This is a genomic window from uncultured Intestinibacter sp., assembly GCF_902468165.1.
Taxonomy (GTDB): domain Bacteria; phylum Bacillota; class Clostridia; order Peptostreptococcales; family Peptostreptococcaceae; genus Intestinibacter.
On sequence record NZ_CABQXJ010000002.1, the window covers coordinates 57,672 to 98,112 of the forward strand.

The 40,441-nt window shown below is 27.9% G+C and carries 40 protein-coding genes and 1 pseudogene (1 of these 41 running past the window's edge); 1 reads left to right on the forward strand and 40 read right to left on the reverse strand.

Annotation, left to right across the window (positions count from 1 at the left end):
• The 5 genes from RDX53_RS00690 to RDX53_RS00710 form a co-directional block, all read right to left on the reverse strand.
• Nucleotides 1-847, reverse strand: the 5' portion of a protein-coding gene (locus tag RDX53_RS00690) for an ATP-binding protein (RefSeq protein ID WP_307993480.1). Its footprint begins 329 nt before the window's first position; only the first 847 of its 1,176 coding nucleotides appear in the window; the start codon lies at nucleotides 845-847; the stop codon falls past the left edge of the window.
• 13 nt (nucleotides 848-860) lie between these two features.
• Nucleotides 861-1,157, reverse strand: coding sequence for a hypothetical protein (locus tag RDX53_RS00695; RefSeq protein WP_295761688.1), 297 nt, complete (start codon nucleotides 1,155-1,157; stop codon nucleotides 861-863).
• Nucleotides 1,158-1,520: 363 nt separating this feature from the next.
• Nucleotides 1,521-1,811, reverse strand: coding sequence for a hypothetical protein (locus tag RDX53_RS00700; protein ID WP_195928835.1), 291 nt, complete (start codon nucleotides 1,809-1,811; stop codon nucleotides 1,521-1,523).
• Between the two features lie 172 nt (nucleotides 1,812-1,983).
• Nucleotides 1,984-2,166: a hypothetical protein gene (locus RDX53_RS00705; RefSeq protein WP_307993482.1), complete on the reverse strand. Its 183-nt coding sequence runs from the start codon at nucleotides 2,164-2,166 to the stop codon at nucleotides 1,984-1,986.
• On the reverse strand, nucleotides 2,145-2,879 hold the full coding sequence (locus RDX53_RS00710) for a hypothetical protein (protein WP_307993483.1): 735 nt from the start codon (nucleotides 2,877-2,879) through the stop codon (nucleotides 2,145-2,147). Before RDX53_RS00710 ends, RDX53_RS00705 begins: the two co-directional genes overlap by 22 nt.
• 172 nt (nucleotides 2,880-3,051) lie before the next feature.
• Between RDX53_RS00710 and RDX53_RS00715 the strand changes: the two genes are divergently transcribed.
• On the forward strand, nucleotides 3,052-3,282 hold the full coding sequence (locus RDX53_RS00715) for a hypothetical protein (RefSeq protein WP_307993521.1): 231 nt from the start codon (nucleotides 3,052-3,054) through the stop codon (nucleotides 3,280-3,282).
• On the opposite strand, the pseudogene RDX53_RS00720 reads toward RDX53_RS00715, so the two are convergent.
• From RDX53_RS00720 to RDX53_RS00890, 35 genes and pseudogenes are all read right to left on the reverse strand, one after another.
• Nucleotides 3,272-3,781, reverse strand: a pseudogene (locus RDX53_RS00720) (transposase); the annotation flags it as partial. The gene RDX53_RS00715 and the pseudogene RDX53_RS00720 sit on opposite strands and share 11 nt — an antisense overlap.
• Before the next feature lie 94 nt (nucleotides 3,782-3,875).
• Nucleotides 3,876-5,324 (reverse strand): helix-turn-helix domain-containing protein, encoded by a 1,449-nt coding sequence (locus RDX53_RS00725; RefSeq protein ID WP_307993484.1) that lies wholly within the window; start codon nucleotides 5,322-5,324, stop codon nucleotides 3,876-3,878.
• Between the two features lie 95 nt (nucleotides 5,325-5,419).
• Nucleotides 5,420-6,361, reverse strand: coding sequence for a hypothetical protein (locus RDX53_RS00730; RefSeq protein ID WP_307993485.1), 942 nt, complete (start codon nucleotides 6,359-6,361; stop codon nucleotides 5,420-5,422).
• 211 nt (nucleotides 6,362-6,572) lie between these two features.
• Nucleotides 6,573-7,226, reverse strand: coding sequence for a hypothetical protein (locus tag RDX53_RS00735; protein WP_307993486.1), 654 nt, complete (start codon nucleotides 7,224-7,226; stop codon nucleotides 6,573-6,575).
• 26 nt (nucleotides 7,227-7,252) lie between these two features.
• On the reverse strand, nucleotides 7,253-9,403 hold the full coding sequence (locus RDX53_RS00740) for a ThiF family adenylyltransferase (RefSeq protein WP_307993487.1): 2,151 nt from the start codon (nucleotides 9,401-9,403) through the stop codon (nucleotides 7,253-7,255).
• A gap of 1 nt (nucleotide 9,404) precedes the next feature.
• On the reverse strand, nucleotides 9,405-10,484 hold the full coding sequence (locus RDX53_RS00745) for a hypothetical protein (RefSeq protein ID WP_307993489.1): 1,080 nt from the start codon (nucleotides 10,482-10,484) through the stop codon (nucleotides 9,405-9,407).
• A gap of 246 nt (nucleotides 10,485-10,730) precedes the next feature.
• Entirely contained in the window at nucleotides 10,731-11,177 is a 447-nt protein-coding gene (locus RDX53_RS00750) for a HEAT repeat domain-containing protein (protein ID WP_307993491.1), read from the reverse strand.
• An 84-nt stretch (nucleotides 11,178-11,261) separates the two neighbouring features.
• The gene (locus tag RDX53_RS00755; protein ID WP_307993492.1) at nucleotides 11,262-12,137 is read right to left on the reverse strand and encodes an MBL fold metallo-hydrolase; all 876 of its coding nucleotides are present in this window, start codon (nucleotides 12,135-12,137) and stop codon (nucleotides 11,262-11,264) included.
• Nucleotides 12,124-12,642: a hypothetical protein gene (locus RDX53_RS00760; RefSeq protein ID WP_307993493.1), complete on the reverse strand. Its 519-nt coding sequence runs from the start codon at nucleotides 12,640-12,642 to the stop codon at nucleotides 12,124-12,126. The genes RDX53_RS00755 and RDX53_RS00760 overlap by 14 nt, the downstream gene beginning before the upstream one ends.
• Nucleotides 12,643-12,740: 98 nt before the next feature.
• Nucleotides 12,741-13,538, reverse strand: a complete 798-nt coding sequence (locus RDX53_RS00765; RefSeq protein ID WP_307993494.1) for a hypothetical protein — start codon at nucleotides 13,536-13,538, stop codon at nucleotides 12,741-12,743.
• Nucleotides 13,539-13,585: 47 nt separating this feature from the next.
• On the reverse strand, nucleotides 13,586-14,029 hold the full coding sequence (locus RDX53_RS00770; protein ID WP_307993495.1) for a GtrA family protein: 444 nt from the start codon (nucleotides 14,027-14,029) through the stop codon (nucleotides 13,586-13,588).
• A 2-nt stretch (nucleotides 14,030-14,031) separates the two neighbouring features.
• Nucleotides 14,032-15,042: a glycosyltransferase family 2 protein gene (locus RDX53_RS00775; RefSeq protein WP_307993496.1), complete on the reverse strand. Its 1,011-nt coding sequence runs from the start codon at nucleotides 15,040-15,042 to the stop codon at nucleotides 14,032-14,034.
• A gap of 28 nt (nucleotides 15,043-15,070) precedes the next feature.
• Nucleotides 15,071-16,621, reverse strand: a complete 1,551-nt coding sequence (locus RDX53_RS00780; RefSeq protein ID WP_307993520.1) for a DUF6056 family protein — start codon at nucleotides 16,619-16,621, stop codon at nucleotides 15,071-15,073.
• Nucleotides 16,622-16,778: 157 nt separating this feature from the next.
• Complete coding sequence (locus RDX53_RS00785) at nucleotides 16,779-17,741, reverse strand: glycosyltransferase (protein ID WP_307993497.1); 963 nt, start codon at nucleotides 17,739-17,741, stop codon at nucleotides 16,779-16,781.
• Nucleotides 17,734-18,618: a beta-1,6-N-acetylglucosaminyltransferase gene (locus RDX53_RS00790; RefSeq protein ID WP_307993498.1), complete on the reverse strand. Its 885-nt coding sequence runs from the start codon at nucleotides 18,616-18,618 to the stop codon at nucleotides 17,734-17,736. The genes RDX53_RS00785 and RDX53_RS00790 overlap by 8 nt, the downstream gene beginning before the upstream one ends.
• 16 nt (nucleotides 18,619-18,634) lie before the next feature.
• Nucleotides 18,635-20,176, reverse strand: a complete 1,542-nt coding sequence (locus RDX53_RS00795; protein WP_307993499.1) for a sugar translocase — start codon at nucleotides 20,174-20,176, stop codon at nucleotides 18,635-18,637.
• 1 nt (nucleotide 20,177) lies between these two features.
• A complete protein-coding gene (locus RDX53_RS00800) occupies nucleotides 20,178-21,344 on the reverse strand; it encodes a glycoside hydrolase family 88 protein (RefSeq protein WP_307993500.1) in 1,167 nt (388 codons plus the stop codon).
• A gap of 1 nt (nucleotide 21,345) precedes the next feature.
• Nucleotides 21,346-22,512 (reverse strand): polysaccharide pyruvyl transferase family protein, encoded by a 1,167-nt coding sequence (locus tag RDX53_RS00805; protein WP_307993501.1) that lies wholly within the window; start codon nucleotides 22,510-22,512, stop codon nucleotides 21,346-21,348.
• 28 nt (nucleotides 22,513-22,540) lie between these two features.
• Nucleotides 22,541-23,401, reverse strand: a complete 861-nt coding sequence (locus tag RDX53_RS00810) for a glycosyltransferase family 2 protein (RefSeq protein WP_307993502.1) — start codon at nucleotides 23,399-23,401, stop codon at nucleotides 22,541-22,543.
• Between the two features lie 14 nt (nucleotides 23,402-23,415).
• Nucleotides 23,416-24,507, reverse strand: coding sequence for a non-hydrolyzing UDP-N-acetylglucosamine 2-epimerase (gene wecB / locus RDX53_RS00815; RefSeq protein WP_307993503.1), 1,092 nt, complete (start codon nucleotides 24,505-24,507; stop codon nucleotides 23,416-23,418).
• Nucleotides 24,508-24,564: 57 nt separating this feature from the next.
• Nucleotides 24,565-25,365, reverse strand: coding sequence for a DUF2194 domain-containing protein (locus RDX53_RS00820; protein WP_307993504.1), 801 nt, complete (start codon nucleotides 25,363-25,365; stop codon nucleotides 24,565-24,567).
• 16 nt (nucleotides 25,366-25,381) lie between these two features.
• The gene (locus tag RDX53_RS00825) at nucleotides 25,382-26,359 is read right to left on the reverse strand and encodes a glycosyltransferase (RefSeq protein ID WP_307993505.1); all 978 of its coding nucleotides are present in this window, start codon (nucleotides 26,357-26,359) and stop codon (nucleotides 25,382-25,384) included.
• A 34-nt stretch (nucleotides 26,360-26,393) separates the two neighbouring features.
• Nucleotides 26,394-27,380, reverse strand: a complete 987-nt coding sequence (locus RDX53_RS00830) for a glycosyltransferase (RefSeq protein ID WP_307993506.1) — start codon at nucleotides 27,378-27,380, stop codon at nucleotides 26,394-26,396.
• Nucleotides 27,381-27,389: 9 nt separating this feature from the next.
• Entirely contained in the window at nucleotides 27,390-28,502 is a 1,113-nt protein-coding gene (locus RDX53_RS00835) for a glycosyltransferase (protein WP_307993507.1), read from the reverse strand.
• Nucleotides 28,503-28,548: 46 nt separating this feature from the next.
• On the reverse strand, nucleotides 28,549-29,424 hold the full coding sequence (locus RDX53_RS00840; protein ID WP_307993508.1) for a glycosyltransferase family 2 protein: 876 nt from the start codon (nucleotides 29,422-29,424) through the stop codon (nucleotides 28,549-28,551).
• A 2-nt stretch (nucleotides 29,425-29,426) separates the two neighbouring features.
• The gene (locus RDX53_RS00845; RefSeq protein WP_307993509.1) at nucleotides 29,427-30,515 is read right to left on the reverse strand and encodes a glycosyltransferase family 1 protein; all 1,089 of its coding nucleotides are present in this window, start codon (nucleotides 30,513-30,515) and stop codon (nucleotides 29,427-29,429) included.
• A gap of 21 nt (nucleotides 30,516-30,536) precedes the next feature.
• A complete protein-coding gene (locus RDX53_RS00850) occupies nucleotides 30,537-31,655 on the reverse strand; it encodes a glycosyltransferase family 4 protein (RefSeq protein ID WP_307993510.1) in 1,119 nt (372 codons plus the stop codon).
• Nucleotides 31,656-31,667: 12 nt separating this feature from the next.
• On the reverse strand, nucleotides 31,668-32,780 hold the full coding sequence (locus RDX53_RS00855; RefSeq protein WP_307993511.1) for an EpsG family protein: 1,113 nt from the start codon (nucleotides 32,778-32,780) through the stop codon (nucleotides 31,668-31,670).
• 13 nt (nucleotides 32,781-32,793) lie between these two features.
• Nucleotides 32,794-33,744 (reverse strand): acyltransferase family protein, encoded by a 951-nt coding sequence (locus tag RDX53_RS00860; protein ID WP_307993512.1) that lies wholly within the window; start codon nucleotides 33,742-33,744, stop codon nucleotides 32,794-32,796.
• A gap of 4 nt (nucleotides 33,745-33,748) precedes the next feature.
• The gene (locus tag RDX53_RS00865) at nucleotides 33,749-34,663 is read right to left on the reverse strand and encodes an NAD(P)-dependent oxidoreductase (protein WP_307993513.1); all 915 of its coding nucleotides are present in this window, start codon (nucleotides 34,661-34,663) and stop codon (nucleotides 33,749-33,751) included.
• A 12-nt stretch (nucleotides 34,664-34,675) separates the two neighbouring features.
• A complete protein-coding gene (locus RDX53_RS00870) occupies nucleotides 34,676-35,476 on the reverse strand; it encodes an aldolase/citrate lyase family protein (protein WP_307993515.1) in 801 nt (266 codons plus the stop codon).
• Between the two features lie 23 nt (nucleotides 35,477-35,499).
• Complete coding sequence (locus RDX53_RS00875; protein ID WP_307993516.1) at nucleotides 35,500-36,111, reverse strand: sugar transferase; 612 nt, start codon at nucleotides 36,109-36,111, stop codon at nucleotides 35,500-35,502.
• Nucleotides 36,112-36,122: 11 nt separating this feature from the next.
• Nucleotides 36,123-38,006, reverse strand: a complete 1,884-nt coding sequence (locus RDX53_RS00880; protein WP_307993517.1) for a nucleoside-diphosphate sugar epimerase/dehydratase — start codon at nucleotides 38,004-38,006, stop codon at nucleotides 36,123-36,125.
• Nucleotides 38,007-38,189: 183 nt separating this feature from the next.
• A complete protein-coding gene (locus RDX53_RS00885; protein ID WP_295575980.1) occupies nucleotides 38,190-38,912 on the reverse strand; it encodes a CpsD/CapB family tyrosine-protein kinase in 723 nt (240 codons plus the stop codon).
• Between the two features lie 33 nt (nucleotides 38,913-38,945).
• Nucleotides 38,946-39,830 carry a hypothetical protein gene (locus RDX53_RS00890; protein WP_307993518.1) on the reverse strand — a complete coding sequence of 295 codons (885 nt, stop codon included), beginning with the start codon at nucleotides 39,828-39,830 and terminating at the stop codon, nucleotides 38,946-38,948.
• Nucleotides 39,831-40,441: the final 611 nt, after the last annotated feature.

Consider the following 40,441-nt stretch of genomic DNA (forward strand, 5'->3'; position numbering starts at 1 on the left):
AGCTCTCTACAATAGGTAACACAAGGTCAAATAATTTGTTGATTCCCGTCGACTCCTCTTTATACAAATCAGTTTCAAACTCGTCGTAAACGAATTTTATTCTTATATCTTTATCGTCTAAATTTTCTCCTGCATTTTCAATTTTAATATCCTTTATATCACTATCAAAATCGCGAAAAACAGAGATAATCAACTCCCTCATCTTCTCATTTTCTATCATAACCTTAATACAGTTTTTTCTTTCAGTCTTTACATCGCTATTTTGTATGACAAGATATTCTTTAAAAAACAAAAATGCATTATTTATCTCAAAAATATCACTTTTATCACCAATGCACGACAACAATAGTTTATTATCTCCAATTTCATTTTCGATTATCTCTAACAATACCTTATTTTCTTCAAATTTTTCACCAAGACAGACTTCTCCTTCCTCTCTTTCAAAAACATTCATAGCATTTTTATCCTCAAAATAATATAAATATTCCTCATCCACCAAATTATCTTTTAACACAAATCCATAAGCATATCTAATATCATTTATTATATATTGCATATTAAACTCGCTTTTTTTATCATGAGCCATCTTGTGAGTAGGTTGTTTCAACACTTCACCAGGTCTATTTTCTCTACTTTTAATAACCAACTCCCTCATAAATCCAATACCTTTAAAAATATTGCTCTTTCCTGCACCATTTGGTCCATAAATCACAGAAGTATGCAAAACCCTAAAATCGTCAAATTTCTTTAAGTATTTTTCATTTTTGATATTATCCGTCGCAATAGCCGAAAAAGTGACCTTTTCCTTAATGGACTTAAAATTGCTACACGAAAACTCCAACAACATGACTTATGCCTCCTTATTCATAATCATCGTCAAACCCGTCATATTCAAAGTCTTCATCATCCTCATCATACCCGTTTGGATATAACAAATCCTTCATATCATCGAGTTCCTCACGCAACTCAATAAGCTCGCTCTTAGAATATTGTCGAAGTTCATCCTCATATTGATTAAAATCCTCGATAAGCTCCTGAATAATTTCCTCCCTAGTTTCCCAAATTTCCTCTAACTCATCCTCAGAATAATCCGCCAGCTCGTCCTCATCTTGCTCGCAATATTCTACAAGATCCTGTATCATTTCTTCCTTAGTCATAACAATCCTTCCTTTCAATATCTTAAAATTAACTTTATGATTTCTATTTTTAAAATTCATAACTTCATATCTTGCTCATATTTTGCATAGGTTTCATATATTTATGCACGCGTTTTTAAATTTAAAATTCACTGCGTTCATAACGTCAACGACTTCGTACGTTACTTAAAATTCACGGCGTTCATAACGTCAACGACTTCGTATGTTACTTAAAATTCACTGCGTTCATAACGTCAATGACTTCGTACGTTACTTAAAATTCACGGCGTTCATAACGTCAACGACTTCGTCCGTTACTTAAAATTCACTTTGTTCCTCCCAAAAAGTAAAAAAGACTAGAACCTTTATTCTAGCCTTTTTAATTTACTCCCAACCGTGCCATGGAGCAATTTCATCTTTATATCTTTGTACTAATTCCTTACTTCCCACAATCATAGGTTCCAAATCCACTTGACAGCAATTATCCGTATAACTTATTACAACATCAGTAACTTCATACTCGTAAATATTAAACTCGCCGTATAAACTGTCGCTTATAAAATCCCCTTTGTGAGGGATTACATCACTCTCGATTGTTTTGACAATATTCGCAAATTCATCTATTTCTTTGCTTCTTTCGTTTACTAATATTCCTTGTGATAATGTTATTTTCATGGAATGCCTCCTTGTTCGTTTTCAGACTACATTCTACAATTCTACATGAATAGAGTTTTTTCCTTTTTTTTGTGGTATTTTTTTGATTATGGGAAATTATATACCTTTTTTCTGTTCCACTTTTACTACACTTAATTTTCCATTTATCATGGCATTTTAGTTTTTATTTATTTTACAATGTACTTCCGTCTTCAAGTATAACAGTTCCATCATCATAAATCTTCTTCACAGCAGGATAAATCTTCTCTCCACAATATTGACACTTTCCTGTATATCGTGAAACTGCACAAGTATTTCCACAAACAGGACAATCTTCATAAGTTCCTGTACTACCTAATCGTTTTCTCGCATACAACCATCACAAAGACTTCCTGTTACACCATAATTTAAAATAGCATTTTCTTTATCTACATAATGTCCAGGATGTCCCATACCATAACACCAAACTTTATTGCTATTCTTTTCATCTGATGATTTGTTACTACTTGCATTTGAATTACTATTGCTAGCCACTTGTTCTTCTGCTTCTTTTTTCTTTTCTTTACAAATTTTCAAAAGCTCATTACATTTATCCAGCTGCTCCTTAAGACTCTCACTTTTTTTACATTCTTCTATAGTATCTTCAAGATCCTTTTGCGCACTCTTATACTTACCATCATTAATTTCCTCTTCAAAAGAATCAATCGAATCATCTATATTTTTTAATACTATTTTGTTATACTCATTATCCTTATCTTTAACTACATCAGTTTCAGTTTTTATGTCATTAATCTTATCTATTTTTTCTATCTGAAGAAAATATGCTCCATCTTCCTCTGAATCCTTAGCTTCTACTAATAAACTCAGCTGCTCAATTAAATTTTTTGCTTCCGTATCATCTTTTTTAGATTCCAATGCCAATTTAAAATAATCAATAGCTTTGTCATATTCCTCCTCTATAACATTTGATTTCCCTTTAGACATAGCATCTTTATATTCTTGACTTATACCCCCTGACTCTGCTTTGTTACAACCTACAACCATCATTCCTAGAATCAATACCATTAAAATAATTAATCTTTTCTTCATTTGTTTTTACTCCCCCATATATTTTTTTGTTAACAAGATTATAATTCGTTTTTTAACTATTCTCAACATTTTGTCTGGGGAATATCTATAATCCTACATAATATAGCATATATACCTATTAAAATGTATACTATTATTATGATACATTCATATAAGTACGGAGGGAAATTTTATGGAATTAACAAAAAAACAAGTATCAATAACAAAAGGAGTAGCCATACTATTCATGCTACTTCTACATTTATTCTACACAAAAGATTATCAGGGCTTATTCACACCACTGATCATAATTAAAGGTGTTCCACTAGTTTATTACCTAGCCTTGTTCGGGGACTGTTGTGTAGCAATTTACTGTTTTTGCAGCGGATATGGACTTATGTGTACATACAAAAATAACCCATGAAACTGAATAGACTTATTTTGGGTGGTATGCTTACCAACATATGTATATGATCGGTCATCAAGTTCACTTATATTCTTTTCACATCTTTATATTTATATAATTGTGTAATTATTTGTCCTATACTTTCTCGATATTGATTATATATGATTTTTCGTATATACTTAAGTGTGAGGACAATATTGATTATTTGATAGACTCTTCTTCTATTTATATTAGACATAAGCGCTAGGTCTTTTGTACTGTTGCCCACTTTGTATAATCTGTAAATTTCAGCATCTCTCACCCATTTGTATACTGTTGTTAAAGTTGGCACATATAAATAAGAGCCTCCAAATAAGAAACAAGTTATTAATATATTTCTCATAGTGTACTCACCGACTACATAACTTTGTTCCTTGCTGACTTTAGACATCAACTCTTCAAATTGCTTCGGCGTAATTAATCCACATTTTGTAATTATCAATTCTATAAGTTTTGCTAAAGTATTAACTATCTTCATAACTAATCCCCCATAAACTATTCATTACAATCACAACTATATCTAAACTACAACCATTATTACTTTCTTTTTTATTACATTTAATCTATTTACTCTATCTATAAGAAATAAAATTAATATCCTTTAATGAATCTATAATAAATATTTGTTCTTCAGATTCAATCTGAATTCTAAATTGTCCAAAATTATTATATAATTCTATGAATTCATTAAAACAACCATTTCCTTTATCTGCTGTTCCCTTTAATGTATATCCGCCAAAATTTATCTCTATCAATATATCATCTTGTTGCTCCATAACATTAACACTAATACTCTTATTAAAATCAATATATATCGGTCTATACGAAAAATTAAATAATTCCACAGATGATTTTATTTTATTAACAATATAATCAAACTCAATTTTGTTTTTGCACACCTTGCCGATAGTTGGATAAATTAATTCATTTTGACCATCGCTTATAGCCAAACCGCCTATGAGCATAGATTTTTTATATCTCCTATTATATAAAATACTCTCTATAGCTTTACCTACATACTCCTCACCTTTTTCATTGTCACCACTTTTAATTAAGAGCATTCCCAGCCCTAATAATGCATTATCATGATTTGGATTTAACTGTAAGCATTTTTCAAAATTATATTTTGCTTTGTCATCTTCTCCAATAAATTTATACAGTTCTGCTTTCTGAGCATATGCTTGATACATTATTGGATATAATTCTATCGCCTTGTCCAAATATTTTAAACAGTTTTCTTTGTTTTCATCAGATTCAGAATACATAATTTCTTTGTTTTCACCAGATCCAGGATATATAAATTTATAAAAATAACACACACCCATATTTAAATATGATTCTGCCAAATTGCAATTTAAATCTAAAGATTTTTTATAATATTCTATTGCATCCTCAATTTTCTCAGCAAAGTGACAACAAACCCCTAAATTATAATAAACCTCCTCTGTTTTATCAACTGCTTCAGCTTCCTTAAATACCATTATAGCCTCATCATATTCTTCCATCTTTGCCAAACTAATACCCTTTATTATTAATGCCTCATAATTAGTCTTATCTTCATCTAATACTTTTTGACTATACTCTAAAGCCATTTCACAAATCTCCATATTTAAATATATATTAGCATATCTTAAAAATATATATTCACAAGGCAATATATCTTCAAAACTTTTATATATACTCATTGCCTTATCAAAATCTTCGTCTTTCTCATAATTAGATGCCAATAATAACTTTTTATCTAGCTTATGGAGTAAGTCTTCACCTTTCTGAATTCCCAATTTTTCTAATACATTTTTAACATCTTTAGATGCCCCTTTATTCTTAAATTCAAAAATTTCTTCCTCTCTTAAAATTCCCATTGCTTTGTACGCATTTATAGCATTTTTTCTGTTAACAAGTTCACTTTCAGCTTCTATCCTTTGTACTGTTCTTACAGAAACATCAATTTTCTCAGCTAATTGCTCCTGTGATATACCCGTTAGCTCCCTTTTTTCTTTTAAAAAATTCTTTTTTTGCATTCTCCCTCTCCTTATTTATATAATTTGTTTATATAGTAGTATATAAATAACGAAAAGTGAACGACAAAATAGGCGACATTTTTATTTTTTTTATACTACTGACAAAAATACTTCTTAATAACAGTCATTCCATCCCTATTTAACCTACAAAGATACTTCGCTGTATTTTCATCATAATTCTTTTCATTAAAATAATTCCCAGTTATAATCATATAATCTCCATTTATCCTGATGTACCACATCGAATTGCCACTCATTATACATTCCTCGGATCCATCACTAAAACTCATTCTATAAAGACCAGAATCATCTGTGTAATAAATATATCCCGGAGAAATCCCCTGCATATCAGCACCTTCCAAAACTGTTGATTTTTCACCAGAAGTTATATCAACCTTATATATATTTCCATCATCATTAAAATATATATAATTAGAATCCCCCTGCAAACAATTCATCCAAGAATCAACATCCCCGCTACATATAATTTCTTCTGGCCCACCAGCCATATCCATACTCTCCAAATAATAAATGTCATTAACATAATTGACATAATAAATCCTTGACTTGTAAACGGTAAACTCCTCGATTGTCTTTGAATCCGTTATACATTCCTCATCCTCCCCATCCAAAGACATCTTATAAATTCCACTCTTAAAATACCCCTGATCCTCGCTGAACTCCTGCTTCATATAATATATATTTCCATCATAAATAGTGAAATCTATTCCATCTGCCAACATCTGAAAATCCTCACCATTAGTGCGAATTTTGAAAATATATGGGGATATATAATCGCATAATCCCCCCTCAGTGTCTATCACACCATAGAGCCAGTCACCTTGGATGATGAAGTTGTCATCAAATATCGAGCCCTTTTTGCTGTATAATAGTGATGATTTTTTGGTGTTTGTGTCTACTTTGTATATTGAATCGTATATTGCGTAGTACATGTTCTCGTCTTGTGGTGTGGTGTTGGAGCAGGCGGTGATTAGTAGAGTTGTGATTAGTAGTGTTGCTAGGATTAGTTTTTTCATTTTGTTTCCCCCTTTTTTGTTTTTATTTATTTTATTCTTTTGGGAGGGTGATTATCCTTTAAAAAATAAGCTAAATGAATATAAAAAAGAGTACTTCAAAATAGTTTTTTATTCTATTTTTCAGTACTCTTATTTTGATGTTTACATGCATATTTATAATTTTAAATATCTTTGTTAAACCTATTTTGGTATATATTTACTCAATTTGCAATCAGTTTACATTCTCACTATTTTCTTTTTTGGGACTAATATCACATGCAATAACTGTTTTTACAAATCTTTTAGATTTAACCCTTGTAGCTCTCATACATACTATATATACTGCCAGTAAATATATAATTGCTTTCTTATCAAATGTAATTAATTTCATTACCATAGAAAGAATAATATATACTATTATCATCAGAATTGTCGTTGTAGACATATCACGGCACATTAAATAATCTCTGTGTGCAATCAAAACCTTTTTTTCTGATTCATGTTGTCGCAATAATTTATACCATTTACTATTTTCATATTGCCTACGAGATTTTTTCTCTGATGGCATATTATCATAAATTTCACTATATGCTTTAATTACATCATATGTTGTAAAACGTAAATCTTTAGTCTTATCTTTTATATCAGTAAAAATCGTCTCTCCTGGCATCGGACTCCACAAAAAAACAATTATCTTTTTAATATGATTTGAGATCATACAATCACAAACTATGACCATTGCATAGATAATACTTGAAAACAGTCCAGAATTTATAATTGTAATAATCAATTTCATATAGCTATTTTCTTCTATTACTCCATCAAAAGTAATCGTTCCTATCAAGCATAAAACTACCAAAATATTTGCTATAACAAAAATTTTCAATTCATTTTCTCTATAATCTTTTATATTCATTGTTTTTTCCCTTTAATAATATAGTTCTGCGTATTTGTAGGTGATATAATTGTCATTAAAAACATATCTGTACTAACTTTTGTTTCTTCAAAAGTTTTTATATCTCTTTTGCTTGGTGATGCATTCCCAGAAGTATGTGTATGCCATTCCCCAATATATCTCAGATGACCATTTGTTCTTTCATTTAAACTTCTTATATATTCTTTTACTCCTTCTTTTCCCATCACTACAGTATTAGTCTCTCTTTTATTATCTTTAGGAATAAATGTATCTATTACAGTAATTCGTTTAATTCGTTTTTCTATACATCCAATCCATATTCCTGAATTTTCTAGTCCTTCCTTTGAATATTCTTGAATTTTTTGATAAAGTGAATGTTTAATATGAATAGACCATCCATCTACTAATGGTAAGAACACCATTGGTTCTATTTCATAAATATATAGTCGGTTATTTGTCAAATTATCAAAGTCAAAAATATTTATACATGCAATCCCTTTTTCTCTTTCTTGATATTTATTAATCAGATGTGGAACTACACTTGCATGATTGCTTATTGTTGCATCATCTAAAATCATAGTATCAGAACTACAACCAAATCCTATATGATATCTCATATCCTCTGGTTGTTTATATGTAAGCCAGTTTGAAATAATATCTTCTTCCAATGCTTTCAAATATAAAGATACTTGCATATCATATACATCAGGATTTCTATTTTTACCTTCAAACAAAGAAAGTCCCATCTTTCCTCCTAAGTATATTTCTGTTCTTAGCATTGGTGATTTTATAATTTCTCTTGATAAAGACCAAAATAAACTTCTTTTTGAAGCAGTACAATCAACCGTAATACCCTCTGGCAGTATATCTATATCAAATATATTTTCAAAATGACTTGAACTATTATTAGTAAACATACAGTCCATTTCAATTTTCATAATACGAGCTTTTGGAAAACCTATAGCAGCCCTTTTACTTACATAATGCCTTACTAAATTATGTGGTAAAATAATATCTTTATCATAAAGATGTTGCTCTGTATATCCCATACGTGCTAAATTCATAGAAATCTTAGAGCCTAATGCCCCACACCCTAATATATTAATTGGTCTCTTTGAAATATTCTCTGTGCCAGACAACCTCTCAGTCATTTGCTTATTTAAAGATTGAATTGTTACAACTTTTTGAACAAGACAATTTTTAATATCTGCGGAAGATTTTAATTTATACGATAGTAATACTGCTATAAATTCATACTCAGAAAATCCACCAATTACCTGCATTGGACGCTTTACTGCCATAATAATTAATATATCTTTTAATTCATCAAGTTTTTTTCTCTCATAGAATTTATTCTCCATCTTACGAATTCCATGTTGTATTCTACTCTCACAAGGAAAATTTTTTAAATCTTTTTCCTTATAAAAAGGTTGACTAATATAATCGCTTATTACATTTTTCCTATCAAATACAAATATACATGGCAGAATATTTTTATCTAATCCTTTATCGTATTGTAAATTTAAAACTTCAAAACATTGCTCTCCCTTTTTTTTCATTCCTATAACACAATCTCCACAATCTTGTTTATACGTTGATATAATATTTAATAAATAATCAAAATCAATTTCAACAAATCCTGATATATTTTCATATCTAACTGTTTCAAACCCATCATCATTTATAAGTTCGCCATTAACCAAGTCAGAAAACCAATCATTAACACGATCACAAAATGCCATTGGACCATTTTCATAAAACCATTCGTTTATATCTCCCCTGTACAGACATGGATTCATCATTTGAATATTACTATCAGGAACACCATTATTCAAATGTGGTATTCTATCAACAGGAAAATCATTTCTTACAAATAAAATTGCTGGTGCAGAAAAAGGATAATCTGTTCTTGCATACATTAGAATTTCCTCATTCGGATTAACATCTAGTTCTCTATATACACCATTTGTTGGTATTGAAATTTTTAGCTTAATATGAATAAATAACCCTTCAGATAAGTTACTTTCATATATTTTTATTATATCCATACTATAATTTTCATTTATTGATTCTATTAACGGCATATATTTTTCAGGATACTCCTTTAATTCATGAAATTCGTAGCATTCAAAAATTGTATTCTGCATATTATTTCCCACCATATGATTTTTGTGTAAAAGAGTTATATTGAGTTGTTGACATATCAATGGACTTAATTGAAAGTCCTTGACCAGTAATTTTAAAAGTTAATGGTTTTGGGTTGTTCTCATTCGGATATTCTGCTGTACATTTAAACCTTTCTGCCTCTTTTAAATGCTTTATATATACATTTTTTGCTCTATAACTTGGTGGATTATCGTCATCACGCTTAATAGCTTTGCTTGAAGAAACTATATAAGCCTTTTCTTTGGATTTTTCAAGAAAGGATTTAATATTTGAATCTGCTTTTCCTGTATGTGTATCTTCTGTACTAACCGCATGCCAAGAGCAGTGGTGTGGTGCCAATAATAAATCAAATTCCATATCTGGATTTAATTCAATAACTTCTTTCCAATTATCACAAACTAGATCCCCACCAATTATAGCAACATATGTACTACCATTAATCTCGAAACTTATTTTAAAAGAAGCCGTACAGTCATTTACATCTGATTCCTCATCATCATTTGCTTTCTTTACCGGTCTTAATACAAATATTTCTGCACCATAATCTTCATCTCCATTTATAGTATCAATAGTTGCTCCAGCGGGAATAATAACATTAGTGTAATCTTTTAACTCTTTGCTATATCCTACAATTTTTATACGATTACCAGGCAAATCAGCTTTATCTTCACCTAATAAGTCTAGTCTTCTCTGTGCCTCTTCTCTTATTGCATCTGCATCATCATTATAATGTTCATCATCCATCATAAGTTTTGCAGGTACATATAATTCATCAATCCTCATTTTATCGTCATCAAGTTTATCTGGTTCACATAGATTGAAATATTCTCTAATCCCACGACAATGATCATTATCAGAATGAGTTAAGAAAAATGCATCTAAATAAATTTGTCCATTATCAGTAAGTAAATTATTATGCAAATATTCATTGCAGTCATAAATTTTATCATTACTTTGAGCATCTCTGATATTACAATCTATCATAATATATCTTTTATTTTTTGTTTCAATAAGTGTCATATCCCCATTATCTACTGGAAAAAATGTTATATAATTTGCCATATAATCACCTTTTAACCTTTCCCTTTTTATATATATTTAAATCTCGTCTCCATTAAGGTTTAAAACCATTTTACTACCAAACAAATTCTCCCTATAGAAAGGAACATAGAAAATTTAAATTTATAGTTAATCTATACCAGGTCCCCTTTTTATAATTTTTTTAATAAAGAGATTCTCTATTCATTAACTTATATCAATAATCTATTTAATATTTATTGTAAAAATATTTTCTATGTACTTTAACTCTTATTTTTTCTTTTTAGGAAGAGAATTGAATTTATTTTCTAAATATTCATCAAATTTTGATCTTTTTTCATATGCCAATACATCATACATTTCAGGATTAATTTGCAAAAATTTATTTTTAAAAACTTCTAAATCAAATTTTTCTAAATGTGCTTCTCTTTTTGCTCTCAAAAAAACTTCTAATATGTCTTTTTCTTTATAGCCTATATTCTTTTTACCTAATCTAATAGGTTTTCCTTTATATGTAATCCCCAAACTTTGACATTTTCTAAACGCTAACTCTTTTACCTCAAATACTTTATCATGTAATGCTAAATTAATTAATACATCTTTTCGTTGAGGACAATCAATTTTAAATAATTCTTCAATGCCTTTCTTTCTAACTTTATAATCTACTTTTGTTCTACATTTTTTTAGTGCTTGTTGTATTTCTTTATCTTTCTCCATAAAAATACCTCCCCGTAAAGTATAAAATTCTATTATACTATTTTCTATATAAGAAATAGTGCTTATTTAAATTGTATTTCAAAGCTATAAATCCAAACTCCCTATATAATTATCAAACTTTTCTTTGTTCTTATCCTCTAAAAAATCAACAGAATAATTACTATTTCCAACATAAATATCTATTCTTTTTTCATATATATCAAAAATAATATCCCCTGCTGAATTTTGAGTAATAGTATTATATTTTGAATAATAATTTAAATGCTCCGATGGTGCTTCACCTATAACTACAATTTTAGGATTCAATATCTCTAAAATATCATTAGGAACTTTTCCACTTTCTCTACCATGATGTGGTGCAAATAAAACATCTACTTCCTTGAAATCTATATTATCTTTAACTTTTTCAAGTAAAGTAGTTTCTATATCTCCCATCCAAAGAAACTTCACATGATCTGCTTTATACATAATTATAGGAGAAATATTATTAGGACTTTTACCTTCTTTTACAAGTTCTAATTGTTCTTTAAAATCCTTATTGTCAGTTATAGGCCAAAGTATATTTAATCCTGCACTTCCTCTTGCTTTATCTTCTTCATTCAACCATTTTCTTGAACAATCTTTATACAAATAAAATGCTTTCTCTGAGTCTCTAAGTTTGCAATATTCATCAAAAGATTCACTTGGTTTCTCTTTAGCTGCTTCATTCTCAACACAATAAAAATTGCTAATAGGCCATTTGTTATTTAAAGTCTTTAAACCCTGAATATGATCTTCATCTGGATGCGTAGAAATAAATCTACTAATGCCCTTATTCTTAGACTCTGATTTAATTTCATTTATGATATCATTTTCCATATCTTCATCAATACAACAATCTATTACTGTAAAATTATCAGTGTTATGTTTTATATAAAACATATCTCCTTCCCCTACAGACAATGATTTAACTATGCTCATCTGCTACAACCTCCCTTTCATTCTTTACCTTTTCTACTCTACTTTTTATATATTTGGTTTGTTTTCGATATGAAAAGGCAAACAAAATAAATAATAATATAATAAATATAGTTGGGAAAATTTTATTTAAGCAGCTACATTGTTCTATCATTATTAAGTATAACTTAACAATTAACAATGCAAACAATAACCCTAAAATAGATCTATACAAATTATTAGTTTCAGATAAAACTTTTATCTCAAAATCTTTTTTACTTGCAACTATATAATCTTTATAATCAGCAAATATTATAAATCCAATCTTTTTAAATAAAGGCTCTATTACTATTGAACCAATTCTACTCATAATCATACCAATAAAATAAAATATACATAAATTCATAATAGCATCATCTTTAAGTAGATTAATTTTAAAAAGAAAATCCATTAGATAGCAGAAAACTCCACCTGGTAATAAATTATTTAGTATATTATAAGAACTTAGCTTATCTAAAATATTTTCCATATTAATCACCTACATTTTAATTATTTTCACTCTACTATATTAAGTATTAAGTGATAATAACAATATATATTTCCCCATACTTTATCAATGAACATTTTTTATAACTTTTGAATTTTTAAATTTTCAAATCTTATTTCTGTTCCATTCTTTATAGCTGCATATTTTTCACTATTATTTCCCTGTAATGTAGAAAAACAATTTACTAATAAATCATTTCCATTAGAAAGTTTTGATATCGGTACATCAAATTCTAAAATATATCCTTGGAAACTACTAATATGACTCCAATCATAAACTAAATTAGTACTACTATGTAACCTTCTCAAAATATTATCTATATTTTGTAATATCTCAGGTGCATGTCTAACCATAGAATATTGTGTTATTTGATTATCAGCACCTCTTAAAAACGCTTCTATTTCACCTTTATCTTTATATAATTTTGAATATATTATTTCAAAATTCCTTTCAATTTCATCGTCATCTAATTCGTTCATATTATAATTCATTTTTAATTTGTAACTTTTCCCACATATAATTATTCTTTTTTCTTTATAAATAATTTTTATTTCTCTCTCTTTTAGGAATTTATTCAAAAAGCTCTCCTCTTTTTTCAATAAAAAAACTAAATCTCTTAGACCATAACTTTTAATAGATTCTAAATTATCATTACATGTTGTTATATGTTTTAACCTTATGTAACAATTATCAGAATCTTTAAATTGATCATTAATATTAAAAGTTTCCATAAAATTATTTTCTAAATTCTCTATTGTGTCATCCAGATTCTCTTGAATAAATTTTTTCATTTGCTCGTATTCAATATTAAAAAAATCACACATAGACTTTACTACTGTATTTGGTTCAAAAAAATTAAAAATTACTTTTTCACTCACAAAATCCCCCCTTATATTAAAAAAGAAAATACCTAAAATATTTAACTCTACCCTTGCATACTCTCCTTCTCCCCATTAAAAATAAAAAACTTACTAACAACATAATTAAAAATCACAACAAACACACTAGCAATAATCTTTATAACACCATCATTAAATCCAAGCAGAGTTACAAAAACAAACAGCATCAAAGTCTCCACTCCACCAGACATAACCCTAGCAGCAAAAAACATGAAAACTTCCTTAACTAGTTTCTTTATCTGAAGAGACTTGTCCTCAAAAACCCAAAATTTATTCGTAATATATGCAAATACGACAGATATAAACCATGCAATAATATTTGCCAAAAGATAATTAATTTTCAGCAATCTCGTTGCACCAAAATAAGATACATAGTTCACTAAAGTTGTAATCACACCAAATACTAAATAATTGAATATCTCTTTATTATTCCCTTTTAGCAAACCTCCTACTTTTTCTTCTAAACTCATATCTACTCCCCTGTTTCATCATTAACATCTTCACTCAAAGCAACTTCTTCATAATAATTATCATAATTATCATAATTATTACTATTTGCCATATGATTTACATTTGATTCATCTACTATAAAATGAGGTCTCTTCTTAACTTCATAATAAATCTTTCCTATATATTCTCCCAATACACCTATAAACACCAATTGTACCCCTCCAATTATCATTATCGATGCAATCGTTGTAAAATAACCAGGAACATCAATTCCCGAAATTATGATTTGTATAAATAAAAATATTATATATACCAAGCTCATCATAATTAAAAAGCTTCCTATCAAAAAACAAACTCTCAGTGGTCTATTATTAAAAGCTATAATTCCATCTATTCCATATGATAATAGAGATTTTAACGACCACTTAGTCTCTCCAGCTACTCTCGATTGATTTTCATATTCTATAACCTTCTGTTTAAAACCTATCCAAGAGAAAATACCCTTAGAAAATCTATTATACTCATTCATAGCCAGTATAGAGTTTACAGCCTTCCTACTCAATAGCCTAAAATCGCCTACTCCATCGACAAGCTCTACATCTATCAATTTATTTACTATTTTGTAGTATAACTTACTCAAAAAAGTTCTACACTTATTGTCACCTTTTCGATTTCGCTTTGCTATTACTTGATCATATCCTTCTTCATAATATTTAATCATCTCTGGTATAAGTTTTGGTGGGTGTTGAAGGTCCGCATCCATTATAACAACACAATCACCTGTTGAATATTTTAATCCTGCTAGCATACCTGATTCTTTGCCAAAATTTCTGCTAAATGATATGTACTTTACTGATTGGTTGTTTAGACTTATGTTTTTTAATATATCTAATGTATTGTCCTTGCTGCCATCATTTATAAATACTATTTCGTAGTTTATTTTTATATTATCGACTACTTTTTTTATTTCTTTGTATGTATATTTTATTGATTCCCCTTCGTTGTAGCATGGTACTATTATTGATAAAAGCATAGAATCTCCCCCATTTCTAACTTAATAATTATTTATTATTTGCAATCTTTTCCCACTTATCACGATCAATTGTTTTGAATTTTATATCATTTGGAGTGTTGTGATAATATAAAAAGCCTATAAAATCCGATGTGTCTGAATAAAAATATTTTTGATATTTAAATTTAGGTATTAATATTAGATTAGTATCTTTATTAACTATTTTTTCATTCGAATAAGATATAATTTGCTCAAATTGATTATATATATTATTAAAAATATAATATTTGTTAGCTAAAACTAATATTACTAAAATATTTGCTATTATATTTAACCTCTTAGATTGTATAATCTTGAGTTTAATTACATAATTAATAAGGTCTACGCATATTAAAGTTAAAAATATATAACACATAAAAAAACACCTTGTTGATATTGGATTTACAATTATTAATGGTACAGATACACCAATTATAGATGTATAATAAAAATACAATTTCTTCTGTAAGTTTTTATCTTCTATATATTTACATATAGTACTTATTAATATCCATATGATACTAATTGTAACAATGCAGACTAATACACATTTAGAAATCCTTATCCATTTCGGAAAATTATATAAATTCATATCTTTTATTCTAAACATATATCTTATAAAAATTAAACAAGGTATAATCAATAAAATAAAATAGTATTTTTTTTTGTTATTACTAATACTATGTTTTCTTATTAAAAAACATAGTATTAGTAATATTGATATTAAAAAGCAATTATCAAATATTATAAAATCAATCATCGTTAAACCTTTATCCACTATAGCATGTATTATTTCAGATGAGTGATTTATATTAATACTTCTATATCCGTCTGAATTTATCTGCCTATATCCTTTACAGGAAAACATTATTCCCATGCCTATTAAACTTGATATAAAGAGTGATATTGATATATTTAATAAATCTTTATATTTATAACATGAGAATATACATAATGAAAATGAAAATATAACTAAATATATTGTTACATTTTCTATAAATAATTGGCATGATAATTCCAAAATAAAAATTAAAAATATATATTTTTTTTGAATTTTATAGTTTTCATTTATATATTTTCTTAATATTAATAATATTACAAGAAAAATTATTGTTGGAATCAAATAATTCACATAAGCCGCCGTCCATGAATATACTTGAGCATAAATTTCTACAGGAGCAAGCAATATTAGTGCTGTCGGTATTATAAATTTTATATTTTTATCTAAGTTCGATAATTCACTACATAAAAGTATAAGCATAAAAATTCCACTTCCCATAAATATTCCTCTTATATATTTCAGATATTCAAATTTATAGGTCATTGAAAGCAAAACTCCTATTGTATTTCCTATATATCTTCCATTTTTTATATCCCAAGTATTTGTTCCTTTATTATTAAATATAAATTCCCACATGTTATAAAAATTTAAATTTGCAAAAATATAATCATCAGTACTTAAAATAAAATTTAATGCTATAATATTTAACATTATGAAAATTACTATTTTTTGTAAATTAATCTTTTTTAAAAATTCCAATTTTTTTTCGTTTATTCGCATCAAAATTGCATCCTCCCCAAATAATAATTAACAAAAATAAGTTAATATCTTAATATTTATTTTTTATACATCTATTTTTTAAGCTTATAATTAAACTTTTATTAAATATCCTTACTCGTCTATTGATTATTTTATACTTAGATATAATAATATATTATTATATCTCTAAAGTTTTTTTAGTTTTAAATAATAAGTATAAATTAATATTTATATAAAACAATATATAAATCAACATCTTCTTCCAACTATCTAATTTAAATATATACATACTAATCGCTTTGTTATACTTTCTTTTATACTTTCTATATTCATTTTTATCTTTATAATATAAATCCCTACTTCTATTAATTAACGCTCCTAAATAATTCTCCACTGCTGTTGCTGTAAATATTTTATTTTTTATCTTAATACCTAGTTTAACTAAAAATTCGTATGCTTCAAAAAAGTCCCTCCAACCATTAGGATTTAATGCACCATTTAATATACTTCCCTTCCTTTGATAGTAATAATATAACTTTGATTCATTAATTACAATTTTTTTTGCATTACAAATTATTTCAGATGAATAAATAATATCCTCATATATTTTTCCTTCCTTGAATCTAACTCTATACAAGCACTCTTTTTTATATAACTTGTTCCAAACAACATTAGATCTATATGAATCATCAAAATACTGATTCATATATTCTTCTTTTTTCAAAATTTTAATATCATTAGAGATATATTCTATAATTTTTTCGCTATTTGTTTTTTCTAAATTGCAAACAGCTATATCACATTCATTTTCAATTAAATTATCATACAAAATTTCATACATTTGTGGATGTAAAAAATCATCTGAATCGACAAATGCAATATATTTAGTATTATCATTAATTTTATCCAAACCATAGTTTCTAGCAGAAGATATTCCTCCATTTTTTTTATGATACACTATTATATTTTCATATTTAGATGCATATTCATCACATATTAATCCACTACTATCCGTTGACCCATCGTCTATAAGTAGAATTTCTAAATTGCTATAAGTTTGTTTTAATATGGAATTAATACATCTATCTAGATATTTATCAACATTATAAACAGGAACAATTACACTAATTAAATCACTCATTTTTTTCCTCCATTATCTTTTTATAAACCCTATCTATAATATCTTTATCTTTATTAGAATCAAACTTCCTTGCAAAAAACGCCTTATTATTTATTAGCTCTTCATAATCTTGACTCAAAAACACATATGGGTTCCACCTGCTCCAATCAATATGCCTCATATTATAGGATATGTGATAATTATTATATTCATATAAGTACAACTTATCTTTAAACTTTCTATTATTAACTAATAAAATTTGTTTATATATTTCATCAGCACATAAAGTATATTTAAAATTTTTATATATAAATTTTTCATTTTTTATTATATATTTAACACTCTCATGTGTTAAACTTGCCCAATTAGATCCGTACTGTAATTGTATATTATTATTTTTCCATCTATCTATCTTTAAAATATTTTGAATTTTAATCGATAGTTTATCTAAACATTTTATAAATGAGATATTGCTATCTTGAAATAAATAAAACTTTGATATTCTTTGATATACTTCATTTGGAATATATTCTTTTTTTATATGAGTTAAAAAATCTACTTGACAGTTATTTAATGTACTGTGTATATATTCTTGGCTTTTTATAGGTAAATCTACACCAGAAATTAAATGATAATAACTATATTCCTTTCTAGATGCCTCTTTAAATAAAATTAATTCTGATTTTATTTGGCTAAAGCCTCCCCAATTTACCTTTATTCTATCTACAAATGTTAAATTTGAAAATTTTACTATCGATTTATAATAATCAAAATCAAAATTTTTAACCTTTTTATCTATATGAATATAAATGTCATTTCTTAAATCATCAATCAACTTTATAAGTTTTTCTAAAATATAAAAGTTATTATGGGCTATTATTAAATATGCATGTTTCATTGATATATATTTCCCCCTATCTACTCCTTAAAAATAATTTAATCATTCTTTTTATAACATCTTTAAAATAAGAAAATTCTTTTTTTCTATAAAAATACATTAGGAAAACAGTATTTGGAAACACAATACAAATAATAGTTTTTATTATTACTTTTAATATACCTGTAGAATTTATAAAGCTGCATAAAAATAAAGTTCCTAACAAAGTTATTATCATAAGTAAAAAAAGACTTATATATTTTTTAAAATATTGCTTTGGATTTTCTTTTAGACCATATTTATACACAGCATATGGATCATACCATGTATTAGTAAGTAATCTAGATATAGTTGTAGCCAGTAATATTCCAAATAATCCAAGCATATCTCCTAAAATTATTGATAATACTAAATTTAGAATAGCCGTAACAATTAATAAATATCTTCCTTGTATAAATAAACCCATAGCATTTTTATATGTCCATACTGCACTTTGCATTCCTATCATATAAAAATTAAGTGCTATTATACATGGAATGTTAAATGGTAGTATATAATCCATCCCAAAACAAATTCCTACAATATCACTTGATAATACTACTATTCCAATAGTCGCCCATCCAAATAACCAGAAATTAGTTGAATTTATAAAATTAAACATATCAAGTTTTTTTTCTTTTGATTCAATTGCATTATAATTTCCAACACTTGCTCCAATTCCGTTAAATATCTGATTTAATAATGTATTTAATGTTGTTGAAAGTAATGTATAGTTTGATACAAGCCCTACTGTCGCTAATCCATTAAAATATGTAATTATTATATTATCTGTATTATTAACCAATAATCCACTTAGTTTCCATATAGTTAATGCTTTTATATTACCAGTTAATTCTTTACTCTCTCCTTTAGTTAATGGATTTATATTTTTTCCTTTTATATACAGATATTTTTTATCGGCAATATGAGATATTATAAAATTAAATGAAAATGTACCTATGGTTTGAATAATTAAATATCCCATATATTCTTTTGTTGCAAATAAATAAATCATTTGTATAATACTTTGAAGTATTGTAATAATATAATTTAACCCTGTAACTATATAATTTTGCTGATCTGCCATAATTAAAGAGCTTTTATAACTAAAGAAATAAGAGCTAGATGTATTAAATAAATAAATTAAATATATAATATATAAATTTTCTTTTATATGTGGTGGATCTTTAATTACTACTCCTAAAAAAGGAATCATACACAATCCAAATATAGCTACTACAATACCAATTATCCTATATGCCTTTGCATAAAATCTCATTAACGATGCAATTTTAGATTCATCATTCGTAGCAAGTGGTTTGTATAGTGCAAATACAATAGCATTTCCTATACCTAATTCAGCTAAAGATAGCATCGTTAATATATTAGTAAATAGTCCACTAATACCTAAATATTCTGCCGTTAGACATCTAATAAATACTATTCTACACACAAAACCTAAGACAGCATTTATTACATATCCACCCAATCCTGTAAGGATATTTAATATTGAATTTTGTGTTCTTGATTTTATAGCCATATTATTTCCTTTCTAAGTTAATTAATGCAGCTCTTAATGTAAATCCTTGTGCAAAAGGCATTATATCAAATGTTTGAGAATGAACTCCTATACCTTTTGTATCTCCTTGACACCAATCAACTTTTCCTGTGATTCTAGTAGCTGATTTTATTTTTTGCAAACATTTATTAGAAACATCTAAGTATTTGGCATTTTCAAATATCTCATAGCATCTTGAATAAAAATATGCTAAAACAGCAGTTGCAGAGCTATCATAAGTCCTTTCATTTTGAAGAATACTACCAAATCCACCATCTTCTCTCTGATAATTAATATAACTATCAGCAACTTTTTTTATATTTTCTTTTAGTAATAATTTTTCATTACTATCTTTCATTTCTATATATGTATCAATTAGGCCAATTACATACCACGCAACACCTCTACCCCAACCATATACTCCTAAAGGTAATTTATTTTGGGGATTATATGCGTGATTAGGCAAGTATGTATCATATAATAAACCATATTTATTATACTGATTTATTTGTTCTAAAGATATTTTTGAGAATTTTTCATATCCATATATATTAGAATATAACTGTAAAAATGGACAAATAAACCCTAACGTATCAATATATCTTTCATTAATACTTTTATCTGTAAGATATGCCACCATACCATCTTCACAAATATTATTTTCTATTAATGATATAGAAAAATCCATTGCTGGCTTTATTTTTTTATAATCTTTACAATTCTTTAAAATAGCATATGATAATAATCCACAATCTACATTTGTTGGATTTACTCTCCAATTACCATCTTCCTTAATTAAATTTTTTATTACCTTATCAACTGCCTCTTTTGAATCTTTATCATTACTTTCTTTAAGACCTAATAATATGCCACCTATTTGCCAAGATTGTATTGTTTTACTTCTATATTTGCCATTTATCATGTCTATTGCAATTAACTTGCTATTATCTGTAATCTTGACTGTAGGTGTTCTTTTTGTCCATTTAACACATATTTTTTCTATGGCTTTTATCCATTCATTATCATTTTGCCATCTTCCTATATGAAATCTACAATACCTATCTAATAAGTAGAAATATAAATCTATTGCAAATATAATAAAACTAAATACTGAAAATAAAATTAATATTATTAATAAAAAGCTTCCCATATTACTTAATCAACTCCCTAATTTTTTTACCTGCCTCTAATGACCTTTTACAATACTGTGGCATAAAATCCTCTAAGTGATCTCTTATTTCTTTTTCATTATTTGATAGCCATTCATATGCTTTAATTAAATCATCTTTTTTTTCTAATGATTGAACTGGCAATACATAGTTTTCATATGTTCCAAATATATCTTTAGCTATACCTTTTGCCTTAACTGAATATCCTACAACTAATGTTGGTACACAAGTTGAATAAGCAGCTATAGTTGCATGTGTCCTTGCCCCTATAAATATCTTACATTTTGATATATATTCTTTTAATTGCATACAATTTGCATCATTTATTAATATAACCCTGTTCGTATTTTTAAATTTTTCAAATAATATTTTTAAAGGTTTTCTATCATCACTATCACCTTTTACAACATGTGGTATTAATGCAATTTGATAATTTGTTGTATCTATAATATGTTTTATTAAAGCCTCATAATTTGCCATAGTTTGTCCACTATTTTGTTCATAATCACATATAAGAGGACTTAGATTTATGCCTATTGTTTTATTTTCTATAAATCCTTTAGGTAAAATTACATCTTGTTTATCTAATTGGAATGCTGGATCTGGGTATAAATAAACATTATCATTTATTCCCTTATCCTTTAAAGCTTCATACGTTATTGATTCTCGTGTGATAATCATACTATAACGTTTTAAATCTTGAATTGAATCACCATTAATTACTTCTGGGTTTATTGAACATCCCCATAATACACTTTTTGCACCTTTTTTATTGATAATATAATTGATATCTGATAATTGTTCTATTCCTGCATAACAATAATTATCTCCGCCTACAGACATATATATATCATTCTTTTGTATATTTTCTAAAAGCATTGGTCTTCTATATAATGTATTTTTTACTGTAGAATTAAATAATTTTATATTTAATGCAGATACGTAATATTTTAATGAAGGCTTACATACCTCAATAATTCTATCCTCTTTAACATTCATAATTTTATCTACACCATAAAAAATATCCTCTTTTGGTGATGTTGAATATAAATTCAACGGCATATTCAATATTTTGTTTGTAGATCTTATAATTGCCTCACATCCATGATTTTCACTTCCACCATGATAATATAAATTTACTTGTGTCATTTTATCTCCCCTTAATGCAACTTTCTTTCTATTTTTTTAAAATCTTTTTTATCTTATTTGGTACTCTATAAAATAATAAATAATAAGTACTATATATTTTATATTTACTTTTATACTTATCTTTATCTTCTAACATCAATTGTCTACATTCATGCAAACCACTATATAAATAATACTTTTGTAAAGCATTTAACCTTCCGAAACTAGGTCTATTTTTAAGTATTACCTCTTCACATACACTATTAATTTTATCAGCTCTTTCTGTGCTTGTTAAAGCTGCGCTATGGAATCTATATGAGTATAAAACTTCTTCTATATTGGTAACATTAAATTTTGCAAATATTCTAAGCCAGTAATCATAATCTTCCACTAAGGTATAATTATAATCATACTCACCTATAGTTTCATATACTCTTCTAGTATACATAAAGCAAGCTCCTACTACATTATGTCCTATTATTTCATATTTTCCATTTTTATTTGTTTTTACATAATCAATATACTTTCCATTTTCATCTATAGTTTCATAAGAAGCATAAACAAAATCAGCATTATTATTTTTTAATGCACTAACCATCTTTTCAAAAGCACCTTGTTTAAATAAATTGTCATCAGATGTCCATGTTAAATAATCACCTTTTGACAATGAGAATCCTCTATTTAAAGTTCTTGGTAATCTCATATTTTTTTCATTTTTATAATACTTAATTCTTTTATCCTTTTTTACATACTCATTAGCTATTTCAGCAGTATTATCTGTTGAACAGTCATTGACAATAATAAGTTCCCAATTTTGATAAGATTGCATTATAATACTGTCAATACTTTCCCTCATATATTTTTCACCATTATAAATCGGTAAAACAATTGAAATCAAATCTGTTGCCATATTTCTCTCCCTTATTATTTTTCTAAAATATCCGCAATTCTTTTACAAGCATAACCATCACCATAAGGATTAGATGCTTTACTCATTTTTTCATACTCACTTTTATCAGTTAGTAGTTTTTCAAATTCATTGTAAATATTCTCTTCTTCAGTACCTACTAATTTAAGCGTACCAGCTTTTATTCCCTCTGGTCTTTCAGTAGTATCCCTCATAACAAGAACTGGTTTTCCTAATGAAGGTGCTTCTTCTTGTATTCCACCACTATCTGTTAAAATTAAATACGAATTAGCTAAGAAGTTGTGAAAATCAATCACATCCAATGGTTCTATAATATGTACTCTATCTTCACCATCAAATATTTCTTTTGCTGCTTTTCTCACTACTGGATTCATATGTATTGGATAGATAACTTTTACATCATCATATTTATCTACAATCCTCTTTATAGCTCTAAACATTTGATAAAGTGGTTCTCCTAAATTTTCTCTTCTATGAGCTGTTAAAATTATTAATCTACTATCTTTCGCCCACTCTAACTCTGGATGAGTATAATCTTTTCTTACAGTAGTTTTTAAAGCATCTATAGCTGTATTCCCCGTGACATAAATACTTTCTTCTTTTTTTCCTTCTCTTAGTAAATTCATTTTTGAATTTTCTGTTGGAGCAAAATTGTATTGAGAAACTATTCCAACAGCTTGTCTATTAAACTCCTCTGGGTATGGAGAATAAATATTATATGTTCTAAGACCTGCCTCAACATGTCCAACAGGTATTTGAAGATAAAAACAAGCCAAAGCTGTTGCGAATGTTGTTGATGTATCACCATGAACCAATACAACATCTGGCTTTTCTAATTCCAATACTTTTTTTATTTTATTTAATATACTTGTTGTTACATCAAATAAAGTTTGCTTTTCTTTCATTATAGAAAGATCATAATCTGGTATAACATTAAATACTTCTAAAACTTGATCTAGCATTTGCCTATGCTGTCCAGTTACACATACTATGACTTCTATATTTTTTCTATTTTTTAATTCCTTTACTAATGGACACATTTTTATTGCCTCTGGTCTTGTCCCGAAGGCTAACATTATCTTCTTCATAATATCCTCCATACCGTATCCTCTATATTTTATATAATTATTCTGCATTAAAGTTTACTATTTAAAACACTCTGATAATAATACAGGCTCCGCACCATCCTTAATAGCAATATCAATTATTTTTTTCACTGCATCTCTTTCATTTTTGTTCCTAAGAATATCCCAATAATGAGTAAATATAACAAATGGATGATTATGTTTTTTACATCCCTCATATTCTTTTAATAACTGTTCAAAACGACTTACAGGATAAGCAATTAATTCATCATGTTTTCCATAATGCAACACTCCACCATATTGCAACCCAGTAAATGCTCTATATGACCATCTTTTTATATAACTTACAAAATAATTAAATGATAATGGTCTATCTCTATGTCTTATTATCCCAGAAAAGTTTAAATTATTTTTTTCAACTGCTATAATACCTTTCTTATCTATGGCGTTGCTCGGTGCCACAAATACCTTTATATCAGTATTAAATGTTTTATTTAAATAATCTTTACCTTCACTAACCTTCTCAATTAATTCATTTTTATCTTTAAATAGCATTTCTGGAACCCATTCATTATCTATCTTTTTATATTCATGATTGATTCCATGTAAAAGAATTTCATATTTTCCTTCTTTTACTTTTTCCTTTAAAAATTCAACCAATTCTTTATTTTTATCTATTCCCATATATTTTTGATATTGATCATCTATATTTCCATATGGTTTATTCCCTGTATGATCTTTTACTGTAAATGGAACAACTGATAAAGATATTGGAATATCTCCTAAAAATTCATGTGCTTTTTTTAAATCTTCAGGATTTGTATAAAATGATGTATCATCATCTCTTATTGCAATCTTCATAATATACTCCTTTTCCTTATACACCTATATTAAAAAAATTCCTCAATCTACAAGTGCCTTGTAATGATTTCTTCTCAAGTTTCATCCAAATTTTATTCTTAATATCTAAATTCATATAGTCATCTTTTGTAAATAAAATTTTGTCAATATATTTATTTAAAATAACTTGTCCCTTTTTAATATCTGTTTTTTTTCCATTTCTCAATAATTGTTGATAGGCATATAAACACCCAAACATTACATCTTTTTTAGCTAATAAAATTAAATTTTTATAATTTTCTTCTATATATTTAAGTCGTTCGTATTTTGCCTCTATCTCATCTAAACGATTTAACTTATATCTTTTTCCCATTATGCTATCTTCTCTTTGTAAATAGTAGTATAACTCTTCATTTAATTTTGTAATTTTACTAGCATTATCAAATGCTAAATAAGTATAAAAATCATCTTCATTAGTCTTTCCTACTTTAAACCTTAGTTTATCTATAATTTCCCTCTTATAAATCTTATTCCAAACTGTTGTAGATAAAATGTGATTTGTAATTAAATTTTGCATAGCTTCTAATGTACTAAAAGTACTAAAATTTAAGTTTTCATATTTAACATCACATATTTCATTACTATCTTTAAACTTTTTAACTCCACATTCAACTATATCAGATTCGGTAACTATCATTATATTCATTAACCTTTCATAAAAAGACAATGATATATAATCATCACTATCTACAAATCCAATATATTCTCCCGTAGCAATATCAAGACCTGCATTTCTAGCATCCGACAGCCCACCATTTTTCTTATGAATAACCTTTATCCTGTTATCCTTCTCAGCATACTCATCACATATCATAGGACAGTTATCAGGAGAGCCATCATCAACAAGAATTATCTCCAAATTAGTATAAGTTTGATTAATAATACTATCTACACATCTATGTAGATAATCTTCAACCTTGTAAATTGGAACAATTACACTTATTTTTTGATTCAATAATTTCACCTGCTTTGCATATTAATTTTTATATCTAATTCATATATTTTTTATAAAAATAAACTTTATATATAAGACTATATATATGTGGTAGATATAAAATTCCAAACATCATATATCTCATTTTTTTATCAATAAATCTATTATCTTTTACATTCCTATACTTTAATTTTATGTAATCCCGTACTTCACGTCTTAGTTTTAAAAATAAATTATCTTTTTCTAAAGTTAATAGATTATATATATTTATATTTCTTCCTATATCCATTTTTTCTGCAAAAGGTAATATATCAATATCATTTCTAAATAATTCTCTAATCATTTTATATACTTTTCTAGGATCAGTCACCCTCCTAATATTATTTAAACTAGAAGTGGTTGCTGAATTCTCCCTTTTCATATAATTATATTTTGCCTTATCTTCAAAAACAGACCTATTAGCTTTGTCAAATAAAAGTACATTAAAATATAAATCTTCATTAATCTTTATACTTTCATCTAATCTAATATCACCAACTATACTCCTCTTAAATATTTTATTACATAAACTAGGCTCAATCATAGTTCCTTCGAAAAGGTCTACCAATCCTTTTTTTCTGTCCTGAATCATAATTTGTTTCGTATCATAAAATAGAATTTCTCTATCCTTTTCTACAACCTTATATCCACAATGAGATATATCTGCATCATACTTTATAGCATTATTAACAAGCATTTCATACATATCAGCTTCAATAGTATCATCACCATCAACAAATCCTATAAAATCACCACTAGCAACATCAATTCCTGTATTCCTAGCACTAGAAACTCCACCATTTTCCTTGTGAATAACAATAAATCTATTATCATTTTTAGCAAATTCATCAGCCAATTTTCCAGTATTATCGCTTGACCCGTCATCAACAACAATAACTTCCAAGTTCTTATAAGTTTGATTAGATATACTCTCCAAACATTTCACTATATAATCTTGAATATTATATGCTGCTACAATAACGCTTACCTTATAATCTTCCATATCCATCTCCTATAATGAATCAATCATATTTTCAACAGCTTTAACAGTCTTTTCCTTCGAGAATAAACTACCTCTTTCCGTAGCCTTCTTCCTGTAATAAGTCAATAATTCCCTATCCTCCAAAAGTTTTTTAATTCCTTCATAAATTCCTTCTTCGCTATTTTCAACAACCAAACCATATTCATTGTTATAACCAAGAAGTTCTTGGGCACCTGAACATAATGTACTAACTACGGGCGTTCCAACTATCAAAGACTCAGTAACTGCAGTACTAAATCCTTCTCTCAATGAAGAACATACAAACAAATCACATTTTTCCACATATTTATATGGATTATCTCTAAATCCTAATAATGTATATGTACCTTGTAAATTATTTTCTTCGATATATTTATTAATCTTATCTTCATCTTCGCCAATTCCCAATATGTATATATGATGGTTTAGTCCTTCATCAATAAGCTTTTTATGAACTCTCACTAATCTGTCATATCCTTTTACTTTTGTTATCTTTCCAACTGAACATATGTTTATTGTATTCTTATCAAAAACAACATCATCTACATTCTCTTTAGACTTTTCAAGAATTTGCTCCGTTTCATTTGTATTATAAAGCACATCCATATTAGTTCCATTTAATCCTGATGTTTCTAAAAAAATCTGTTTTACAGTATCAGATACACATACAATTTTATTGAACTTACCATAACTCCTTTTGGCCTCATCACTATTTCTAAATCCCAAAGAAAGTTGTTGTTCATCTTTTATCTCTGTATGTATCCAATTAACTATTTTGCTGTTATAAGGACATCCACTTATAATTCTTGCTGTAGGACCTTCTAAGTATGAAATAACTATGTCATATTCATCTTTTATTAAATATTTATATAGAAATTTTGTTGAAAATAACTTAAAAATTGTTGTACTTCCCCTAAATAACTTTTTAAATACATATTTATATTTAATATTTTTATTTAAATATTGTTTATTTACTCCAACATCAAAAATTGTTTGTAAAGTTATATCATATTTATTTTCATCTAAATTATTCACCAAATTAATAAGTACTTTTTCTGCACCACCATGCATTAAATTGGGAATAACAAATAATATCCTTTTCATATATATACCTCTTTATCCCATCATTTATATATTAATGCTACACTCTCTACTTATTATTATGTTTAATCCATAAGTAAAGCAAAAAACCAAATGGTATTGCTACTACTGTCATTCCTTTTTTCGGACTTTCTTTTAAAAACTTTCTATTCTTACTTATAAAACTACTCGATACATAATGAATACAAGTCTTAAACTTCTTTAAAAATCCCTTATCATACTTCATATGCACCTTTCTCATAAAAGCAAATCCCCTCGGATTTCTATAATACTGTCTAAGCATATTCTTACTAGAGCCATCCTCCATATACTCAACCACACAAACAGGCTTATTCATTATCAATAACTCATAGTCTTGATCACAAAGCAAGTATTTATAATCCAAAGGAACAAACTTCTCTCCTTCAAACTCTGGATAAGCTGGATATTTATTTATAATATCAGTTCTATATATAAGTTTCTTATCACCTTTTCCTCCATTATAGTAGTATCCACTTAATGTTGTACTTTTTTGTTCTGGTAACTTCTTACCTATTATTTCTCCATTTTCAAACATATCCAATGCTATTATTCCCGAGTAATTGTTATCTCGATTATCTTCCCAAAAACTTAATATATTCTCAACTGCATCATTTGGCATATAATCATCTGAGTCTATACATACATTTAACTCGGTATCTATAAGTTCATAAGCTTTGTTGTGTCCAGTATGCATTCCACCATTTTCTTTATACACATATCTTATTTCAAATTCATTATCATTTTTTAACCAACTATAGACTAATTCTTTTGTATTATCAGTTGAACCGTCATCTATTATCAACCAAATAAAATCTTTTTTAGTCTGTTTTCTCAAACTTTCATAACATTTATGAAGTGTATATGCCCGATTATAAGTCGGAGTAAAAACTGTTAATATAGCCATAATTACCCCCTTGTGTTTTGTATGTAAAATTGCTCCAATTTTTTAGCATTATTTTTTATATCATAATCTGCTTTTTCTATAAGCTCTTTATTATTACTTCTCTTATATCCTTTATATTTCAATACTTCATTTGCCCATATTACTGGACTTTGATTTAAACTTAATGATAAAACATCATCTGTAATGATACCATCTTTAGGTATAGTATCTGAAATAATACATTTTAATCCAGCAGCTTGTGCCTCTATTAATACTATTCCTAAACCCTCATAAAGCGAAGGAAATAAAAACACATCCATCCCCTGCATCAAATCATTTACATCAGATCTAATACCAGTAAATATAACCTTCTCACTAAGTCCCAAATCTTGTACCTTCTTCTCAATCTCTTGTCTTAAATCACCATCTCCGACAAGCATCAATACACTGTCTTCTTTTATCTTTTGTATTTCATTAAATACATCTATCAAAAACTCGTGATTTTTCTGTGGATTAAATCGTCCAACATGACCAACCACGAATTTGTTTTCTATACCAAATTCTTTTTTAACCTTAGATGCTTTCTCTGCATTATAAGTATATAAGTCTGTATCAATCGCATTATTTAACACTTCAAAATTATCAGTATTAAACATCCATCTTCCTGCTTCATTACCACATGCAAACAACTTATCTGCATATTTAGGAATTTTTCTTTTTTCAAATAATTTTATCAAGTACTTCAAATTCTTATCTTGGTTGGCATTATGGCTATGGGCAATAGTAAACTTAACCCCATTCTTCTTAGCCACCTTCAGCACAACTCCACTCAAACAATCCTGATGACAATGCACAATCTGATACTCCTTATGCTCATTAAAAAACTTATCCAAAGCATTTAAGTAATTCTTGCTGAAAGGATTTAATTTTGGAAGATGATAAATCTTGCCGCCAAGTGATTCAATTTCATCATCATAATCCCATCTTTCATCACGATGAGTTAGAAAATCAAATTGAACCTTATCTCTATCAATATTTCGATAGTAATTCATAAGCATAGTCTCAAGTCCACCACGCCCCATATATGTCACAACTTGTAGTACTCTTATCATATTAATTCCTTTCTTTATAATTTAAATATTATATATTTCTCTTAACTCTTTTTTTACATTTTCAACTTTGAATAAACTTATATATTTTAATCCATTTTTAGAAAATCTATTTCTTATCTGCTCATCTTCTATAATTGTACAAATATCCTTATAAAATAAATTTTCTTCTTTTAAATTAACTAAAATGCCATTTTCTTTATTCTTTATTAATTCCCTATGCCCCCTATTATCAGAAGCAATCACAGGCTTTCCACAAATCATAGCCTCCATAATATTAAGAGGAAGACCTTCCCTATGACTAGCAGAAACAACTAAATCACAAATATTAACATAATCCTGAATATCTGTTCTATATCCAAGCAACTCAACATTATTACCCAGGTGTAACTTTTCTATTAACTCAACTAAGTTATAATACTCTGGTCCATTTCCCGCCAATAATAACTTAGCTTCAGGATGTTTTTTAACAACTTCGTCCATAGCCTTGATAAGTGTAGCTTGGTTTTTATTCTTGTTAAGTTCACCTGTACATAAAATAATAAATTCATCAGTATATCCCTTCTCCGCTCTAAGTTTCTGTCTCTCTTCATCAGATAACTTGACAAACTTATCAGTATTCACTCCAACACCATGCACATGATGGATATTTCCCTTGAACTTTCTATCCTTAGCCAATTTATAATCTTCTTCTGTAATAGTGATTAAATCATCAGTATACCTCGACATAAATTTTTCGATTGGATAATATATAATCCAATTCTTCTTTGGGGAACCATCATAAAAATGGAAACCATGTGCAGTATATATAATTCTAAGTCCATCTTTTCTAAATTTTCGACCAGCAAGTCTGGCTAAAATACCACCTACTGGAGTATGACAATGTACAATATCGTATTTTTCCTCTTTCATAATCTTTTTTAGTTGTTTATATGCACCAATATTCTTAGTATTAAATGGTGATCTTTCAAAAGGAACATCAAATACTTTATCTGCATATTTCATTGATAATCCATTTTTCTCTGCCAAATTATTTCTAGCTGCAACATGAACTTCATATCCATTTTGCTGCAACATATACATTATCGGTAAATGGAACTGACATATATGGCTTTGTACTGTTGCTACAAATAAAATCTTCATCCTATATCTCCTCTATTTCACATATAAATTTAATATATCACTAACATAATCCATTCCCATACCTACTTTTACTTTATAATAGAAAAAGGCTATAGAGCATAAACTAACTATAAAGTAAACTAGTCTTTTTTCTTTTATTTCAAATATATTTTGTATTAGCCATGGTAATAAGATTATATTGTACATATCAAAATATATAGGTAATCTTCCAATAAGTATCCCACCTGAAAGCGATGAAATAAAGTAAAGTAATCCTGAAGCCAAGGACATATTTATAGATACATCTATAAGTTTTGATTTTTTATCAAGTATATTTTTTCGTCCAAACCATGCTAAAACAAAAGGACACATTGCAACCATACTTCTCAATATATTTGACCCATTAGATGTTGCAGCAGCATCTAGGTATCCTTCATATGCTGTATCTTCTAATGTATATGAAAATGCAGCTGCTATTTTATCTATAGATAAACCAACAACTAAAATTATAACTATTGCTATTAACTGCTCCATTGTAAAAGGTTTTATTTGAGCATAAAAATAAACTGGAATCATAATTAATGCAGTTACATGTATTGTCGATAACAATGCAACTAGTATAAAAAATCTTATTGGTTTTCTATCTACAATCAAATCTAAGTTACAAAATAAAATAGAAACTACTATAAACTGTCTCATTCCATTTAACATCCAGACAAATTGAACCATTACAATAAATAAAAATAAACTATAAAAGTAATTACTAGAATATTTATATACGCCTTTTGCTACTGCTAATCCACTTATAACTGCTATAGTAAATAACCATACATGATAATCTTGTGATATAAATTGTTTAAATAATATACTTAAAATAGTAAATCCTCTATCCTTTGTATATTGTTCTGGCGAAAATAGTGTTATATTACTTGGCATATCATCAAACATTTTTATATATGCAGGAGTGTCACCTACTCCACTTCTCATCCCAACCATAAACACAATATATGCCATTGCAATAAAAACAAATACCTTACTTATATGTTTTTCATATTCCCCTAATTCATTTTTTTTTAATGTTGCACTAAATTCACCTATTAATCCTATAAATACAACCCATAAAATCATTGAATAATATACTGCCATTGTCCACTCCTCTTCAGCGCAGATGATCTATAACATCAAAAAGTTTATTTTTTACTGTATAAACTAAATATGCACTAATTAATATTGTTAATGTTATTACTATAAAATTTACTGGAAATATATAATTTTCAAATTGTGCTATTATAACACTTTGTACTAAATATATTTCTAAAGTTATATCTGAAATAAGTTTTATAAATCTATAAATAGATTTTGGTAGCTGTTTTATTTTATTTTCTATAGATATAAAATATTTGAAAATATAAACCATTAGTAATAAAATGATATATTGATTTAAAATTTGATATTGACTTATTACTTGATATTTTGAAAAAACAAGTTTAGAAGCAAAATATATAATAAATGTAACTATTATTTTTAAAAGCGCTTTGCTTTCTTTTCTGTTTATATATGCAAATTTTAATTCATTAAATTTAGCTCCTATCAACATTGCTTCAAAAAATAAAAACCTAATCATAGGTTCGTAAACTGAATCTATATGGTAATAAGATTTATCATATATAACAACATATACTATGAACTGTATTATAATTGTCATAAAAAATACTCTATCAATTGTTATATTTTCATTCTTCCTAGATAAAATTATTGTAAAATAGTAAAATATGTACAATATCATAATAGAAATAACAAAATGGTATTTTGTTGGATATATCAATAAATTAAACAATCCTTTTATTCCATTATAGGTATAAAATTTCATCAATATATATACACCTGTTACTATTATCACAGATGGATATATCCTAGATATTCTTTTTTTGTACCATGGTATAAATTTTAATTTTATATTATATAAACAAAATCCTGATACTGCAAAGAATAATATATCTCCTAATAATCCACCATTGGCTATAATAGAAATTGGATATACATTAGTATAATGTGCGTTTGTTATTAAAGTTGCTGCTAATGCTCTTAAACAATTAATAAAATAATACAAATCTTTATTCCTTTCCTGCGATAAACTTATTCAAATTATCACACATCAAATCAAATAATCTACTACCAACCCTATCAGATACAAACGAATTATGTGGAGTAACCAAAACCCTATCAAACTCCCAAAGCCTACTCTCTTCACAAAGGGGCTCACTTTCCATAACATCAAGAGCAACTCCCAAAAACTTCCCATTCTTTAAAGCTTCTATCAAATCTTCTTCATTTACAATAGCGCCCCTAGCCACATTGACTAACACTGCATCATCTTTCATAACCTTAAATCTATCTTTATCAAAAAGATGTTTTGTTTCTTCATTTAAAGCAATTGTTAAAACTACTATATCGCTAACTTTCAAAGCTTCGTCCAATTCTTGCATACTATATACAGTATCTATATAGTCATACTCGACTTGTCTCCTTGCAACACCGTTTGTTTTACATCCAAATGCTTTTAATCTCTTGGCTACTTCGATTCCAACATTTCCACAGCCGACTATTGCAACAACTTTGTCTGTAAGTTCTAGTAAGTCTCGTTTTTTCTCCCAAACTTTATTGTCTTGGTTTCTTATAAAGAACTTGGTATTTTTATATATTTCTAATATTTTTAGTACAACCCATTCTGCCATAGGAGCACTATACACTCCTTTAGCATTATGGATTTCTATCTTATTTTCATTTATATAATCCATCGGTACTCTGTCAAATCCAGCACTTGTAAGTTGAATAAATTTAAGACTTTTAAATTTTGAAATATCATTATATAAAAACAGTCCATTGCAAATTACTGCTTCTATATCGCTGACATCCATGTCTAATTTTTCTCTTTCATCTTGTACAAATACTGTCTCACATCCAATGGAGTTTAGTCTTTCAATTTGTTCCTCTGAATAATTAAATGCACCTGTTATCAATGTTTTCATAAATGCACCTCTTTATTGTCCATAGGCAATTTGGTGAACTATTTCTTTAACTGATTTTTTATTATCTTCAAAATAAGCTAAGTGTTCGCTCACTTCTTGTTCAAAGTTTCTAATTGCACTAACTCCATCTTTAAATATTTTATCTATTTCATTTAAATCTGTAATTTTTGATGTATTACAAAAACTTCTCGATAAAATAACCATACTAGAGCCAAGTCTGTAGTGCTCTTTTATAATATCTTCTGCTGGTAGTGTTCCTTGTCCAATTCCAGCAATTCCACCAAATCCATAAGATATATTTTTATGTTTAAACTTGCTACATAGATATTCAACAGTTCCATCAGTCAATAATTCAAACATAAACTTCTTTTTATATCCTAAATGTAGATCATTTAGCCCTATGTGTATTTCATCTATACCTTCTATATTTAAAATATCATCAATTATCTCTACTGCTTCTGGTGTTTCTAACAATAGACATACCCTGCATCGTCCATCTACATAATCTACAAAAGTTTGTACTTCTCGACATGTTTTAAAATAAGGTAGCATTATTATATCTGCTCCATTTTTTATAATCGTGTCTATTTCTTCTTTTGAATTTGTATAGATAGGATTACTTCTAACAAGTAATTCACTATTGTTTAAACAGTTTTTTATCTTCTTTACATCTTCTAATGTATGTTTTGATTGGACTGTATCCATTCCTCCTTGGCGCTCTTGTTTGCCTACTTGTTCTAAATCGACAAATATTCTATCAACACCGTACTTGTCAGCAATCTTAGCTACATCTTCATCATTTGTTATATACATGAGCTTAAGCAATGTCGTCACCTCTAAGAATTTTTATTTTTTGCTGTTTCAAAAGTATTTACATTATCACTCATCTTAAATACTTTCACTATTGTCTTTAGTAATATTTTGAAGTCTAGGACAAAACTCATATTATTTACATAATCAACATCATATTCTATACGTCTGTCCCATGGTATGTCTTTTCTTCCATTTATTTGGGCAAGTCCTGTTACTCCAGGTCTTACTTCAAATCTTCTTTTTTGGAAATCAGTGTATTCTTCTAATTTCCAAGGATGATATGTAAGTGTAGGTCTTGGACCTATAAAGCTCATCTCACCTTTAAGTATATTTATTAATTGTGGCAACTCGTCTATACTAGTAGCTCTTATAATTTTTCCTACTCTAGTTACTCTTGCATCATTTTTCCCAGAGTATACTCCGCTTCCTTTTTTCTCAGCTCCCACACACATTGATCTAAACTTATAGATTTTAAAAGTCTTTCCACCTAGTCCTAGTCTTTCTTGTTTGAATAATGCCTCTCCTGGTGAATCTATCTTTATAATTAGTGCAACTATAAGTAATGGAATCGCTCCTAAAACTAAAAGTATGGAAGAGAATATAATATCTAAAATTCTCTTTAAATATCTATACACCTAAATTCCCCCTATACAACAACTTCTTCTCTTCTAACATAAGTCGGTACAATACTCTTCATAATAATATCAACCTTCTCATCTTGATTATTCTCAGCAACCCTCTTCAAAATATTAAGCTCTCTCTTAAACTCGACCTCGTCAATTTTTATCGGTTTGCCGATTCTGATTTGATCGTTCGATGTACGAGTAAGTCCTTCTTCATCCATAAGCACTTCTTCATAAAGTTTTTCGCCTGGTCTAAGTCCTGTAACCTTAATATTTATGTCGACATTTGGTTCATATCCGCTTAATTTGATTAAATTTCTCGCTAAATCAATTATTTTGACTGGTTCGCCCATATCAAGTACAAATATTTCGCCACCTTTCGCCATTGCACTCGCCTGCAAAACTAGCGATACGGCTTCTGGTATCGTCATAAAGAATCTTGTAACTTCTTCGTGTGTTACAGTGACTGGTCCGCCTTCTTCGATTTGCTTTTTAAATAGTGGTACGACACTTCCATTACTTCCAAGCACATTGCCAAATCTCACTGCGACAAATTCTGTGTCGCTCGTTTTGTTAAGTGATTGTATTATCATTTCGCAACAACGCTTTGTCGCACCCATTATATTTGTAGGGTTTACGGCTTTATCTGTCGAAATCAATACAAATTTTTCTACCTTATATTTATTCGACAATTTTGCCACATTAAGCGTTCCAAATACGTTATTTTTTATAGCTTCACAAGGGCTGTCCTCCATTAGTGGAACGTGTTTGTGTGCTGCTGCGTGGAAAACTATCTCTGGTCTATAATTTTCAAATATTGTATTCATCTTATCTTCATCACGAACTGATGCTATAAGTACTTTTAAATTTAATTCTTCTTGATAATGTCTGATTAATTCTTGTTGAATGTCATATGCGTTATTTTCATATATGTCTACTATGATTAGTTGTCTTGGATTGTATTTTGCTATTTGCCTACATAGTTCTGAGCCAATAGACCCACCACCTCCTGTAACCATTACGATTTTATCGTTGATGATGTCGTCCATTTCGCTTAAATTGATTTTGACAGGTTCTCTGCCTAAAAGATCCCCAATTTGAACATCTCTTATTTTTGTTACATTAACCTTTCCGTCTATAATTTCATAAATTCCAGGAATAGTCTTTAATTTTGCCCTCGTATTTTTACAAATATCTATAATTTCTCTTTTTCGTTTTACGTTTATATTTGCAATACAAATAATTATTTCGTCGATATTTTCCCTTTCTACAATTGTAGAAATATCTTCAGTCGTCCCCAATACAGGTACTCCAAAGACTGATTTACCTATTTTATGTATGTCATCATCTACTACTGCAACAGGTAATTTCTTTAATTCTGGATTTTCAAATAACTCCCTCAATATCATGTTTCCAGCCTTACCTGCCCCAACGATAAGAACTCTAGATGAGCTAGGAGCATTTTGATTAACTTGCATATACATAAGTAATCTTCTCATTGTTCTATAAACAACTCGAACAGATACCATTGCTACGATTATCATAAGTACATTTACTACATAAAAAGCTAGATTTAATTTACTGTGTGTTAGTGCGATTATTGCTGCTGATGGTAACACTGCACAAAAACAAGCGACAAATATCGATGCTACTTCTCTTTCTCCGCCACATTTCCACAGACTGTCATAGCATCTAAATAATAATAAAAATGTTTCATTTATAGCTACATATATAATTATCGGTATTAATGAAAACCTAGAAACGTCAAACCCCAACAAAGCCAAAGTTATGACAAAACTAAGTGCACATAAAATCCCGTCTATAGCTAATAAAATAATTTGTCTCATCTTGCACTTGTCAGCATCTTTTGAAATATCGTCTAATACTTTCATAAGTTTTATTATCATAATATTCCCCCCTTATATTTAGACCAAATTATCTCTTTGTTTCCCCCTTAACAAGATTATTTTTGATTAAAATCATTCCCCTAATTTATTTGGTATAAATATTTCTATAATGCAGACTAAATCTAAACCTATCTATAAATTTCTACAAAAAATTAAAAATTCCTTATATTTCTTGATAATTCTTTATTTTTTTTTGTGTTTTTTTCTCTTTTTTCGTTTAAATAATCCTCGTTTAGGCTTGTCCTCATAATATCCAGCATATCCATAATAACTATTATAATAACTGTATTTCTGTGCACTAAACTTATTTAGCACAACGCCAATAACATTTGCCCCAACTTTATTTAACTTTTCCAACGTAATATTGGCAACTTTAGCATCAATTGCCTTAGATGCATTTATCAAAACTGTCCCATCCACATATTGAGTAATTATACATGCATCATTCAATCTGCATATAGGCGGTGAATCAATAAATACATAATCATATTCCTCTCTCAACTTTGCCAAAGTATCTTTCATAGACTGAGAATTAAGTAAAATAGAAGTATTAGAAGGAACTCCACCAGAAGTAATTATATCCAAATCTCCAACCTTCTTAATACATTCTGATTGTTTTTTGTATCCAAAAACTATATCTGCAATACCAAAAGTATTCTCAATCCCAAAATATCTACTAACGCCCCTTTTTCTAAAGTCACAATCAAGAAGAAGAACCTTAACCCCCTCTAACTCAGCAAAACACTTCGCCAAATTACAAATAATAGTCGTCTTCCCCTCATCCATCTCAGCACTAGTAATCAAAATCGTCTTTATATTTTTATTAATACTTAAATAAGTCCTAATCTCCCTGTACGACTCATTTAACTCAAAATTTCCTTCATCATACGCTGCTAACATTGCCATAGCTAATCCCCCTTAAATTCTTTATCTATAATTTTAAGCTTTAACTGTATGTCTTCCCTTTGACTTTCCATCATCCATTGGAATAGTTCCTATCAAAGGTAAATCCCAATACTTCTCAACATCCTCAGGAGTTTTTATCTTAGTATCTAAACATTCAGATAATAATACTAAAAATATAGCCACAACAATTCCTATCCCAAGAGCCTGAACTAAAGTTAAATCTCTACTTCTAGGAATCAAACTTCCATTACTTGCCTTATACACAACTTCAACACAGTCCAAATTGATTACTCTCTTAAGCTCAGTATTATAAGCCTCAGGAAGAGCCTCCGCAACTTGTTTTGCAACCTCAGGCGAAGAAGTTGTTACAGTCATCTTGATAAACTGTGGAATTTCCTCACTTTGAGCAGCAGTAATAGTTCCAATTTGACTAGTCTTTAATCCAGTAAGAGATGCCACATTCTTTCTAACATCACTAGAAGTAGCAAGTCCCAAATAAGAAGTCGCAATATTTTGATTCGCCATAGACGCAGAACCAGAATAAGCACTATAAATCTTGTTTAATTTCTCCTGCTCCTGTTTTGCTTTCTCCTCTGCCGCTGTTAAACCACTACTAGATCCAGAACTACTATAACCCGAAGTATCCCCCGAATCATCACTACTACTTGTATTAATCTTTTTCTCATCCTCCTGTATAGACTTAATAGAATTAATCCTAATCGTAACATTAGACATATAAGTCGGCACATACGAAATATAATTTTTATAAGTTTTATATCCCCCAAATCCTAGACAAATTAAAATAGTCACAATAGCGATCCATTTTCTTCTTCTAAATATGTCTAAATACTCTTTAATATTTACCGCTTCTCCCATTTTCGCCTCCATAATTTCTCGTGATATCCTCAAATCACTCATTTGTAATATAGATTTATCAACCGCCAGATCTCCTGTATTATCTAAATAATAAATTCCCTAGAAATTCAATATTTCCATACTTATGTGCTTGGAAATTTAATATTCCTACACTTGAAATAAAATATCCCTATATAGCACTGAATCAGAAATATCTTACTCTAAATAATGAATTATTCATAAGATAACTTAACAAATAAGAAGTTTGGCAATCAATATTCTATTTTATCTGTAATTATAGCATATTTTACCAATTTTGTAACTTTGATGACAATATTTGTATGATTTATGACAGTATTGATTCTTTTGATATCATTTCATTTTTACTTTTTTTATTTCTTTTTGACTTTTTGTTATTTTATTTGGGTTTTGTATTATTGGGTTTGATTTATTTAAATATTATTATGTGATTTTTGTGACTGTTTATCATATTTTATGTTACTTTATAATTGGATATTGGTATTGTTACTATATATTTATATTTTGTTGATATGTAATAGAATTTGTTAAGTTTGTGAGATTTGTATAGTTAATCCCTCTAAAGAATTTAATTTGGAGCATAAAAAAAGATTACGTGGCTACGTCTTACTCTCCCAGGCGGTTGCCCACCAAGT

Excerpts from the sequence above, each read along its gene's own strand:
- RDX53_RS00770 (WP_307993495.1), bottom strand. The coding sequence starts at position 14,029 with ATGAGTTTAGAAGAAAAAGTAGGAGGTTTGCTAAAAGGGAATAATAAA.
- RDX53_RS00810 (WP_307993502.1), bottom strand. The coding sequence starts at position 23,401 with ATGGCAACAGATTTGATTTCAATTGTTTTACCGATTTATAATGGTGAA.
- RDX53_RS00775 (WP_307993496.1), bottom strand. The coding sequence starts at position 15,042 with ATGCTTTTATCAATAATAGTACCATGCTACAACGAAGGGGAATCAATA.
- RDX53_RS00850 (WP_307993510.1), bottom strand. The coding sequence starts at position 31,655 with ATGAAGATTTTATTTGTAGCAACAGTACAAAGCCATATATGTCAGTTC.
- RDX53_RS00745 (WP_307993489.1), bottom strand. The coding sequence starts at position 10,484 with ATGGCAAATTATATAACATTTTTTCCAGTAGATAATGGGGATATGACA.
- RDX53_RS00725 (WP_307993484.1), bottom strand. The coding sequence starts at position 5,324 with ATGCAAAAAAAGAATTTTTTAAAAGAAAAAAGGGAGCTAACGGGTATA.
- RDX53_RS00695 (WP_295761688.1), bottom strand. The coding sequence starts at position 1,157 with ATGACTAAGGAAGAAATGATACAGGATCTTGTAGAATATTGCGAGCAA.
- RDX53_RS00795 (WP_307993499.1), bottom strand. The coding sequence starts at position 20,176 with ATGGCTATAAAATCAAGAACACAAAATTCAATATTAAATATCCTTACA.
- RDX53_RS00870 (WP_307993515.1), bottom strand. The coding sequence starts at position 35,476 with ATGTATATAACAAATGATGAAGATGTAGCTAAGATTGCTGACAAGTAC.
- RDX53_RS00840 (WP_307993508.1), bottom strand. The coding sequence starts at position 29,424 with ATGGCTATATTAACAGTTTTTACTCCGACTTATAATCGGGCATATACA.
- RDX53_RS00785 (WP_307993497.1), bottom strand. The coding sequence starts at position 17,741 with ATGAGTGATTTAATTAGTGTAATTGTTCCTGTTTATAATGTTGATAAA.
- RDX53_RS00730 (WP_307993485.1), bottom strand. The coding sequence starts at position 6,361 with ATGAAAAAACTAATCCTAGCAACACTACTAATCACAACTCTACTAATC.
- RDX53_RS00760 (WP_307993493.1), bottom strand. The coding sequence starts at position 12,642 with ATGGAAAATATTTTAGATAAGCTAAGTTCTTATAATATACTAAATAAT.
- RDX53_RS00740 (WP_307993487.1), bottom strand. The coding sequence starts at position 9,403 with ATGCAGAATACAATTTTTGAATGCTACGAATTTCATGAATTAAAGGAG.
- RDX53_RS00805 (WP_307993501.1), bottom strand. The coding sequence starts at position 22,512 with ATGACACAAGTAAATTTATATTATCATGGTGGAAGTGAAAATCATGGA.
- RDX53_RS00885 (WP_295575980.1), bottom strand. The coding sequence starts at position 38,912 with ATGGCAATGTTAGCAGCGTATGATGAAGGAAATTTTGAGTTAAATGAG.
- RDX53_RS00780 (WP_307993520.1), bottom strand. The coding sequence starts at position 16,621 with ATGCGAATAAACGAAAAAAAATTGGAATTTTTAAAAAAGATTAATTTA.
- RDX53_RS00855 (WP_307993511.1), bottom strand. The coding sequence starts at position 32,780 with ATGGCAGTATATTATTCAATGATTTTATGGGTTGTATTTATAGGATTA.
- wecB (WP_307993503.1), bottom strand. The coding sequence starts at position 24,507 with ATGAAGAAGATAATGTTAGCCTTCGGGACAAGACCAGAGGCAATAAAA.
- RDX53_RS00790 (WP_307993498.1), bottom strand. The coding sequence starts at position 18,618 with ATGAAACATGCATATTTAATAATAGCCCATAATAACTTTTATATTTTA.
- RDX53_RS00820 (WP_307993504.1), bottom strand. The coding sequence starts at position 25,365 with ATGAAGATTGCAATAAGAGATGATGATACATCATTTTATACAAATCCT.
- RDX53_RS00830 (WP_307993506.1), bottom strand. The coding sequence starts at position 27,380 with ATGGAAGATTATAAGGTAAGCGTTATTGTAGCAGCATATAATATTCAA.
- RDX53_RS00890 (WP_307993518.1), bottom strand. The coding sequence starts at position 39,830 with ATGAGTGATTTGAGGATATCACGAGAAATTATGGAGGCGAAAATGGGA.
- RDX53_RS00715 (WP_307993521.1), top strand. The coding sequence starts at position 3,052 with ATGGAATTAACAAAAAAACAAGTATCAATAACAAAAGGAGTAGCCATA.
- RDX53_RS00880 (WP_307993517.1), bottom strand. The coding sequence starts at position 38,006 with ATGATAATAAAACTTATGAAAGTATTAGACGATATTTCAAAAGATGCT.
- RDX53_RS00845 (WP_307993509.1), bottom strand. The coding sequence starts at position 30,515 with ATGATAAGAGTACTACAAGTTGTGACATATATGGGGCGTGGTGGACTT.
- RDX53_RS00755 (WP_307993492.1), bottom strand. The coding sequence starts at position 12,137 with ATGAGCATAGTTAAATCATTGTCTGTAGGGGAAGGAGATATGTTTTAT.
- RDX53_RS00710 (WP_307993483.1), bottom strand. The coding sequence starts at position 2,879 with ATGAAGAAAAGATTAATTATTTTAATGGTATTGATTCTAGGAATGATG.
- RDX53_RS00835 (WP_307993507.1), bottom strand. The coding sequence starts at position 28,502 with ATGAAAAGGATATTATTTGTTATTCCCAATTTAATGCATGGTGGTGCA.
- RDX53_RS00865 (WP_307993513.1), bottom strand. The coding sequence starts at position 34,663 with ATGAAAACATTGATAACAGGTGCATTTAATTATTCAGAGGAACAAATT.
- RDX53_RS00700 (WP_195928835.1), bottom strand. The coding sequence starts at position 1,811 with ATGAAAATAACATTATCACAAGGAATATTAGTAAACGAAAGAAGCAAA.
- RDX53_RS00800 (WP_307993500.1), bottom strand. The coding sequence starts at position 21,344 with ATGGGAAGCTTTTTATTAATAATATTAATTTTATTTTCAGTATTTAGT.
- RDX53_RS00750 (WP_307993491.1), bottom strand. The coding sequence starts at position 11,177 with ATGGAGAAAGATAAAGAAATACAACAAGCACTAAAAAAATGTAGAACA.